Origin of the sequence: Vibrio sp. TRT 1302 (assembly GCF_050113875.1) — a bacterium.
Classification (GTDB): domain Bacteria; phylum Pseudomonadota; class Gammaproteobacteria; order Enterobacterales; family Vibrionaceae; genus Vibrio.
On the sequence record NZ_JBNJOF010000012.1, the window covers coordinates 57,160 to 111,393 of the forward strand.

The 54,234-nt window shown below is 45.4% G+C and carries 42 protein-coding genes, 4 tRNA genes and 1 pseudogene (1 of these 47 only partly in view); 31 read left to right on the top strand and 16 right to left on the bottom strand.

The annotated features are described in order from the left end of the window. From ACQEXP_RS14265 to tldD, 10 genes are all read left to right on the top strand, one after another. Nucleotides 1-181 carry the final stretch of an MSHA biogenesis protein MshP gene (locus tag ACQEXP_RS14265; RefSeq protein ID WP_426970592.1) on the top strand. It extends 239 nt beyond the left edge of the window, so the window shows 181 of its 420 coding nt (coding positions 240-420); its start codon lies off the left edge, out of view; it ends in the stop codon at nt 179-181. Beyond that, nucleotides 181-3,339 carry a DUF6701 domain-containing protein gene (locus ACQEXP_RS14270; protein ID WP_426970593.1) on the top strand — a complete coding sequence of 1,053 codons (3,159 nt, stop codon included), beginning with the start codon at nt 181-183 and terminating at the stop codon, nt 3,337-3,339. The genes ACQEXP_RS14265 and ACQEXP_RS14270 overlap by 1 nt, the downstream gene beginning before the upstream one ends. Nucleotides 3,340-3,491: 152 nt before the next feature. Further along, complete coding sequence (locus ACQEXP_RS14275) at nt 3,492-4,535, top strand: rod shape-determining protein (protein WP_004747218.1); 1,044 nt, start codon at nt 3,492-3,494, stop codon at nt 4,533-4,535. A gap of 53 nt (nt 4,536-4,588) precedes the next feature. Further along, on the top strand, nt 4,589-5,458 hold the full coding sequence (mreC, locus tag ACQEXP_RS14280) for a rod shape-determining protein MreC (protein ID WP_269377958.1): 870 nt from the start codon (nt 4,589-4,591) through the stop codon (nt 5,456-5,458). Between the two features lie 5 nt (nt 5,459-5,463). Beyond that, complete coding sequence (gene mreD, locus ACQEXP_RS14285) at nt 5,464-5,952, top strand: rod shape-determining protein MreD (protein ID WP_269377959.1); 489 nt, start codon at nt 5,464-5,466, stop codon at nt 5,950-5,952. Between the two features lie 3 nt (nt 5,953-5,955). After that, nucleotides 5,956-6,516: a Maf family protein gene (locus ACQEXP_RS14290; protein WP_426970595.1), complete on the top strand. Its 561-nt coding sequence runs from the start codon at nt 5,956-5,958 to the stop codon at nt 6,514-6,516. Between the two features lie 19 nt (nt 6,517-6,535). Then, nucleotides 6,536-8,005 (top strand): ribonuclease G, encoded by a 1,470-nt coding sequence (gene rng / locus ACQEXP_RS14295; protein ID WP_269377961.1) that lies wholly within the window; start codon nt 6,536-6,538, stop codon nt 8,003-8,005. A gap of 9 nt (nt 8,006-8,014) precedes the next feature. Then, nucleotides 8,015-11,887, top strand: a complete 3,873-nt coding sequence (locus ACQEXP_RS14300) for a YhdP family protein (RefSeq protein WP_426970596.1) — start codon at nt 8,015-8,017, stop codon at nt 11,885-11,887. A gap of 12 nt (nt 11,888-11,899) precedes the next feature. Next, nucleotides 11,900-12,718, top strand: coding sequence for a carbon-nitrogen hydrolase family protein (locus ACQEXP_RS14305; protein WP_426970597.1), 819 nt, complete (start codon nt 11,900-11,902; stop codon nt 12,716-12,718). 9 nt (nt 12,719-12,727) lie between these two features. Beyond that, on the top strand, nt 12,728-14,173 hold the full coding sequence (tldD, locus tag ACQEXP_RS14310; RefSeq protein ID WP_426970599.1) for a metalloprotease TldD: 1,446 nt from the start codon (nt 12,728-12,730) through the stop codon (nt 14,171-14,173). Between the two features lie 58 nt (nt 14,174-14,231). Here tldD and arcA read toward each other — a convergent pair whose 3' ends face one another. Next, nucleotides 14,232-15,452 (bottom strand): arginine deiminase, encoded by a 1,221-nt coding sequence (gene arcA, locus ACQEXP_RS14315; RefSeq protein ID WP_426970600.1) that lies wholly within the window; start codon nt 15,450-15,452, stop codon nt 14,232-14,234. Nucleotides 15,453-16,018: 566 nt separating this feature from the next. On the opposite strand from arcA, the gene rraB reads away from it, so the two are divergent. After that, nucleotides 16,019-16,435 carry a ribonuclease E inhibitor RraB gene (gene rraB, locus ACQEXP_RS14320; RefSeq protein WP_269377966.1) on the top strand — a complete coding sequence of 139 codons (417 nt, stop codon included), beginning with the start codon at nt 16,019-16,021 and terminating at the stop codon, nt 16,433-16,435. Nucleotides 16,436-16,569: 134 nt separating this feature from the next. After that, nucleotides 16,570-17,373 carry a glycosyl hydrolase 2 galactose-binding domain-containing protein gene (locus ACQEXP_RS14325; protein WP_426970601.1) on the top strand — a complete coding sequence of 268 codons (804 nt, stop codon included), beginning with the start codon at nt 16,570-16,572 and terminating at the stop codon, nt 17,371-17,373. Here ACQEXP_RS14325 and ACQEXP_RS14330 read toward each other — a convergent pair. The 5 genes from ACQEXP_RS14330 to argR form a co-directional block, all read right to left on the bottom strand. Next, nucleotides 17,370-17,762, bottom strand: a complete 393-nt coding sequence (locus ACQEXP_RS14330; protein WP_269377968.1) for a DUF2061 domain-containing protein — start codon at nt 17,760-17,762, stop codon at nt 17,370-17,372. The two genes, ACQEXP_RS14325 and ACQEXP_RS14330, sit on opposite strands and share 4 nt — an antisense overlap. Before the next feature lie 148 nt (nt 17,763-17,910). Beyond that, nucleotides 17,911-18,348, bottom strand: a complete 438-nt coding sequence (locus ACQEXP_RS14335; protein ID WP_269377969.1) for a universal stress protein — start codon at nt 18,346-18,348, stop codon at nt 17,911-17,913. A gap of 105 nt (nt 18,349-18,453) precedes the next feature. Then, entirely contained in the window at nt 18,454-21,033 is a 2,580-nt protein-coding gene (locus tag ACQEXP_RS14340) for a TRAP transporter permease (protein ID WP_426970603.1), read from the bottom strand. Between the two features lie 226 nt (nt 21,034-21,259). Beyond that, entirely contained in the window at nt 21,260-22,228 is a 969-nt protein-coding gene (locus ACQEXP_RS14345; RefSeq protein ID WP_269377971.1) for a TAXI family TRAP transporter solute-binding subunit, read from the bottom strand. 332 nt (nt 22,229-22,560) lie between these two features. Next, nucleotides 22,561-23,031: a transcriptional regulator ArgR gene (argR, locus tag ACQEXP_RS14350; RefSeq protein ID WP_269377972.1), complete on the bottom strand. Its 471-nt coding sequence runs from the start codon at nt 23,029-23,031 to the stop codon at nt 22,561-22,563. Between the two features lie 334 nt (nt 23,032-23,365). On the opposite strand from argR, the gene mdh reads away from it, so the two are divergent. Then, nucleotides 23,366-24,301 (top strand): malate dehydrogenase, encoded by a 936-nt coding sequence (mdh, locus tag ACQEXP_RS14355; protein ID WP_426970605.1) that lies wholly within the window; start codon nt 23,366-23,368, stop codon nt 24,299-24,301. A 96-nt stretch (nt 24,302-24,397) separates the two neighbouring features. Beyond that, on the top strand, nt 24,398-24,589 hold the full coding sequence (locus ACQEXP_RS14360; protein WP_138971929.1) for a hypothetical protein: 192 nt from the start codon (nt 24,398-24,400) through the stop codon (nt 24,587-24,589). Between the two features lie 52 nt (nt 24,590-24,641). Here ACQEXP_RS14360 and ACQEXP_RS14365 read toward each other — a convergent pair whose 3' ends face one another. The 5 genes from ACQEXP_RS14365 to ACQEXP_RS14385 form a co-directional block, all read right to left on the bottom strand. Beyond that, a complete protein-coding gene (locus ACQEXP_RS14365) occupies nt 24,642-25,031 on the bottom strand; it encodes a RidA family protein (protein WP_269377974.1) in 390 nt (129 codons plus the stop codon). A gap of 135 nt (nt 25,032-25,166) precedes the next feature. After that, on the bottom strand, nt 25,167-25,628 hold the full coding sequence (gene pyrI, locus ACQEXP_RS14370; RefSeq protein ID WP_138971931.1) for an aspartate carbamoyltransferase regulatory subunit: 462 nt from the start codon (nt 25,626-25,628) through the stop codon (nt 25,167-25,169). Nucleotides 25,629-25,644: 16 nt separating this feature from the next. After that, nucleotides 25,645-26,574: an aspartate carbamoyltransferase gene (gene pyrB, locus ACQEXP_RS14375; RefSeq protein WP_269377975.1), complete on the bottom strand. Its 930-nt coding sequence runs from the start codon at nt 26,572-26,574 to the stop codon at nt 25,645-25,647. A gap of 250 nt (nt 26,575-26,824) precedes the next feature. Next, nucleotides 26,825-27,829, bottom strand: a complete 1,005-nt coding sequence (locus ACQEXP_RS14380; RefSeq protein ID WP_269377976.1) for an ornithine carbamoyltransferase — start codon at nt 27,827-27,829, stop codon at nt 26,825-26,827. A gap of 118 nt (nt 27,830-27,947) precedes the next feature. Then, a complete protein-coding gene (locus ACQEXP_RS14385) occupies nt 27,948-29,324 on the bottom strand; it encodes a PhoH family protein (RefSeq protein ID WP_269377977.1) in 1,377 nt (458 codons plus the stop codon). A gap of 474 nt (nt 29,325-29,798) precedes the next feature. Here ACQEXP_RS14385 and rapA point away from each other — a divergent pair, with 474 nt between their 5' ends. From rapA to ACQEXP_RS14400, 3 genes are read left to right on the top strand one after another with little or no spacing between them, the layout of a single operon-like run. Further along, nucleotides 29,799-32,708 carry an RNA polymerase-associated protein RapA gene (gene rapA / locus ACQEXP_RS14390; RefSeq protein WP_269377978.1) on the top strand — a complete coding sequence of 970 codons (2,910 nt, stop codon included), beginning with the start codon at nt 29,799-29,801 and terminating at the stop codon, nt 32,706-32,708. 58 nt (nt 32,709-32,766) lie between these two features. Further along, the gene (gene rluA, locus ACQEXP_RS14395) at nt 32,767-33,504 is read left to right on the top strand and encodes a bifunctional tRNA pseudouridine(32) synthase/23S rRNA pseudouridine(746) synthase RluA (protein ID WP_426970607.1); all 738 of its coding nucleotides are present in this window, start codon (nt 32,767-32,769) and stop codon (nt 33,502-33,504) included. 30 nt (nt 33,505-33,534) lie between these two features. Beyond that, nucleotides 33,535-34,497: a D-2-hydroxyacid dehydrogenase gene (locus ACQEXP_RS14400; protein ID WP_426970608.1), complete on the top strand. Its 963-nt coding sequence runs from the start codon at nt 33,535-33,537 to the stop codon at nt 34,495-34,497. 8 nt (nt 34,498-34,505) lie between these two features. On the opposite strand, the gene ACQEXP_RS14405 is transcribed toward ACQEXP_RS14400, so the two are convergent. From ACQEXP_RS14405 to pepA, 4 genes are all read right to left on the bottom strand, one after another. Beyond that, complete coding sequence (locus ACQEXP_RS14405) at nt 34,506-35,231, bottom strand: substrate-binding periplasmic protein (protein ID WP_426970609.1); 726 nt, start codon at nt 35,229-35,231, stop codon at nt 34,506-34,508. 141 nt (nt 35,232-35,372) lie between these two features. Then, nucleotides 35,373-38,231, bottom strand: coding sequence for a valine--tRNA ligase (locus ACQEXP_RS14410; protein WP_269377982.1), 2,859 nt, complete (start codon nt 38,229-38,231; stop codon nt 35,373-35,375). Between the two features lie 218 nt (nt 38,232-38,449). Beyond that, complete coding sequence (locus ACQEXP_RS14415; protein ID WP_331427266.1) at nt 38,450-38,899, bottom strand: DNA polymerase III subunit chi; 450 nt, start codon at nt 38,897-38,899, stop codon at nt 38,450-38,452. 72 nt (nt 38,900-38,971) lie between these two features. Beyond that, nucleotides 38,972-40,480, bottom strand: coding sequence for a leucyl aminopeptidase (gene pepA / locus ACQEXP_RS14420; RefSeq protein WP_138971941.1), 1,509 nt, complete (start codon nt 40,478-40,480; stop codon nt 38,972-38,974). 191 nt (nt 40,481-40,671) lie between these two features. Here pepA and lptF point away from each other — a divergent pair, with 191 nt between their 5' ends. Together lptF and lptG are read left to right on the top strand one after the other, a co-directional pair. Further along, nucleotides 40,672-41,775: an LPS export ABC transporter permease LptF gene (lptF, locus tag ACQEXP_RS14425; protein WP_331417754.1), complete on the top strand. Its 1,104-nt coding sequence runs from the start codon at nt 40,672-40,674 to the stop codon at nt 41,773-41,775. 3 nt (nt 41,776-41,778) lie between these two features. Continuing rightward, nucleotides 41,779-42,849, top strand: a complete 1,071-nt coding sequence (gene lptG, locus ACQEXP_RS14430; RefSeq protein ID WP_138971942.1) for an LPS export ABC transporter permease LptG — start codon at nt 41,779-41,781, stop codon at nt 42,847-42,849. Between the two features lie 47 nt (nt 42,850-42,896). Here the strand turns inward: lptG and mutS are convergent, their stop codons facing one another. After that, nucleotides 42,897-45,461: a DNA mismatch repair protein MutS gene (gene mutS / locus ACQEXP_RS14435; protein ID WP_426970611.1), complete on the bottom strand. Its 2,565-nt coding sequence runs from the start codon at nt 45,459-45,461 to the stop codon at nt 42,897-42,899. An 85-nt stretch (nt 45,462-45,546) separates the two neighbouring features. On the opposite strand from mutS, the gene ACQEXP_RS14440 reads away from it, so the two are divergent. The 12 genes and pseudogenes from ACQEXP_RS14440 to ACQEXP_RS14495 all read left to right on the top strand — a co-directional run bounded on the left by ACQEXP_RS14440 (nt 45,547) and on the right by ACQEXP_RS14495 (nt 54,233). Next, nucleotides 45,547-46,041: a CinA family protein gene (locus tag ACQEXP_RS14440; RefSeq protein ID WP_269377986.1), complete on the top strand. Its 495-nt coding sequence runs from the start codon at nt 45,547-45,549 to the stop codon at nt 46,039-46,041. A 187-nt stretch (nt 46,042-46,228) separates the two neighbouring features. Next, entirely contained in the window at nt 46,229-47,278 is a 1,050-nt protein-coding gene (gene recA, locus ACQEXP_RS14445; RefSeq protein ID WP_269377987.1) for a recombinase RecA, read from the top strand. A 72-nt stretch (nt 47,279-47,350) separates the two neighbouring features. Then, complete coding sequence (gene recX, locus ACQEXP_RS14450; RefSeq protein WP_426970614.1) at nt 47,351-47,809, top strand: recombination regulator RecX; 459 nt, start codon at nt 47,351-47,353, stop codon at nt 47,807-47,809. A gap of 465 nt (nt 47,810-48,274) precedes the next feature. Continuing rightward, a complete protein-coding gene (locus ACQEXP_RS14455; RefSeq protein WP_426970616.1) occupies nt 48,275-48,787 on the top strand; it encodes a hypothetical protein in 513 nt (170 codons plus the stop codon). 225 nt (nt 48,788-49,012) lie between these two features. Continuing rightward, nucleotides 49,013-49,114 (top strand): annotated as a pseudogene (locus ACQEXP_RS14460) (recombination regulator RecX); the annotation flags it as partial. 143 nt (nt 49,115-49,257) lie between these two features. After that, complete coding sequence (gene alaS / locus ACQEXP_RS14465; RefSeq protein ID WP_269377989.1) at nt 49,258-51,840, top strand: alanine--tRNA ligase; 2,583 nt, start codon at nt 49,258-49,260, stop codon at nt 51,838-51,840. 196 nt (nt 51,841-52,036) lie between these two features. Further along, entirely contained in the window at nt 52,037-53,224 is a 1,188-nt protein-coding gene (locus tag ACQEXP_RS14470) for an aspartate kinase (protein WP_426970618.1), read from the top strand. A gap of 92 nt (nt 53,225-53,316) precedes the next feature. Further along, nucleotides 53,317-53,514: a carbon storage regulator CsrA gene (gene csrA / locus ACQEXP_RS14475; protein WP_004415691.1), complete on the top strand. Its 198-nt coding sequence runs from the start codon at nt 53,317-53,319 to the stop codon at nt 53,512-53,514. A gap of 183 nt (nt 53,515-53,697) precedes the next feature. Then, a tRNA-Ser gene (locus ACQEXP_RS14480) sits at nt 53,698-53,790 on the top strand. A 78-nt stretch (nt 53,791-53,868) separates the two neighbouring features. Continuing rightward, a tRNA-Arg gene (locus tag ACQEXP_RS14485) sits at nt 53,869-53,945 on the top strand. A 25-nt stretch (nt 53,946-53,970) separates the two neighbouring features. Then, nucleotides 53,971-54,063 (top strand) — tRNA-Ser (locus ACQEXP_RS14490). 96 nt (nt 54,064-54,159) lie between these two features. Further along, nucleotides 54,160-54,233: transfer RNA gene (locus tag ACQEXP_RS14495), tRNA-Arg, on the top strand. The last annotated feature ends 1 nt before the right edge of the window (nt 54,234 follow it).

A 54,234-nucleotide genomic window follows, 5' to 3' on the forward strand; every position in this document is an offset into this window, starting at 1 on the left:
TGGGGCAGTGATCGCGTTGTTTCAAACCACAGTGAGCTGCCAAACTGTTCAAGTGAGTTGTCAGGCAAGAGGCGGACAACTTGTTGATGGAAGCCAGATGTACGTGATTAGTTCTGTCGCGAATTGTGGAACAGGGATAAATCAAATGCAGCGTAGTCAGCAAGTATGGATTAGGGAGTGATGATGCGAATAATTAAGTCGCTGTTTATCAGCGTGACGCTATTGCTGTTTTCGGCCGTAACCTTTGCTGCATGTCAATATAAGGGCAAAGAAGACTTCACTGTTTCATTTACCGTATTGGCTTCTGATAACTATCAAAGCTTTGTTCTTAACCAAGGTGGCCATGGTTATACCTTATGGTACACAAAGGAAGAAAAAAGTTCAGGCAGCTATATCTTTAACGAACAACAGCTTGTTACCGGTAATACTTACCAAATTACGATTGTGAGTGAGTATAACAGTTCGATAAAAATGAGTGATCTTGAATACTATCGTAATGATGGCACTGGTTGGTTACTGATTGACAAGAAAACGCAAGCACTCGAGAACGGAGCTCACAGACCAGCTCCTTCTAATGGTATTAGTGATTTGAACTGTAGCAATACAGCTAATCCGCCACCGGTGTTTCCAGAACAGTGTGCAATCGCACCTTATGCCGTACAAAGTTGGCAAGGTGCTGCATCTTCAGCATTAACGTTTACTGGTGACGGAAACATATATGGCACCAAGTCTTTGCAGGGCAAAGTGGGCTTTGATCAAGTCGTAAAAGAGTGGGATGAACAAAAAGCTTGTGATGGATTAGCTTGTGAGGCTGACACGGGACTCATTGTTGCTAGCCCTGCTATTGAATCTGTATCTACTACCACACAAAGTGTGACTTTAGGTTGGAATAGCACACCAGAGTCCTTTACGGGAAATAACTATCGCAAGGTAACAGTCAGCGGCGGAGTACACATATTCCCCAACAGTGAGTATCAAATTGGTGAGTTGGTGGTACTTAACGATGCGATTGTCAGATTCCCCAATAAGACGTGGCTTAAAGTGAATAAGCTTACCATGATCGATAACGGCCAGTTCGTCACGAAGGACAACGATAGTGCCAACCTCATTATCTGGGCAGAAAATGCGTCGTCAGGTGCTTCCGCTTACATCGATATTGGTGAAGGAACGAAGCCTATTCACGCTTTTATCTTCAGTCGTCATTCCGTGCGATTAAGTGGTAGTAGCTCGATTATTGGTTCGATTACATCTAGATATATCGAAATGGATGGAAGCAGCCGAATCGATGCGAGAGGCAATGGGTGTTCGACCCCAGTAGAGATTAGTCGTATCGAAATCAAGCCCTACAACTATCATCTAACCTGTGAGATTGGTGATGACCAGATTGTCGAGGTGCATGTTTTCAATAGTGAAGGCAATTATGTGTCTGGTTATCGACCGCTACTTGGGCAGGTGAATGGGAATAACCTAACCATCAGTTTTATTTCTGAAGCAAACGGCATCGCTCAATACCGAGTAACCACCACACCAACATCCACTATTGGAGACTACGATCTGAAAGCGAGCCTCACGACAGGGGGACGGACGTTTGAAGATACGGAGCAGATCAAGTATGTGCCGTATAAATTTGAGGTCGCAGATCAGTATGTGATTGCGGGTCAGAACAATCAGGCGAGTGTCGATGTAAAAGCGTGTAGTAATAGTGGCCAGTTGATCACATTAGGTTATACGGGAAGTCCTACGGCGAGTTTTACCTATCAAAGACCCTCGTCCGCTTTGGTCGACGCGAATGATTTCATTTTCAGTGCCCAACTAACAGACTCGAATCGCAACGCTGATTTTACCTTTAAAGAGTCTGGTCATATTCGAGTGACGATGATCGATAGCAGCTTTGTCTGTGATGATGACCGTTGTCCCGTAGAAGGCGGTACATTAAAAGGTCAGTTTGATGTCTACTCGCGACCATGGAAAATCGCAATTTGTAATGTGGCTGAGGTGAGTAATAGCTCAAACCTTAACCCAGCAACTACCACCGGTACCCCGGGCTTTATGCCATCTGGTGATGATTTTACTGTTAGCTATATTCCTATCGTACATGGTGACTCAAAAGGCAGTGCGTCGGATCAATGCGACTACCCTCAGACAGGCAATTATGGCTTGGATAATGGTCCACTTAATGTGACTTATCGTGTCATTTACCCGACGCCATCGGCAGCCAGTGGTATAGTCACACCAAGTACAATTCCCGCATTCGATAGTAGTAACTTAACGAGACAACTGACTCACAATTGGAATGAGGTTGGTACTGTCCAGTTTACGACAGGGGCAACTTACCTAACGATGGATCTCGACACTGATCAGGTGGGAATCGGTCGTTTCTATCCTAAGTTCTTCAATGTAGTCAACACACCTAGTTGGGATTACCCTAGCAACCAGTCTTTCGCTTATATGAATCAGCCGTTTAACGGTGTGTCCTTTGATGTTGAAGCGTTAAACGCTAAGGAGCAGGCAGTGCAAAACTATGCTAGCTTTGATTCTGATTTAACGGCGGGTTTTGTTCTGTTCGAGCCAGATTTTACCGAGCGATTTAACTCGCCCACACCGAGCAAACAATGGGCACTCACATCACAACGTAGTATTGGTACTTTCACATTGGATGATGCTGCGCCTTCGACTGATTGCGAAAGTGAACTGTGCTGGGAAAAGGCGGCAGCGGCAGATGGCTACGAAGATGGTCCATTTAATGGTGTATCTGGCACCGCATCAAATATCTCGATAACTGACACCGGAGTAGCAAATAGAGATCCTGTCGATTATCTAACGCCAGCCGAAGGTGAAGACGATCCTCGCATGCTGACACTGCAACCGGATATTCGTTTTGGACGAATAGGGCTGGATAGTGTCGGTGGAACGGCTAACTCTGAACTGCCAATTCCGCTGCGAGTGGAGTTCTGGGATGGCAGTCGCTTTATTACCAACACCGACGATAGCTCCACACAGGTGGATGGCAGTAACGATGCAGACGATAATCGCAATATCTGGGTTGAGACTAATCAAACCGCATTTGAGGTTACCTTAGGTGATGGTGGTCCAATAGCTTCTGGCCAATCTCGAACCATAACTGCCACTCATGCCTCAGATGTTCGCCAGCAGACGCAGGTATGGTTAGAGCTGGACAATGCCAGCAATCAGCTACCTTGGCTCCGTTACCGTTGGCAAGACGCCAATAGGGCTGAGATAAATGGCGAGGAGGATCCTTCTTCGGTAGTGACATTCGGAATCTATCGAGGAAACGATCGGGTGATCTTCAGAGGTGAGCCGGGCTTAACTGGGCAGTAATTTCTGTGTTTTTTTTGCCCATCGTTAGGAATCTGTTAGAAATTGCGTGTTTCAGCCCATGTTTACACTTCAATGCCTTGCTGTAGCGGCAAGGCATTGGTACATTTAGTGCAATTTTCTATCTTATAATTCTTTCAGGACGAGCGAAGAATATGTTCAAAAAACTTCGTGGCATATTTTCAAATGACCTATCTATCGATTTAGGTACTGCCAACACTCTTATCTACGTTAAAGGACAGGGCATCGTCCTAGACGAGCCTTCTGTCGTTGCAATTCGTCAAGACCGCAACCGTGCGGGCAAAAGTGTCGCTGCTGTCGGACACGCCGCAAAGCAGATGCTAGGCCGTACTCCTGGTAACATCTCTGCAATCCGTCCAATGAAAGATGGCGTTATCGCTGATTTCTATGTGACAGAAAAAATGCTTCAGCACTTTATTAAACAAGTGCATGACAATAGCGTACTAAAACCAAGCCCACGTGTTCTTGTTTGTGTCCCTTGTGGTTCAACTCAAGTAGAGCGTCGTGCAATCCGTGAATCTGCGCTAGGTGCAGGTGCTCGAGAAGTTTATCTAATTGACGAACCTATGGCTGCAGCGATTGGTGCGGGTCTACGTGTTTCTGAGCCAACGGGTTCAATGGTGGTCGATATCGGTGGTGGTACGACGGAAGTTGCGGTTATCTCACTAAATGGCGTGGTTTACTCTTCGTCTGTACGTATTGGTGGTGACCGTTTCGATGAAGCGATCATCAACTATGTGCGTCGTAACTACGGTAGCTTGATTGGTGAAGCAACCGCAGAGAAGATCAAACATGAAATCGGTTCTGCTTATCCAGGTGATGAGGTTGAAGAGATCGAAGTTCGTGGTCGTAACCTAGCAGAGGGTGTGCCGCGTAGCTTTAGCCTAAACTCCAACGAGATTCTTGAAGCACTTCAAGAGCCACTAACCGGTATTGTTTCTGCGGTAATGGTTGCACTTGAGCAATGTCCACCAGAGCTTGCTTCTGATATCTCAGAAAACGGTATGGTACTGACGGGCGGTGGTGCGTTACTTAAAGATCTTGATCGTCTGCTGACTGAAGAGACAGGTATCCCTGTTGTTATCGCAGAAGATCCACTAACGTGTGTTGCGCGTGGTGGTGGTAAAGCTCTTGAAATGATCGATATGCACGGCGGCGATCTGTTTAGCGAAGAATAATTGATTGATCTTGGCGTTACGCCAAGATTGGCAAGATAAGGATCTCATATTCTATGAAGCCTATTTTTGGCCGGGGACCTTCACTTCAGCTACGTCTGTTTTTTGCCGTCATTCTATCAGCCAGCCTAATGCTGGCTGATAGTCGTTTAGGCGCATTTGCCCAAGTACGTTATCTGCTCAATAGTGTAGTAGCCCCAATCCAATATTTAGCGGATGTTCCTCGCGTGATGTTTGATGGCGCTTATGAGCGTTTTAACATCCGTCAAGATTATATGGAAAGCACTCGTACGCTGAAGCGCGAGGTGTTACGCCTTAAAAACGATCTACTGTTGCTTGATCAATATCGTGAAGAAAACCAGCGATTACGAAAACTACTGGGTTCATCATTTATTCGAGATGAACGCAAAGTGGTGACCGAAGTGATGGCGGTTGATACCTCGCCATATCGTCACCAAGTAGTGATAGATAAAGGTCAGATTGACGGTGTTTATGTCGGACAACCAGTCGCCAATGAAAAAGGCATCGTGGGTCAAGTGACCTTCGTGTCGGCTCACAACAGCCGAGTGTTGCTGTTGACTGATAGCCTCAGCGCAATTCCTGTGCAAGTGATTCGCAATGATATTCGAGTTATCGCTTCGGGCAATGGTAAGTCAGATCGTATCAATCTTGATCACATCCCAATCAGTTTAGATATTGAAGAGGGTGATCTATTAGTGACATCCGGTTTAGGTGGCATTTATCCAGAAGGCTTCCCTGTGGCACATGTTGCCGAGGTTGAGCGAGATACTGCTCGTGAATTTGCTGTGGTTGAAGCGGAGCCTGTGGTCGATTTTGAACGCTTACGTTACTTGCTATTGATATGGCCGAATGATTCTCGTCAGGAGAAGATCCAACAAGTACTGCCTGAGAATTTGGAGGAGTAATACCAATGGCGAATAGTGTACTAAAAGGTAAGCTTGTCATTGCTTGCTCTTTCTTAATCGCATTGACGCTCCAGACCATTCCTTGGCCTGGTATGCTTGACCTACTACGCCCATCTTGGTTGCTGTTAGTAGCTTGCTATTGGGTTTTGGCTCTGCCTCATAGAGTGAATGTCGGCAGTGCTCTGATTTTGGGTCTTCTGTGGGACTTGTTGCTCGGCTCAACGCTAGGAATTCGCGGTATGATGATGTCTATCGTGGTCTATCTGGTGGCGTTGAACTTCCTTGTGATTCGCAACATGGCTCTTTGGCAGCAAGCCATTTTAATTGGCATTATGTCGATGGTCTTGGATGTACTGATCTTCTGTGGTGAGTATTTGATTCAGGATGTCACGTTTAATCCAGTCTCTCTTTGGAGTGGTTTGATTAACTGCATACTTTGGCCATGGATGTTCCTCTTAATGCGTCGTGTTAGACGCCATTGGCATATACGATAATAAATGAATACATCACTGATTTTGGCCTCAGGTTCGCCGAGACGCAAAGAGCTCCTTTCACAGTTAGGCTACTCATTTTCTGTTGTTGTTACCGACGTAGAAGAGTGTCTCAAGACAGGAGAAAGTGCGCAGCAATACGTCGCGCGTCTGTCTAAAGATAAGGCCATGGCTGCGGTTAAGCTTGAACCAGAATCCGTGGTGATTGGCTCGGATACCATCGTTGTTTGTGACGATATGGTATTGGAAAAGCCGCATGACTTGGCGCATGCTAAACAAATGCTATTGATGCTTTCTGGACGATCGCATCAGGTGATGACAGCGGTGACTGTCGCAACACAAGAGATTCAAGAAACTGTAGTGGTCTCTACAGACGTATGGTTTAAAACCCTGTCAGAACAAGAAATAGAACAATATTGGCAAACGGGTGAACCGTGCGATAAAGCTGGTAGTTATGGTATTCAAGGAATTGGTGGGCGATTTGTAACGCGTATAGAAGGAAGTTACTACGCGGTTGTGGGCCTACCTCTTTATGAAACCGACCAGCTCTTGCAAAAATTTTTATAATTTATTTTGAGGTGCGCTCATGAGTGCAGAGTTGCTTATCAACGTGACCCCGAGTGAAACTCGAGTGGCCATGATTGAAGGGGGAACCCTACAAGAAATCCATGTTGAACGTGAAGCAAAACGCGGAATTGTCGGAAACATCTATAAAGGCAAAGTGAGCCGAGTCCTACCGGGTATGCAGGCTGCATTTGTTGATATCGGCTTAGAGAAGGCGGCCTTTCTTCACGCGTCGGATATCGTTCCACATACTGAGTGCGTTGCTGAAAATGAGAAGCAGCAGTTTCAGGTTCGTGACATTTCTGAATTGGTACGCCAAGGTCAGGACATTGTGGTTCAAGTGGTAAAAGATCCTCTCGGAACAAAAGGAGCACGCCTAACGACAGATATTACGCTGCCGTCGCGTTACCTAGTCTTTATGCCTGGGGCAAGCCATGTTGGAGTGTCGCAGCGAATTGAGAGTGAAGAAGAACGCAATCGACTGAAAAAAGTGGTCGGTCACTACTGTGATGAAAACGGCGGTTTTATCATCCGTACGGCGGCTGAAGGTGCGGATGAAAAAGAGCTTTCCCAAGATGCCGCTTTCCTGAAGCGTCTATGGTCAAAAGTCATTGAACGTCGCAGTAAGTACAAAACACGTTCGACGCTATATGGCGAACTTGGTCTTTCTCAACGTATCTTACGTGATTTTGTCGGCACGGAACTTAACAAAATCTTGGTCGACTCTCGTACAGAATTCGAGAATCTCAAAGAGTTCACTTCGGAATATGTCCCTGAATTAACCGAAAAGCTAGAGCTGTACGAAGGCGACAAACCAATCTTTGATATGTATGACACCGAGAATGAAATTCAACGCTCTCTTGAGCGTAAAGTGGATTTGAAATCAGGTGGTTATCTGATCATTGATCAAACTGAAGCAATGACAACGGTGGATATCAACACGGGTGCGTTCGTTGGGCGACGTAATCTCGAAGAGACGATTTTCAACACCAATATCGAAGCGACTCAGGCGATTGCGCGTCAACTAAGATTACGTAATCTTGGCGGGATTATTATTATCGATTTCATCGATATGGCATCAGATGAGCATCGCAACCGTGTTCTTACATCGTTGGAAGCCGCGCTAAACAAAGATCGTGTCAAAACCAATATCAATGGTTTTACTCAGCTTGGATTGGTTGAAATGACCCGTAAGCGTACCCGCGAGAGCATTGAGCACATCTTGTGTTCTTCGTGCCCTACGTGTGAAGGTCGTGGCAGCGTTAAAACTGTTGAGTCTGTGTGTTATGAGATCCTACGCGAAATTACTCGCGTCAATCGTGCTTACGATGCGGATAAGTTTGTTGTCTACGCATCCCCAGCCGTTGCAGATACCTTACATGGTGATGAATCTCATGCATTGGCAGAGCTTGAAGTCTTTATTGGTAAAGAAGTAAAAATTCAGGCAGAACCTTTGTACATTCAAGAACAATTCGATGTTGTAATGATGTAAAGGTTGTTTGTGAGCTCAACTACCACTCGCCTGCTTAGAATATTTCTTTGGTTCACTGTAACGGTATTAGTGTTTTTAGCGATTACCGTTACAGTGCTGCGTATAACCTTACCTCAACTCAACCATTTCCAACCGCAAATTCAGGCTTGGATCAATCAGGGCTCAGGACTTGATTTCGAAGTGTCTGATTTACATGGTTTTTGGCGAAATTCGCACCCTTCGATATCCCTAAAAGGGGTCAAGGCCAATACGCCTGAGAGCAGTGGTATTCATTTTTCTGCAGATACCGTTGAAGTAGAACTTGATCTATTCCAGTCATTGATTCAGAGAGAGCCAGTCGTTGCTGAGCTCAAAATCTATCAACTCAATCTTGATATCACATCGGTTGAGTGGGCGAATACTGAGGAATCGCCGGAATTGAAGCCTCAAGGCGAGCAGAAAGGGGTATTGGAGCAGCTAGACAAACTCCTTCTACGCCAGCTCGACAGTTTCTCTCTAACTCAGTCGAAAATTGATTTTCTCGGTATCGATGGAACGCCTCGCACGCTAGCGATCGCTAAACTTAAATGGCAAAACAATGGTCGTCAGCACTTAGCGGATGGCGAAATCAGTTTGGCCAATAGTGAACTCAATTCGGCGCAAGTTAGAGCCGATTTTGTTGATTTTGGCTCGCTCATTGATGTGAGTGGTGAGTTCTATGTATCCGCTCAAAACGTCTTAGTGACTCCTTGGCTAACAAAGTATCTTAAGACTGAAACTGGTATTGAAAAAGGCCAACTGAGTTTTAGCAGTTGGTTAACGTTGGAACGAAGCCAGCCAGTCAGTGCCTATGTTGAACTTGAATCTTCTGAATTGAGTTGGAAGGAAGGACAACGGCACGAACTGTGGATTGAATCTGGAGTTCTTGAGTTAGAACCTAAGTCAGATGGTTGGCAAGTTAATGCTCACTCACTCAATCTGAGTACGGACGACAAGCAGTGGCCTGTGCTTGACGCAGCCTTTGACTGGCAACCTGATCAGTGGCGATTGAACGTATCTCAACTGGATATTTCGGCTATTACCCCGTTAGTTAAACTAGCACCTGATTCTAAAACCACCACAGAGCTACTTCAGAAGTTATCTTTGGGTGGTTTAATTGAAGATGTGCGAGTGTCTATGGGGGAATCAATAGATTCGCTGAAGTATTCGGCACAGCTATCTCAAGGCACCATGTCACAATGGGAGTTGCTGCCGGGTATTCACCATCTATCGGCATCGATTTCTGGTACCCCAACTCAAGCTAAGGCGAGCGTTAACTTAATCGACGATGTTTTACCTTATGGTGAAGTGTTTCAAGCCCCGTTAAATATCAAGCAAGGGCAGGTTGATATTGTATGGCAAAAAAACGATGCGGGTTGGAGTCTATGGGCAGATAAAGTCACTGCGGCGACGCCTGATTTACAAGTGCTTGGCGCGTTTCGTCTTGATTTTCCAGATAACAAAAGCCCGTTTCTTTCCTTCTATGCTGAGGCCAATCTTTTCAATGCTGGTGAAACTTGGCGTTATTTGCCCACATTAGCATTGGGATATGAACTTACAGACTATCTCAGCACTGCCATCCAAGGTGGTAAAGTCAATGCGGCGAAGTTGCTATGGTATGGGGAGCTCGCTGACTTTCCGTATAAAAATAATGACGGTATGTTTCAGGCTTGGGTTGGACTCAAACAAGCAAAATTCAGTTTTGATACGGCGTGGCCACCAATTACCGATCTGCAGCTTGATCTGTTGTTTCAAAACGACGCAATGTACCTAGATTCGCGCAGTGCGACCCTGATGGATGTGACAGCCAAGCGCATTACTGGTCGTATTCCAGAATTGGCCGAAGGTGGGCATATAGAGATCGAAGCGCAGGCTATCGCACAAGGGAATGCGGTCAGAGATTATATGACTGCCTCTCCGCTAGTGGATTCAGTTGGCGCAGCGCTAACGGCGATTCAGGTAGATGGCACCGTTGAATCCAGTTTCCAGCTTAATATCCCGTTTAGTGCCGATAAGGAAGCAAGAGCTTGGGGATACGCCGATCTTGCCGAAAATCACGTCACCATTGAATCACCACCGATGACCTTAGAAGCGGTGTCGGGAAGGGTAGAATTTGATAACGATGTTGTCAGTGCTGCTGGTTTATCCGCCGATCTACTCACTCAGCCCGTTTCGATTGATTTTCGTGGGGAGAACATTGCTCAAGGGTATGGTGTAGCGATTAATGTGGTGGGTGATTGGGATGTAGAACCTCTAACTCCTTATCTGGGCAACCGCTGGCTTGATCCTCTGGAAGGTCATGCGCCTTGGCAGATGGATATCGACATTCAGCTTAATGACATTGGTTTCACTTATCAGATAGATACTGAAGCCGATCTAAAATCGATTACCAGCCATTTTCCAGCGCCTTTAGCGAAAGCAAGCGGAATGGCAGGCAAAGGACGACTGCAAGCGTCAGGTAACCAAGAAAGCATTACGGCTCGCGTACAATTGCCTAACTTTAAATATCAAGCCGAAATTGATATTCGACCAGACACGCCAGTGTTGACCGATACGAATCTTGTTTTAGGCAAAGGTAGCTTCAAAATTAGTCCGGTTGCTGGGCATCAGGCTCAGATCAGGCTTAACAAGCTAGATCTCGACCAATGGATTGATCTACTGGCGAGTGAGCAAGGGCCTTCAGAAGCCGTGTTGGCCCAGATGAATACGCCAGAGATTCCCCTACCAGCTAGAATTGATATTGATGCCAAGGAGCTGACTTTAGCGGGTATTGAGTGGAACGATGTCGATTTCTCGGCTAAGAGAAAAGGGCTTGGTTGGTACATGAGTTTAGATAGTCAGGAGGCAAAAGGTGAAGCATCTTACCTTGAGCCGTATGACTTATCGGTTTCACTCCAGCGTCTGCATGTTTACGTTCCTAAATTGGATTCGGCCGAGTACAAAGATAAAACCATGTTTGACAGTGACGCTCAGCAAGCGCCGTTGATCAGCCATTTTGATCGAACCTTCCATCAGCAAGTACCGAATATCACTCTCGCCATCGATGATTTTTGGTTCCAAGGGTATAAAGTCGGTAAGACTCACCTCGATTTGCAGCGACAGGGCGAGAAGTTGGAGTGGAAGAAGCTGACTTTTGAAAGCGGCAGCAACAAGGTCGATATGAAAGGATGGTGGCAGTTGAACGACACCCTAAGCCATACTCGTTTCGATGTGTCGATGTCTGGCGAAAACAACAGTGATGTTATGGAGCGATTTGGTATCTCTTCAGGTATCCAAAAGGCACCATTTGAGCTCAATGCTAAGGTCGAGTGGGATGGTTCTCCTTGGTCAGGTAAAATTGATACCCTCAAAGGTGAAGTTAACACCAAACTGGGTAAAGGAACGATTTCCGATGTCAGTGGTGCCGCGCGTTTATTGGGCTTGTTCAGCCTTGATTCGATCATTCGTAAAATGCAGCTCGACTTTAGTGATGTTTTTGACAAAGGTATGGCATTTAACTCCATCACGGGCAGTGGTTCTATCCGTAACGGTGTGTTCTTAACTAATGATATCAAGATGGATGCGGTAGCGGGTGAGATGACAATTAAAGGCCTCGCTAACCTAAATACGAGAACCGTCGATGCTGAGGTGAATTTCACTCCTGACATTACCTCCGGTATTCCGGTGTTAACTGCATTCGCGGTCACACCGCAAACAGCGCTTTATGTCTTGGCGATTACGACAGTTATCTCTCCTGTGGTCGAAGTCTTTACTCAGGTTAACTATGAGGTGAAAGGCCCGTTAGATGCCCCTATAGTGAAAGAATTGTCACGTAGTAAAGGGGAATTTAAACTCCCTGAAACGCTAAGAGAAGCGATCAAGTAAGGATTTTTGCTCATGGAACGAGTCGGACTAATTCAAATGACATCAGGGCCTAACCCACAGCAGAATATGGCCTATATTCAACAACAGGTGGGTGAGTTGGCGCGTGCAGGGGCTAAATTGATAGTCACTCCGGAAAACGCTCTGGTGTTTGGTAGCCGTAGTGACTACCACCAACATGCGGAGCCATTAGGGGAAGGAACTATCCAGCACTTCCTTGCACAGTTAGCGCGTGACAATAACGTTTGGCTGCTGATTGGAAGCATGCCAATCAAGCGTGATGTGGGGGTTACAACAACCTCATTACTGTTTGACCCAAACGGAATACGAGTGGCTGATTATGACAAACTACACATGTTTGATGTAGATGTCGCCGATGGACACAAGCGTTACCGCGAGTCAGAAACCTTCACGCCGGGAGAACGAATTGTCTCCTATCAAGCACCGTTTGCCCACCTAGGGTTGACTATCTGCTATGATGTTCGTTTTCCAACGTTATACAGCGAACTGGCTAGATCTGGAGCCAACCTTATTTTTGTTCCTGCGGCGTTTACTGCAGTAACAGGGAAAGCACACTGGGAAGTCTTGCTACGAGCACGTGCTATTGAAACCCAATCTTGGCTAGTCGCAGTAAATCAAGTCGGAACACACCCGTGTGGACGTGAAACTTGGGGCCACTCGATGGTTATTTCACCTTGGGGAGAGGTTATGAGTAGCCTTTCTGATCAAGCCGATAATTTATTGGTCGATATCGACCTAACTCAAGTAGAAGAATTAAGAGCAGCGATGCCAGTAGCTCAGCATGCTCGATTCAGCAATCAGTTACAACATTAAGAGCAAAGTATGACCATAAATCACGTAGAAGACGCGTTGTTAAAGACCGCCGGGCTCAGCGAACAAGATATTGCTGATACATTGTCGAGCATAGCGACTCGCCAAATTGATTATGCCGATATCTATTTTCAATCGAGTTGGCATGAATCGCTTGTTCTTGAAGATAGCATTATTAAAGACGGTTCGTTCAATATTGACCGTGGTGTCGGCGTTCGTGCAGTAACTGGAGAAAAGACAGGTTTTGCGTACTCTGACCAAATTCACTTGGAAGGTCTTAAGCAGAGTGCAATCGCTGCTCGTGGAATAGCTCAGCAAGGACAGAACGGCCGTGTACAAGCATTTACGCGCAGTGACAATCAAGATTATTATGCGGCTGTAAACCCGCTGGAAAGTTGGAAAAAAGAGCAAAAAACGCAGCTGTTGAAAGAGCTGGATGCTTATATTCGAACTAAGGAACCGTTAATTAAAGAGGTTTCTGTAAGCCTTAGCGGCGTTCATGAGCAGATGCTGGTGGCGGCAACCGATGGCACTTATGCTGGGGACATTCGTCCGCTTGTACGTTTATCTATTAGCGTTCTGGCCCAAAAAGGTGACCGTCGAGAGCGTGGCAGCTCTGGTGGTGGTGGTCGTTTTGGCTACGACTTCTTCCTCACTGAAACTGAAGGTGCAAAAGTTGCTTATCAGTATGCTGATGAAGCGATTCGCATGGCACTTGTTAATCTAGAAGCCGATGCTGCTCCAGCAGGAACAATGCCAGTTGTACTCGGCTCTGGTTGGCCGGGAGTGTTACTTCATGAAGCAGTAGGACATGGTTTAGAAGGTGACTTCAACCGTAAAGAATCTTCGGTCTTTAGTGGCAAGATTGGTGAAAAGGTGACATCAAATCTTTGTACGATCGTTGATGATGGCACATTAAAAGACCTACGTGGCTCTTTGAATGTTGATGATGAAGGCGTGAACGGTCAATACAACACACTGATTGATAATGGCGTACTAAAAGGCTACATGCAGGACAAGCTCAATGCTCGTTTAATGGGGGTTAACCCGACAGGTAATGGTCGTCGTGAATCCTATGCACATTTGCCTATGCCACGTATGACTAACACCTACATGTTGCCTGGTCAGCATACACCTGAAGAGATCATTTCAACGGTGAAGAAGGGCCTTTATGCTCCTAACTTCGGCGGTGGTCAGGTTGACATTACATCTGGTAAGTTTGTTTTCTCTGCATCTGAGGCGTATTTGATTGAGGACGGCAAGATTACTCGTCCTGTTAAAGGCGCAACCCTCATCGGCTCGGGAATAGAAGCCATGCAGCAGGTCTCTATGGTGGGTAATGACCTAAGCATTGACCGCGGTGTTGGTATATGTGGCAAAGCAGGCCAGAGCGTACCTGTAGGTGTTGGGCAACCAACATTGAAATTGGATTCAATTACAGTGGGTGGCACCGAGTAGCGAACGCTGCCAAACAAAAAGGGTTGACACTTTGTGCCAACCCTTAAAAATTTCTCGCTTAAATATCATCCCTTTCGATAGGGCAACTCATACAACGCGCACCACCACGTCCACGACCCAGTTCATTGCCCGGAATCGTGAGTACTTCAATTCCCGCTTTGTCGTATTTCTCGTTGGTGTATACATTGCGTTCGTAGCCGATCACAACCCCTGGTTTTACCGTCAGTACGTTGTTGGCATCATTCCACTGCTCACGTTCCGCTTCGTAACTATCACCACCAGTAGTAATGATCTTCAGGTAATCGAGACCAAGAGCTTGTTCAATAGCATGGATAAAGCTTGGCACTTGTTCGACTTTCATATCACCGTGATCTTTTGGTGTTAGACGCCAAGTATTGAGATCTTTACGCATGATCTCTGGATAGACAGAGAAAGTATCGATGTCCATATGCGTCATTACGGTATCAAGGTGCATACATGAACGGTGTTTTGGTAGCTCAATCGCAATGACCTCTTTAGCTTGACCATGTTTGAACAGACTCGCCGCAAGATTTTCAACACCTTGCGCGGTCGTGCGTTCAGACATGCCGATAAGCACCGCCCCTTTACCGATAACCAGTACATCACCACCTTCAATGTTAGCGTTGTCGTAGTGAAGATCTTCATCGCCAAAATACTTGATGAAATCTTGTCCTGCGAAGACGGGATGCCAACGATAAATTGCTCGTAAATGATTGGTTTCACGTTGACGTGCAGGCTTCATCATAGGGTTGAGCGACACACCACCGTAAACCCAGCAAGAGGTATCACGAGTAAACAAGTGGTTAGGAAGCGGCTCGATAACAAAGTCGAGAGGACGGTGCATGCTCGGCAACATAGAGGCTGACTGAATTGGCAACTCGGAATACGCCAATCCACCTAGCAAAACAGTCGCTAAGTGTTCATTGTCCATCTCTGCGAGATAGTGGCGCAAATCTTTCGCAAATGTCGGCCCATAGCGAAGGTCGGATATCTGGGTATTGAGCAGCCAAGTCTTAGCGTCCTCGACCGCTAAGGTTTCAACAAGTAAGTCGTGTAGTAGTAGAACTTCAACCCCCTGAGAGGTGAGGGTTTGGGCAAACTTATCATGCTCTTCCCCTGCCGCTTCAACCGCGAGAACATCATCAAAAAGCAGTTCATGACAGTTTGAAGGGGTGAGGTGGGTGAGTGCTCGCTCTGGACGGTTTAATAGAACACGTCTTAATTGACCAACTTCTGAGCCTACGTACAACTTACTCATTTTGTATCCTTACATTAAGTTTCAGAGCGTATTTATGGCAAGATTGTTATAAAGATGCAAGCGCACTTGTTGGAGGTAATAACTGGTAAATTTACTGGTTTTGGATTTTAACTCTAAAAATTAATAATTAAATAGAGTTAAATTTCATTTTATATTTAAGGGGACGAGTGTCTAAGTGTGCGTCGCTATGCGTTCTTAGATAATGGGTAGAGTGAGGATAATTTGACCCAACGAGCATAGCTATGCAGATTTTAATCAGTCAGATTTGTATTGGTATGTTTTTATGCATATTGAATGAAGAGCAGGATATGCAAAGGGCATTAATAAAAACGCATAAAGGATACGTTGCTAATAGCGGTAGAGGATTGATAGATAATTCTGAATCGAGCAAATGATAAAAAATTGTTAATTTGCGATCTTGTGAGGTCGATCTTACTTGAACTTGGGGTTGTAACAGCAGAAAGATCTGGATCCTGTCATATTCCGGGTAGTAATTTTTCTGGATCCATGCGATATTTCGTCGCTGTTAACTAAGATCAACTATGTCACTATCTGGAGCACTAAATATGTCTCACGAAGATGAATATCTATCTGTCGAAGAATTAATTGAGATTCAAAAGGAAGAGACTCGCGAAATCATTCAAGCCCTGCTAGAAGATGGCAGTGATCCAGATGCTCTGTATGAAATCGAGCACCACCTATTTGCTGAAGACTTCAACACCCTAGAAAAAGCTGTTGTTGAAGCGTTCAAGATGGGTTTTGAAGTGCTTGAAGCAGAAGAGACAGAAGACGAAGATGGCAACAAGCTACTATGCTGTGATGCGACAATGGAATCTGCATTGAACGCTGAAGCTATCGACGCGCAAGTTGAAAAACTGGTTCATCTCGCTGAGAAGTACGACATCATCTACGATGGTTGGGGTACTTACTACGAAGGTGAAGACGCACTTTACCCTGATGAAGATGACGACGACGAAGAGTAATCTCTGACATCGCACCGAATTTAAATACCAGCCACTAGGCTGGTATTTTTGTTTTGTCTCAAAGGCTGAGTATCTTTTGCCTGTTGATTGGCATTATAATCAGGCAACTTTGACCTAGGACAATATTTGCACCGATGAAACTCTCCCTTGCAGGCCTTTGGCAAGTTTCCCCACTGACTGATTTATCTATTCCACAAGATGACATCACGTTTCCAGCCCCTTTAAGTCAGGTTTTACCTAACACCTTATCGGAAGAAGAGATTGCGGAGCAGGAATGGCACTTGATGCACGATATTGAAGTCGATGAAACAATGCTGAACTTCCCATCGGTAGACTTGATCATTGCAGGTGTTGATTATCACGCTGAAGTGCGCCTCAATGGTGTTGCAGTCTTCGACTGTGATAAATCTCAGCCAGTCTACAAAAAAGATATTCGTCCTTATCTGCAAATGGGCCGTAACCGATTTGAAATTCTGTTTCTTCAAGACGAAGAGGATTGGTTGCTCGATGAAGAAGGCAGCAATGATCTTTGCCATTTAGGAGCCATTGACACACACAAACTTGATGAACGCATTGGCATCTGGAAGGAACCGTATTTGCAGTTCATTCGCAATGTCCGTTTGGAGCATGTGACCACTGAACAGATTTGGCATCATGGCGGAGGTTGTGAGTTTTTGGTTGATCTGCACTATAGAACCTATTCGCCCGGCTTAGTATCCGCATCGGTGAAGTTTAACGGCATGACGTATAACCTGCCCATTGACGTGCGTGACAACCATGCGAGCGCACTGTTTCAAATTGAAGCCCCTATTTATGCCGATAGCGTTGCTCCAAAACTTGAAGATCTTTATTTGCTCGAGGTAACGCTAGACGGCCAAACCCAACGCTTTCACGTTGGGCTGAGTAAAGAGATGTGTGTATCCCACTATCCGCTTTAGGCGTGAGTGCAATGCCAGTTAAGGGTAGCGTCCTGTTTGCGCTGCCACACCTTCTCATGGAAGTAGTAAGCGAAAGTATTAATGGTTGGCTCTATTGAGGCCATGATACCTCCAACAAATGCATCCCCAGTCATTACATACACCACACCAAATGCCACACTAAAATGCACAACTGCAAAACTGGTTGTCTTGATTTTTGCTGAGCGCGCAAAAGATTTCAGTAACTGGCTTTTTTGCCAGATCCGCTCGTGAAAATAGAAAGCGACAGTGTTTACTGAAGGTTCGATCATCGCGATCAGGCTACCGATGATCAGATCACCTGTCAGCAGGTATGCCACTGTAAATGCAATCGTAAAGTGAAGAGATGCGAATGTTAGTGTCTTTTTCATCTTGATAGCTCGGCGTTGTTGTCTATGGAGCTATTATTGATAACTATTCGCATTAATTAAATTGGCTTGTTTCGATATATTTAATAGGAAAAACCTATTAAAAAAGGGTGCCAACTCGGCACCCTTCTGAAACGCATAGCGAAGATTGTTAGCCTTGTGGCTTTACCACCAAGACATTGATCGGGGAGTTTTGAACTACTTTACTTGCAACAGAGCCAAGTACGACTTTGTCGATCTTCGAGCGTTTGTGGCTTGGCATCACGATAAGATCAGCACCAAGTTTCTCTGCGAAATCAAGAATGGTTGAGTAAGGTTTACCTTCCGCAACATGGACTTTGTAGACGATATCTTCAGAGATGTGCTCTACCGCGAACTCTTTAAGCTGATTTTCAACATCGGCTTTCATCTTCATGGCTGCATCTTTAGGGAAGTAGCTAGCCACCATTGACATGTGAATACCAGGCAATACATTCAATAGGTGCACCACAGCATTTGAGTGTTTTGCGTGCCAAATAGCAAGCTCGACAGCTTTATCGGAAAAGCCTTTGTCGTTCAGATCGACAGGAACAAGAATTTGCTTATACATTATTGATTCTCTTCATTTTCACCTACTGAGGGAAACCCAATATGGTGGTGATGTTGCATCCTTAGTGTAAGTGTAGCCCCACAACCTAAGGTGGGGCTGACTAAGTTACGCGCTCAGCTGTTCCTTTCGAGCTCGTCGTTTTTGGTTTAACGCAAGACCAATCAAGATGATCAGTGCAGGTACGAACACCCACTCTTTCATTGGTCGATCTGCGGCCACAACAACCGAAGTTATCTCCCAGTCGAAATCGATCCCAGCAGCTTCTGCAGGGCTACCAAACTCAACCATATCAACAACCATGCGGCTATCGGTGTTGTTGAGCATTAAGCCCATCGAACTGATTCTCTCATCGGCAGTGGTGGCATCATCTTCAAATGGAAGACGTACCGTTTTCGAAATGAAATCACCTTCAAGGTTTTCACCCGATACGATCAGTTCAATACTTTCGCCAACATTCAACTGCTCGGCAATTTGAGAAATTTCAGTGCCTGGGTAAAGTTCTTTAGCTGGGTAAATTTGATCCCACCAATAACCCGGACGGAAGAAAGTAAAGGTTAGGAAAAGCAGCAGCGCAGTCTCCCACCATTTGTTCTTGGTAAACCACCAGCCTTGTGTTGCCGCTGAGAATATCAGCATTGCTATCACAGACGATATGATCGTAAGCAATAAATGCCACCAACTATCAATTCCCATCAATAATAGCTGGGTATTGAAGATGAACATAAATGGCAAGATGGCGGTACGAATATCGTAGGTGAAACCTTGGATACCGGTTCGAATCGGGTCTGACTTTGCTATTGCAGCCGCAGCGAAAGCCGCTAAGCCCACAGGTGGAGTATCATCTGCCAGAATACCGAAGTAGAACACAAATAGATGGACAGCAATCAGTGGAATGATGAAGCCACTTTGAGCGCCTAACGTCACGATCACGGGAGCCATCAGAGTAGAAACCACAATGTAGTTTGCTGTTGTTGGTAGACCCATACCTAAGATCAAGCTGATTACCGCGGTGAATACCAACATCATGATGATATTTCCGCCAGAGATAAACTCGACAAAGTCAGTCATTACCAGACCGATACCAGTCAGTGTTACGACACCAACCACGGTACCCGCAGCCGCTGTTGCGACACCGATACCGATCATGTTACGTGCACCTGAGACCAAGCTTTCGGCAAGATCAACAAAACCGACTTTAGTCTGCTCAGCAACATCGCCTTCTTTCGATAATACGGCGATTAGCGGGCGTTGAGTGATCAAGATAAAGATCATAAATACCGTCGCCCAGAACGCCGATAGACCTGGAGAGAAACGTTCAACGGTTAAACACCAAACTAATACGACGATAGGAAGTAGGTAGTGCAAACCCGATTTGATGGTCGGCCCTGGATCTGGCACTTCCGTTAGCTCAGCATCAATCTCGATCGACCCTTCTTTCGCATAGCTTGCAGATATCTTCACCAAAGCCACATAAGCAAGCAGAAGTGCAACAGTGACAATTGGTGTTGCGGCATCACCAAATACATCTTTAGTCCAGCCAACACCGTAATAGACAGCCCCACTGATCACGCAAAGACCTAAGATGGTGCCAGTAAAAGAAAGAAGGCTATTAATAAATTTAGGCGTATGGCGACGAGGCAGACCAGTCATGCCCGCTTTACAAGCTTCAAGGTGAACAATGTAAATCAGAGCAATGTATGAGATCAGAGCAGGCAGAATTGCGGCCTTGATGACTTCAACATAGGAAATACCCACATACTCCACCATAAGGAAGGCTGCTGCCCCCATAATCGGCGGTGTTAGCTGGCCATTCGTTGAAGCGGCAACTTCAACCGCACCCGCTTTAGTCCCCGGGAAACCAACACGCTTCATCAAAGGAATGGTGAATGTACCGGTTGTTACTACGTTAGCAATCGACGAGCCTGAAACAAGTCCAGAGAGACCTGATGCAACGACGGCTGCTTTCGCTGGACCACCTCTCATGTGACCAAGCAGGGAGAAAGCGACTTTGATGAAGTAAGCACCCGCACCCGCTCGCTCGAGCATTGCTCCAAAGAGTACGAACAGGAAGACGAAGGAAGTTGAAACACCCAGTGCCACACCAAATACCCCTTCGGTAGTCAGCCACAAGTGAGACATTGCTTTGCCAAGGCTCGCACCTTTGTGAGCGATAACGTCAGGCATGTAAGGGCCGCCAAAGGTGTACAATAAAAACACAGCAGCGACGACCATCAATGGGGGACCGAGTGCACGACGAGTCGCTTCTAGAAGTAGCAGCATACCTGCCACAGCGATAGCGATGTCAAACTCCGTTGGTGCACCAGAACGGCCCGCGAGTTCGGTATAGAAAATATAGATATAGGCAGCGGAAAAACTACCCGCTAGCGCAAGCAGCCAGTCAACAACTGGAATGCGATCACGTGGTGAATTCTTCATTGCTGGGTAAGCTGTAAACGCGAGAAATACAGCGAACATTAAATGAATAGAACGTGCTTCGGTATCGTTGAGTACGCCAAAGTTAAAAATGAACGGCAGAGGGGATGCGTACCAAAGTTGGAACAGTGACCAACATAGCGGCACAAACCATAGGATGCGACCTGACAGTCCAGAAGGAGCACGCGCACCAGTATCGGATTGAGCTACCATTTCTTGCACATCTTGAGACGGAGTTGTTGTCTTCGACATGTACTTAATCCTTATTATAAATGGTCCGTATATTTATGATTATGAGAACCTTTATTTCGCATCTTTCATTGTAGTGAAAAGATGAAATATTGCTCAGTTGTATGGTTTCTTGGGTATATAACGAGGTAGAGCTTCTAGATAATGAAACTCAAAATAGAGTCTAGTGTTTTTATGAGTACGAGTTTTAACCAAGGAGGCGAATGCCTCCTTGATTTTCAAAGAGAGCTTACTTAAGTAGGCCGATCTCTTTGTAGTACTTCTCTGCACCTGGGTGTAGAGGGATAGAAAGACCTGATTTAACCATGTCTTCTTTCTTCAAGTTTGCAAACGCAGGGTGTAGGCGCTTGAATGTATCGAAGTTCTCGAATACAGATTTAGCAACGTTGTAAGCAACTTCGTCAGAAACTTTTGTCGAAGTTACCATTGTTGCCGCAACACCAAAGCTGTTTACGTCTTTGTCTGTACCACGGTACATGCCAGCTGGAACTGTGCTGTATGCGTAGTAAGGATTGTTTGCAACGATTTCATCGATCTTCGCACCAGTTGCTGAAACGAGTTTCGCATCACATGAAGTAGTTGCTTCTTTGATAGATCCATTTGGGTGACCAACTACGTAAACGAACGCGTCGATCTTGTTGTCACAAAGAGCTTGAGAACGCTCAGAACCTTTAAGTTCAGAAGCCAGTTTGAAGTCTTCGTTAGTCCAACCCATTGCTTCCATAACCACGCCCATAGTTGCGCGGTCACCAGAGCCTGGGTTACCAATGTTTACACGCTTACCTTTAAGGTCAGTAACATTTTCGATACCAGCATCGCTACGAGCGATGATGTTGAATGGTTCTGTGTGTAGAGAGAATACTGCACGTAGCTCTTTGTACGGGCCTTGCTCAGCAAACTTACTTGTACCGTTGTAGCCATGGTACTGCCAGTCAGACTGAACGATACCGAAGTCTAGTTCACCAGCACGCATAGTGTTTACGTTGTAAATAGAACCACCAGTTGATTCTACAGAACAACGGATGTTGTGTTCTTTACGGCCTTTGTTGACTAGCTTACAGATAGCACCACCAGTTGGGTAGTAAACACCCGTTACAGAGCCAGTACCAATAGTGATGAACTCTTGAGCGTTAACTGCGCCAGCGCCCATAACAGCAGCTGCAATCGCACCAACTTTAATAAGTTTGTTCAATGCCATGAATTTCCCTTCCTTTATTCATTATTAACCCTAAGCAATTGTAGTTGCTGTGGGAGTTTCCTATAAACGGAAACGGCATCTTTTCCAATCCGTATGTTGAAAAAGCGGCTGAATAATATCAAAAAATTGGCACATAATTACACGATTGTTAAAGAATATAGACAATATGCCTAGTTGTTCTAACAATGTTTAGTGAATATTTCGAGATTAAAATCTTTTAAAATCATCGAGTTATACTCCGGCATAAACCAAAGTATGATTTATTTAAGATGTGATCTAAATCACGCCGCTAAATTGGCGGCGCGATTTATATTTTGCTGATTTATATGAAACTAGCCTGTGTATTCAAACAGATCGCACACAGAGGCAAAGAGTTGCTCTGTAGTAATTGATAACGTTGGCGTAATGAAGATGGTATCGTCGCCAGCGACAACACCTAGAATGCCTTCTGATTTGCCCAGTGAATCGAGTAAGCGAGCAATTAACTGAGCGGCCCCCGGGCCAGTGTGAATAACAACGAGTGCATTGTTGTGGTCGATATCTAAAACCAGCTCACGCAAAGAGCTTGAAACTGTAGGTACCCCAAGCTCTGCTGGAAGGCAGTAAACCATTTCCATTTTTGCATTGCGAGTACGTACAGCACCGAACTTAGTCAGCATGCGTGATACTTTTGACTGGTTGATATTCTCAAACCCTTCGTTTTTAAGAGCTTCCACAATGTCGCCTTGGGAGCCAAAACGTTCTTCTTTTAGCAGGGCTTTGAAAGCGCGAACGAGGTTATCTTGTTTTTCTGAATGGCGCATGGTTCTCTTTCTATGTTGGTGAATATAAAAAGCAAGTGAATATTCTCGCATAGCTATGCACATAGTGCCAACTTCAAGCCCAATTTCTGTCTAGCATATCACTGTAAACTTCAAGGTTATTTTCCGTAGAAAAGCCTCTTAAATCTTTGTCATCAAAGGTAAAGCAGATCATAATAGCCGCAATGTGTGTAGCACGCTTTAGTCGCATTGCGCAAGGTCGCAAAGCTGACGTTAATTGATTGTAATCAGGTTGTGATTGGTTTAGCTTGAACGCAGCTGATTTTAAATCGCCCTACAAAACATATATAAGAGAATCTTCTCAAGGAGAACTACGATGAAAGTAGCTGTTATTGGTGCCGCTGGTGGCATCGGTCAAGCCCTAGCCCTTCTACTTAAAAACCGCCTTCCTGCTGGTACAGATCTCGCTCTGTATGACATTGCGCCTGTAACTCCGGGTGTTGCAGCAGATCTAAGCCACATCCCAACACCAGTATCAATCAAAGGTTATGCTGGTGAAGATCCAACGCCTGCACTTGAAGGTGCCGATGTTGTACTGATCTCTGCGGGTGTTGCACGTAAGCCTGGTATGGACCGTGCGGATCTATTTAACGTAAACGCGGGCATCGTGAAGTCTCTTGCTCAACGCATCGCAGATGTATGTCCAAAAGCAATGGTTGGTATCATCACTAACCCTGTAAACACAACTGTGCCAATTGCAGCTGAAGTTCTTAAGCAAGCGGGTGTTTACGACAAGCGTCGTCTTTTCGGTGTAACTACGCTTGACGTAATTCGTTCAGAAACGTTTGTTGCTGAGCTGAAAGACAAAGATCCAGGCCAAGTACGTGTACCGGTTATCGGTGGTCACTCAGGTGTTACGATTCTTCCTCTACTGTCTCAAGTTGAGGGTGTTGAGTTTACGGCTGAAGAAGTAGAAGCACTGACTAAACGTATTCAAAACGCAGGTACTGAAGTTGTTGAAGCTAAAGCGGGTGGCGGTAGTGCGACTCTATCTATGGGTCAAGCGGCATGTCGTTTTGGTCTAGCTCTAGTTAAAGCACTTCAAGGTGAAGAAGTGATTGAATACGCATACGTTGAAGGTGAAGGTGAGCACGCACCATTCTTCGCTCAGCCAGTGAAACTAGGCAAAGACGGTGTAGAAGAAGTACTAAGCTACGGTGAGTTGAGTGACTTCGAGAAATCTGCACTAGATGGCATGCTTGAGACACTTAACGGCGACATCCAAACGGGCGTTGACTTTGTAAACAAGTAATCCAATTTGAATAATGATAAAGCCGACTTTCGAGTCGGCTTTTTTGATCCTTTCGGTTTTCCTGCTGTACTTACTGAGTAGCAGAGGAGAAAAAAGATGGATATTAGGGAGCTAGAAAAGGGCATGCTAGTGGAATGCCGTCAGGGAGTTGGAGTCGTGGTCGAGACGGATGAAAGTACGCATGCGGTCGTGATCGAAGATCGAAGCTCACATCAAAAGTTTGAAGTTGATGTTGAGGATCTGATTGATGAACCTCAGCTTCATCATGGATGTGAACGTTACTATTAGCGAAAACAAAAAAAGCGAGCATTAGAGCTCGCTTTTTAGGGAATGGCTTCGATTACTTACGTACAGCGATGGCTTCGATTTCGATGCCAACATCTTTTGGTAGACGAGCAACTTCTACGCAAGAACGTGCTGGGTAGTGAGCAACATTGTGCTCATCAAAGAACTTACCGTACACTTCGTTTACTGTGCCGAAGTCATTTAGATCTTTTACAAACACCGTTAGTTTTACGATGTCTGATACAGATAGGCCAGAGGCTTCAACTACTGCTTTTACGTTTTCTAGAGACTGACGAGCTTGTTCTGCGATGTCAGATGATACTTCACCCGTAGCTGGGTTTACTGGGATTTGGCCTGAAGTCAGTACCATGTTACCAAGGTCAACACCTTGCACATATGGGCCGATAGCTGCAGGAGCTGATTCAGTGTGAAGTACTTTAGTCATTGTTATATTCCATCTGTTTAGGGTTACTGGAAGAAAACTCAGTTTGCCGCGAATCTCGTGCTTCGTAAAGGTAAAAATCCCTGCTTGAGTTAAGCAGGGACAAATTCTTACCTTAAGTTAACTCTCAGATATTCATTAGCGTTCAGTAACGATTTCGCGAGAGAAAACTTTCTCACAGTATTTGCACTTCAATCGGATATCGTTGTTTTTCTCAAATACTTTGAAGCTACTTTCTACAGGCTCACCGTGTGTGATGCAGTTGGTGTTCGGACATTCAAATACATTATTCACTTGTTCTGGTAACTCAAGAGCAAGCTTCTTAACAACCTGATAGTCTTCAATTTGGTTGACTGTGGCATGCGGCGCATAAAGCGCTAATTTGCTTGCCTGCTCTTCGGTGATAAACACATTTTCGATCTTGAGTAGGTCTTTATGACCTAGGGCAGATGAAGGCAGATTTAAGCCCACGGTTACGCGCTGTTGTGATTTATGCATTGAGAACAGCTTGAGCACCTTAATGCCAATTTGTGCTGGAATGTGGTCGATTACGGTGCCATTTTTAATCGCTTCAACCTGCAATTGAGTTTCTTTGTTCATGGTTTTTTCTCCTCGATTACAGTGTTTCATTTAGTACAAGTGCAAGTAGAGCCTGACGTGCATATACACCATTTTCTGCTTGTTCGAAGTAATAAGCGTGTGGGGTTTTATCAACGTCCACTGTGATTTCATCGACACGTGGAAGTGGATGAAGCACTTTAAGATTTTCACGTGCACCTTCTAGCATGGCTGCCGTCAGAATGTATGCGGATTTAATATGTGCGTATTCAGATTCGTCGAAACGCTCTTTTTGAACACGAGTCATGTAAAGAACGTCTAGGTCTGGAATGACACTTTCCATATCGGTGTGCAAACTGTATTGGATGCCAGCTTCGTCGAGTTCTTCGCAAATGTAATCTGGCATTGCAAGCGCTTCTGGAGCGATAAAGAAGAAGCGGATGTTGTTAAATTTTGCCAACGCTTGGGTAAGCGAGTGGACAGTACGACCATATTTTAGATCGCCAACGAAAGCGACGTTCAGCTCATCCAGTCGACCTTGCGTTTCTGCAATAGAGAAGAGGTCCAGTACGGTTTGAGTCGGATGTTGATTTGCTCCGTCGCCACCGTTAATAACTGGTACACCATTAGAAAATTCAGACGCTAGGCGCGCAGCACCTTCTTGAGGGTGGCGCATAACAAAGGCATCAACATACGAAGAGATAACCTGAACGGAATCCGCCAATGTTTCACCTTTCTTCGCCAGTGAAGTATTACCGCCATTATCGAAACCAATGACATCACCACCAATGCGTTGGATAGCGGTTTCGAAAGAGAGACGTGTACGGGTTGATGGTTCGAAGAAGCAGCTTGCAACCACTTTGTTTTTAATTAACTCAGGTTGCGGCTTAGCCTTCAGCTCTCCAGCCGTTTTGACAATCAATTCCAGCTCTTCACGTGAAAGCTCAGGAATCGAGATAATATGCTTGTTATAAAGCGTGTTTGTCATAATCATCTTCCCAGTCATGAATTTTAGGCACAAAAAAGCCCCCCATTAAGGGAGGCTTTAGAAATCGGTGAAAATAGAAAAAACAAGTCCCAGTAAGCGTGTTGGCTTACTCAGTGTAATACGCTTTGTAGAGCACGAATTACGTGGCATTGTTTTACTATCTCCAGACAAATTGCCGAGCATTATACGCTGAAGAATGGTGAACGCAAGCGATTACATCGACGGTTTTAGTATCGAATCTCACCTAAGATTAACTACCGAGTGTGGCAACCATCACAGCTTTAATTGTGTGCATTCGGTTTTCCGCTTCATCGAAAACGATAGAGTGTTCGGACTCAAACACGTCTTCCGTCACTTCCAGTCCTTTCATACCGTATTTCTCAGCGACTTGTTTCCCTACAGTGGTTTCATCATTATGGAATGCGGGTAGACAGTGCATAAACTTCACTTGTGCATTGCCGGTTTTAGCAATCACATCCATGTTGACTTGATAGGGGGTCATCATTGCGACACGTTCATCCCAAGCTTCTGGTGCTTCACCCATGGATACCCACACGTCTGTGTACAGGTAGTCACAACCTTTTACGCCTTCTTCAACGTTTTCGGTTAAGGTGATTTTTGCGCCCGTCTGATCTGCGATCTGCTGGCAAGTGGTGACCAATTCTTCTTCTGGCCAGAACGCTTTTGGTGCGACCAGGCGGATATCCATCCCCATTTTAGCCGCGCCTACCAGTAGGGAGTTGCCCATGTTGTTGCGGGCGTCACCAAGGTAAGCGAACTTAATCTCATGCAGTTGTTTTCCACGCCCATGCTCAAGCATAGTCAAAAAGTCTGCCAGAATTTGTGTCGGGTGAAACTCATCCGTCAGGCCATTCCAAACGGGCACACCTGCGTACTGACCGAGTTCTTCAACAATGGATTGACCAAAACCACGGTATTCAATGCCATCGTACATTCGACCAAGGACTCGTGCGGTGTCTTTCATCGATTCCTTGTGTCCGATTTGAGACCCAGATGGACCGATATAAGAAACCTGTGCTCCTTGATCAAAAGCGGCAACTTCAAAAGCACAACGTGTGCGAGTCGAGGCCTTTTCGAAGATTAGCGCAATGTTCTTACCGACCAGTTTCTTCTGTTCGGTGCCAGCATATTTGGCTTTCTTTAGATCCGCAGAGAGATCAAGCAGAAACTGAATCTCTTTCGGGGTGAAATCGAGTAGCTTTAGGAAATTTCGGTTACGTAGATTGAAGGCCATACACCAGTCCTGAATGTTGATTCGGTTTAATGGCTTTAGTTAAACATATTTAACTGCTGTTTGTGAATAATTATTTTAAATAAATGCCGAGATATGAATTATATCTCGGCAAAAATGATTATAAATTCTCTTCGGCGTATTCAGCTAGTCGGCTGCGAACCACGCCATTGAGGTGAATGTTGGCACTTCCTTCAAAGTTTTTAAATCGCTCGACCATATAGGTTAAGCCAGAAGTGACGGGGGTTAGATAGTGAGAATCGATTTGTGCTAGGTTACCTGAGCAGACGATCTTAGTCCCTTCACCACAACGGGTTATGATGGTTTTGATCTGAGAAGCGGTCAGGTTCTGACACTCATCGAGCAAGACGAAGGCATTTTGGATCGAACGTCCGCGCATAAAATTGATCGATTTGAACTGAATATTGGCTTTGTCGCAGATGTATTTCAATGAGCCTTCAGTGCAGTGATCGTTTTTATGCAATGCTTCTAATGTATCGGTGACTGCCGCAAGCCATGGCATCATTTTCTCTTCTTCACTACCCGGTAAAAAGCCGATGGCTTCACCTATGTCTGGGGTGTTTCGAGTGACGATGATTTTGTCAAAGATGCCTTTTTCTATGGTTTGCTCTAGTGCAGAGGCGAGAGCGAGTAGGGTTTTACCACTACCGGCAGCCCCAGTTAGGATCACCAGATCAATGTCTGGATCGAGTAGGGCATCTAGCGCCATGCCTTGATAGATGTTTTTTGGGGTGATATCCCAAGCGCGTCGATGCATCATTCTTTCACGGCTGAGATCTTTAATGGTGATCGTATCTTGGTCAATCTCCTCTACGCGCCCTGCGAAGTCGCTGTCCTCATCGATCATGTACTGATTGATATAAGTAGGCTCAAAGGGTTCGCGTGCGATGGTGTGATAGGTTCTGCCAGCAAGGGTTTTACTTTCGACATTTTGGACATTGCTCCAGAACTCTCCTTCGATTTGCTGGAATCCTTTTGTCAGGTATTGAACGTCATCAATGAGCTGATCTGTGCGGTAGTCTTCAACAAACCTAACCCCGGCCCCTTTTGCCCGTAAGCGCATGTTGATGTCTTTGGTGACTAAGATGACTTCGCGCGGTGCACGTTTGTTTTGCAAATAGAGCACACCATTTAAGATGCGGTTGTCACCGGCTTTATCGGCAAAAGCTTTGACGGTCTCTTGCAACTCAAAGTCAGCCAGAATGGCAATGTGTCCGGTATTCTCTTTCTCTTTGTTGGTGGGGATGCCTTCGGATATCTCATCTGGAGTGGCATCTTTAAACATCGCTTCTAGTGCACGTATTGCGACACGCGCATCGCGAGCAACATCGCGTTTACTGTCCTTAATTCGGTCAAGCTCTTCAAGCACAGTCATTGGGATAACGACATCGTGTTCCTTAAATGAGTAGATGGCGAGTGGTTCATGAAGAAGAATGTTGGTGTCTAGGACAAAAATTTTCCGGTCTGTATCACCCATAAGCGTCTCCTTGCCAGTTGGCGGCCTGCTTACTCTTCAAGCTTTGCTATGAAGAGGATCTCTGCGGTTGGTTGCAGCGATGTAGCCAGGTAATCAGAGTTCGCTGATGGTTTGACTACAAAAACTGCAAACCCGTGTTGAACGTCATCCTATTTGAATGCATCAGTTGTGCCAGTCAGAAACTTGACGTGAAATGATGCTGCTCATAGATAAGTATAAACAGCTTTTTCAACACGCTCTTTTAGAAGTGCCACTGATTTCTTACACTTTGATGTCACACTCAGCTTGAGCAAAAAATTGTTGGTTTTTGAGGCCTTTGTACGTGACCAATGTCACAGCTTCAAGTAAGATTAGCGACCTTTTTCTGCGTAACGACTGACCTATTTTTCCTCGTCAGTTTCCTTTCAAGTTGCGCAAGAGTTACTAAAATAAATAGACCCATTTTCGAACAAATTTAGATGAGGTAGTCGATTCATGACATTTGCTTTGGGCCAGCGCTGGATCAGCGATACGGAGAGCGATTTAGGTTTAGGAACCGTTGTAGCATTGGATGCTCGTACTGTGACATTAATGTTTGCAGCTTCTGAAGAAAACCGCGTTTACGCTCGAAACGATGCGCCTGTAACCCGAGTGACCTTTAACGCTGGCGATGTGGTTGAAAGTCAGGAAGGGTGGTCTCTTAAAGTTGAGCAAGTTGTCGAAGACCAAGGACTACTAAGCTACATAGGTTCACGTGAAGACAGCGGTGAAGACGGTATTGTTCTGCGTGAAATTATGTTGAGCAACCAGATTCGTTTTAACAAGCCACAAGATAAGCTGTACGCGGGTCAAATCGATCGTATGGATAATTTTGTGCTCCGTTATCGTGCATTGGTGAACCAATACGAACAGCACAAGAGCCCAATGCGTGGTCTGTGTGGTATGCGTGCAGGCCTTATCCCTCATCAGTTATACATTGCACACGAAGTGGGTCGTCGTCATGCGCCACGTGTACTTTTGGCCGATGAAGTCGGTCTGGGTAAAACCATTGAAGCTGGTATGATCATTCACCAGCAAGTACTGGCTGGCCGCGCTGAGCGTATTTTGATTGTTGTACCAGAAACGCTGCAACATCAGTGGTTGGTCGAGATGATGCGTCGATTTAACCTGCACTTCTCCATCTTTGATGAAGAGCGCTGCATTGAAGCATTTGCCGACTCAGAAAACCCATTTGATACTCAGCAATATGTCCTCTGTTCGCTCGACTTCTTGCGCAAGAGTCGTAAACGTTTTGAGCAAGCACTGGAAGGTGAGTGGGATCTACTGGTTGTCGATGAGGCGCATCACCTAGAGTGGAGCCCAGAGAAGCCAAGTCGCGAATACCAAGTGGTTGAAGGTTTAGCCGAGCGTACGCCAGGTGTTCTATTGTTGACGGCGACACCTGAGCAGCTAGGTCGTGAGAGCCACTTTGCTCGTCTCCGCTTACTGGATTCTGATCGTTTCTTTGACTACCAAGAGTTCATCAAAGAAGAAGAGCAATATGCGCCGGTTGCTGATTCTGTTAGTGCGCTATTCTCTGGTCAAAAGCTGGCGGACGAAGCGAAAAACCAAATTACTGAACTGCTTTCTGAGCAGGATGTAGAGCCACTTTTCCGTATTATCGAAAGTGATAGCGACGAAGAAGCCAAAGCCGCTGCACGCCAAGAACTGATTGATAACCTAATGGATCGTCACGGTACTGGTCGCGTACTTTTCCGTAATACACGTGCTGCAATCAAAGGGTTTCCAACACGTAACGTTCACCTTCTGCCGATGCTGATCCCACAGCAGTACACGACCTCTATGCGTGTGTCGGGCATGATCGGTGGCAAGATGAGCTCGGAAGCACGTGCGTTAAAGAACCTATACCCAGAAGAGATCTTCCAAGAGTTTGAAGGGGATGATTCAAGCTGGTGGCAATTTGATAGTCGTGTTAACTGGTTACTTGAAAAAATTACCGAAAAGCGCAGTGAGAAAATTTTAGTTATTGCTTCTCGTGCGAGCACGGCTCTTCAGTTAGAACAAGCCCTGCGTGAGCGCGAAGGCATTCGAGCTACGGTTTTCCATGAAGGCATGTCGATTCTAGAGCGCGATAAAGCGGCGGCTTATTTTGCCCAGGAAGAGGGCGGTGCTCAGGTACTGATTTGTAGCGAAATTGGCTCTGAAGGTCGTAACTTCCAGTTTGCTAACCAACTGGTGATGTTTGACTTGCCGTTTAATCCGGATTTGCTTGAGCAACGTATTGGCCGTCTTGACCGTATTGGTCAGAACCGCGATATCGATATTCATGTTCCATACCTACAGGGTACTTCACAAGCCATTTTGGCGCGTTGGTTTGATGAAGGCCTTAACGCTTTTGCAGAAACCTGTCCGACAGGTCGCACGGTTTACGACAAATTCGCAGATCGCCTAATTGAAATGCTCGCGTCAGGCGACACGAGTGATTTAGATGATGTGATTGCTGAATCAGCGGTAATGAACAAAGAGTTAAAAGCTCAGTTAGAACAAGGACGTGACCGTCTATTAGAAATGCACTCTAATGGTGGTGAAAAGGCGCAAGCAATCGTCGATAAGATTGCAGCAACCGACGGCGATACTAACTTAGTGACTTTCGCTTTGAGCCTGTTTGATACCATTGGTCTGGATCAGGACGACAAAGGTGAAAATGCCTTAGTCGTGACGCCATCAGAGCATATGTTGGTTCCGAGTTATCCAGGTCTGCCTTATGAAGGTGCGACCATCACTTTTGACCGTGAAACTGCACTGTCTCGTGAAGATATGAACTTTATCAGTTGGGAACACCCAATGATTCAGGGGGGCATTGACTTACTGATGAGTGAAGGCGTAGGTACGACGGCGGTTTCACTACTGAAAAATAAAGCATTGCCAGTTGGTACAATGCTACTAGAACTGGTTTATAAGGTAGATGCTCAAGCACCTAAGCGCAGCGGAATCAGTCGTTTTCTGCCAACCACTCCAATTCGCTTAATGCTGGACGGAAAAGGTAATGACCTGTCTTCACAAGTCGAGTTTGAAAGTTTTAACCGTCAACTAAGCCCTGTGGGTCGTCATATCGCAACTAAGCTGGTTTCATCGGTACAGGCACAAGTACATCAGATGATTGAAGCCGGCGATAAGCTAGTGGTAGAAAAAGTCGACGCCATTCGCAGCCAAGCTCAACAAGAGATGCAAGCAAGCCTCAATGCAGAATTAGAGCGCTTACAAGCATTGAAAGCGGTGAACCCAAATATTCGTGATGAAGAACTTGAAGCGATTGAAGAGCAGATTAAGTTACTCACTGGCTATATTGGCCAAGCTCAGTACCAGCTAGACTCATTACGCATGATTGTGGTCTCTCACAACTAATTGGCGTCCTTTAATTGATAAACCCAGCTCTGAGCTGGGTTTTTGTCGGGTATCATTTATGGCAATGACAGAATACAACCCACCACGCGAACCGTGGGTTGAAATCGTGTTTGAAGACGAGCACATCTTAGCGGTGAATAAGCCGTCTGGTTTGCTTTCTGTTCCGGGGCGAGCAGCAGAACATTATGACAGTATGTGGTCTCGCTTGATGGAAAATTACCCTGATGTTCAGGTGGTTCATCGCTTGGATATGGATACATCCGGTCTGATGGTTTTCGCAAAGCATAAACATGCTGAAAGGGCGTTAAAGAAGCAGTTTCAATATCGACTGACGCACAAAGTCTATTATGCGCGGGTCTGGGGGTATGTCGAGCAACAAGAAGGAGAGCTCGATTTTCCATTGATTTGTGACTGGCCGAATAGACCGCGACAGAAGGTTTGCTATCAAGATGGTAAACCATCGAAAACCATTTTCCAGGTAGTGAAACGAGAAGAGAAAACCACCATCGTTAGATTGCTACCTGTTACAGGCCGCTCTCATCAACTGCGCGTTCACATGCAAGCGTTAGGACATCCTATTGTCGGAGATGAGTTTTATGCGGAGCAAGAAGCGTATGAATACTCAAATCGCCTAGAATTGCATGCGGCAGAGCTCAGTTTTTATCATCCGCGCAGTGAATGGCTGCGTAGTATTTTTGTACCGTGTGACTTCTATCCTGAAGCAGAAGAGATGATCTTTGATTATTTTGAACCTGTGCGAAAATTACCAGACTACAAAACGCTGCCACACCAATAACTGTTTATAAGGCAGCAACAAGGAGGTTATATGTCGCTGCCAACTGTTGTTTTTCTTGATCGAGCAACTATCCCTACGCAAATTGAATTGCCATCTCTTCCATTTCCGCATCATTGGATCGAGTACGATTTCACTACGCCAGAGTTGGTGGTTGAACGTGCTCACCAAGCAGAAGTGATCATTACTAACAAAGTGGTGCTAGATAGCAATATCTTGAGTCAACTAACCAACCTTAAATTGGTCGCTATCTCGGCTACTGGATTTAACAATGTTGATATCGACTATTGTCAGCAACATGGTATCGCTGTGACCAATGTGCAGGGCTATGCCACTCAGTCTGTACCAGAGCATGTGATTGCGATGATGTTTGCACTCAAACGCAATTTGAAAGGGTATCACAACGATATTGCGGCGGGAGAGTGGCAACGTAATAAACAGTTCTGTTTCTTTACTCATCCCATTAGCGATACTGCTGGCTCAACGATGGGGGTGATTGGCAGTGGAGCGTTAGGGCAAGCGACAGCAGCTGTGGCTAAAGCGTTGGGGATGCATGTTGTCTTTGCTGAGCGCAAAGGGGTTTCTCCGTGTCGAGAAGGTTATCTGCCGTTCGAACAAGTACTTGCACAAGCCGATGTGTTAACCCTACATTGCCCGTTAAGCGAAGAGACACGTCATCTTATCGGTCGCAATGAACTGGCTGCGATGAAGTCATCCAGTATCGTAATCAACACGGGTCGAGGTGGTTTGGTCGATGAGGAGGCGCTGGTGGACGCCCTAAAACAAGGTGTCATTCGCGGTGCTGGCGTCGATGTTTTTACCGATGAGCCAGCGGATGAGTCCAACTCACTCATTGCAAATATGCACTTACCAAACTTATTACTCACGCCACATGTTGCTTGGGGTAGTGATTCATCAATCCAAAATCTTGCCAATATTCTTATTGATAACATCAGTGCATTTATGGATGGGCGTGAGCAAAATCGAGTTGTATAGCGCCCAATTCACTGCTCGGCTGGCACCATTTGTTTCAGTCCTTGGTTGAAGAGTTTCATCAGCTCTTCGGCCTCTGGATGTGCTTTGGAAAACATTAAGTAACTGTCATTAGTGAGAAACGGTTTGGGGTTGTACGTGATCAACTCTTGAGTCTCAATTGGCATTTTCCCTAATGTGAACATACCGATATTTTTCTCTTCAGGAACGAGTTCAACCCTTCGATATTTGAGTAACTGGAAGGCCTTATTCGGGTTTTCAACTCGGTTTATTGTAATCTCTTCATCGGCTAACATTTTGTCGATATTGGCACCGTAGCTATAACCGAGTCCCCCTCCTAAATGTTTACCTTTGATATCCGCTAAGCTCTGCCATTGGAATGGATAGTCTTTACGATGGAAGAAGACAAACTGCTCTTGAGCAACGGGATCACTAAACAGAAAATGCTCGGTACGTTCTTGAGCAAACATCCACACAGCCGTAGCAACAAATTCGCCATCGCTGGCCTGTTTGTATGCGCGTTTCCAAGGGAAAAAGTGAAATTCGACCAGATAACCTTGTTTGGCAAATACGTCAGTAATTGTTTTCCCAACATACCCAAAATCTTCAAGCTGTTCTCCGATAAAAGGTGGCCAATTTCCGGCTGCAATTTTGATGACTTTTGGCTCATCAGGCGTCGAGGCTTGAGATGAGAAACAGGCCAAAAGTGCACCAACGAAAGCTAAGTAGTGTTTCATGTTCTGGTCTATTCGAGTTGTTCTTCTCTTAAAATTAGAATAATAATCGAAACAAACCAAGCCCATTCAATGATATAGATGTAAATAAAAAGGCTGGTCGTTAAGACCAGCCTTGATGTTATTTAATCTAAGAGAACAAACTTATAGCGCTGCAATTGTTGCTTTTTGCTCTTCTAGCTTAGTTAATGTCTCTTTGTAGCCTTCTAGCTTCTCACGCTCTTTTGCAACAACAGCTTCTGGTGCTTTAGCAACGAAGCCTTCGTTACCTAGCTTACCGTCAAGACGTTTGATTTCGCCTTGAGTCTTCTTGATTTCACCATCTAGACGAGCAAGTTCCGCATCTTTGTCGATAAGACCTGCCATCGGGATCATCAGTTCAGACTTAGCAACGAGTGCTGTTGCACACGCTGGCGTTTCTTCACCTGACTCAAGAACACGCACTGATTCAAGCTTCGCAAGAGACACAAGCACTTGTTTGTTTGCTTCTAGACGAGCAGCATCTTTTTCGTTTGCCGCTTTTAGCATAACTTCAAGCGGTTTACCTGGATTGATGTCGTACTCAGCACGTAGGTTACGAATGCTGGTGATGAATGACTTAACCCACTCGATGTCATCAAGAGCTTCTTGGTTGAAGTTCGCTTCGTCGTATTGAGGAAGCGCTTGAAGCATAATGGTGTCACCTTCAACGCCGTCAACAAGAGGCTTGATGCTCTGCCAAATAGTTTCGGTGATGTAAGGAATCACTGGGTGTGCTAGGCGAAGCGTCTTCTCTAGAACTGTGATTAGCGTGCGACGTGTACCACGTTGCTGAGCTTCATTTCCTTTCCATAGAACAGGTTTGGTTAGCTCTAGGTACCAGTCACAGAATTGGTTCCAGATGAACTCATAAATTGTGTTCGCTGCCATATCTAGACGGTAGTTATCTAGGTGGGCGTTGAACTCTTGCGCTGCAAGCTCAAACTGAGATTCGATCCACTTGTCTGCAAGAGAGTATTCAACTTCACCAGCACCAAAGCCACAATCTTGCTCTTCTGTGTTCATAAGTACGTAACGGCTCGCGTTCCATAGCTTGTTACAGAAGTTGCGGTAACCTTCTAGACGTTTCATATCCCAGTTGATGTCACGACCAGTAGAAGCCATCGCCGCGAGAGTGAAACGCAGTGCGTCAGTACCGTATGGTTCGATACCGTTTTCAAACGTCTTACGTGTGTTCTTCTCGATCTTCGCGGCAAGTTGAGGCTGCATCATGTTGCCAGTGCGTTTCTCAACAAGAGACTCTAGGTCGATGCCGTCGATCATATCGATAGGGTCAAGAACGTTACCTTTAGACTTAGACATCTTGTCGCCGTTTTCGTCACGGATTAGACCAGTAACGTAAACCGTTTTGAATGGTACTTGTGGTTTGCCATTCTCATCTTTACAGAAGTGCATCGTCATCATGATCATACGAGCAACCCAGAAGAAGATGATGTCAAAACCCGTAACCAATACATCTGAAGGGTGGAATGTCTTCAGGTCGTCAGTGTTTTCTGGCCAACCTTGAGTACCAAACGTCCATAGTGCAGAAGAGAACCAAGTATCCAGTACGTCGTCGTCTTGGCGTAGAACCACGACTGGCGCTAGGTTGTTGTTAGCACGAACTTCTTCTTCAGAGCGACCTACGTATACATTACCGTCATTGTCGTACCATGCTGGAATGCGGTGACCCCACCATAGCTGACGTGAGATACACCAGTCTTGAATGTCACGCATCCAAGAGAAGTACATGTTTTCGTATTGCTTAGGAACGAATTGGATTTCGCCATCTTCAACCGCTTTTGTTGCCGTTTCAGCTAGAGGCGCTGTGCGAACGTACCATTGATCTGTCAGCATTGGTTCGATAACCACACCACCACGGTCACCGTAAGGAACCGTTAGGTCGTGATCTTTCACTTCTTCAAGCAGACCCAGTTCGTCGAACTCAGCAACGATAGCCTTACGCGCAGCGAAACGCTCCATGCCACGGTATTTTGCTGGGATTTCTGTAGAGTAAGCATCGCTTGCTTCACCGTTTGTCGTGAAGACTTCAGCCGCATCACGGATATCAGCGTTGAAAGTTAGGATGTTGATCATTGGTAGCTGATGACGCTTACCTACTTCATAGTCGTTGAAGTCGTGCGCAGGTGTGATCTTCACACAGCCAGTACCTTTTTCCATATCCGCATGCTCATCGCCTACGATAGGGATGCGACGATCAACTATTGGAAGGATGATCTCTTTACCGATGAGATCTTTGTAACGAGGATCTTCTGGGTTAACAGCAACACCAGTATCACCAAGCATTGTTTCAGGACGAGTCGTCGCAACAACAATGTAGTCTTTGCCTTCGGCAGTTTTGACGCCGTCCGCTAGTGGGTAGCGGAAGTGCCACATATGGCCTTTTTTGTCTTTGTTTTCTACTTCTAGATCAGAGATCGCAGTGTGTAGCTTTGGATCCCAGTTCACTAGACGCTTACCGCGGTAGATAAGATCTTCTTCGTATAAACGAACGAAAACTTCTTGAACGGCATTTGATAGACCGTCATCCATAGTGAAACGTTCACGATCCCAGTCTACAGATGCACCAAGGCGGCGAAGCTGTTTAGTGATCGTACCGCCAGATTCACCTTTCCATTCCCAGATTTTGTCGATGAAAGCATCACGGCCATAGTCGTGTTTTGTTTTGCCTTCTTCAGCAGCAATCTTACGCTCCACAACCATTTGAGTCGCGATACCAGCATGGTCAGTACCTACCTGCCAAAGGGTGTTTTTACCCTTCATACGTTCAGCACGGATAAGTGTATCCATGATAGTGTCTTGGAACGCGTGGCCCATATGTAGGCTACCAGTGACGTTCGGTGGCGGGATCATGATGCTGTAAGCTTCTTTCGTCGTGTCACCGTGTGGCTTGAAGTAGCCTTTCTCTTCCCAAGCTTGATATAAAGCCTGTTCAATTGAAGTTGGGTTGTATGTCTTTTCCATAATCGCCTTTTTTCTCGTCGTATTTGGGCTGAACGCTGCGTTAACTGCACTCGCAAACCCTAATCAAATACTTAATGTATATTCATAGGGACTTACTCGTTGTTGCCTTGCTTTTAGCCCAACTATTTAGAGAAAATCTTATCTGGTTGATGGTAAATCTTAGTCAATCATTATAAGTGAACTCTCTAGATGGAGAGCTTAACTATAAGGATTGACCGTTAGTTGTGTTTGATTTCGATCGTTTGTAGCTGATAACCAGCTTGGCGGTAGATTTTATATCTTTCTCGCGCCAGTTGCTTGGCTTTTTCCTCGCAAGGGACGAAGTCTACCACCTCAGCAAACTTGTTCGCAAAGGTTGTCTCATTTTCAGCCAAATTTATTACTAATTGTCTGTTCCAAGAAGGCTTGACCCCCTGATAGCCAATCTCGATATTGGTTGCATATCTCGGGCCTTCACCGACTAGATTATGAGCCATAAACTCGCTGCTATCGACTTGCCAAAATCGTTCTGCTAACTGTTCTGCATGTGATTTATTATTGCAGTTAAGGTAGACCTTTGCTCCTTGCTTAGCAAAGTGACGAGTAAGAAACAGAATATACTCTTCGAATCCATCGGGGGTAGCCTGATGAGATTGTTCAGCAATGAGATAAAATGTAGCGTTCGCCATGCTCTGATCCTTTTTGCACACAAAGGCAGAAAATAAAAAAGGGCCTGTCGGCCCTTTTAAAGATGTTGAGGTTTATTCCTCTGTCTCTTGGCCACTGCGGTTAAGCAGGAATTGGACAAGCATCGAGACTGGACGGCCCGTTGAGCCTTTTGCTGCACCTGACTTCCACGCAGTACCTGCGATATCAATGTGCGCCCAGTGGTATTTCTTCGCGAATTTAGATAGGAAACAACCCGCAGTAATTGTGCCACCAGGGCGACCACCGATGTTTGCCATATCCGCAAATGGGCTCTTCAATTGCTCATGGTACTCATCAGCCATTGGTAGACGCCATGCACGGTCACTTGCTTGCTCAGAAGCGTTGACTAGCTCGTGAGAAAGAGGGTTATGGTTTGAGATAACACCGCTGATATGGTGACCTAACGCAATCACACAAGCACCCGTTAGAGTTGCAACGTCAACAACACAATCTGGCTCAAAACGTTCAACGTAAGTCAGCGCATCACAAAGAACGAGTCGACCTTCCGCATCGGTGTTCAGCACTTCAACAGTTTGACCAGACATCGTAGTTAGGATGTCACCAGGACGGTATGCATTGCTGCCTGGCATGTTTTCACAACCAGCTAAAACGCCGATAACGTTGATTGGCAGATTCAGTTTCGCCAATGCCTTCATGGTACCGAATACTGAAGCCGCACCACACATGTCGTACTTCATTTCGTCCATGCCTTCGCCAGGCTTAAGTGAGATGCCGCCTGAATCGAAAGTTAGACCTTTACCGACAAGAACGATTGGTTTTGCTTCTGGATCTGGGTTGCCCTTGTATTCCATGATAGACATCATAGATTCATTTTTAGAGCCACGGCCTACTGCTAGGTATGAAGTCATACCCAGTTTTTCCATCTCTTGTTCGCCAATGATTTTAGTCGTAACGCTTTCGTAATCGTCTGCTAGGCGACGTGCTTGCGAAGCTAGGTATGCAGGGTTAGCGATATTTGGTGGCATGTTGCCAAGATCTTTCGACGCTTTAACACCAGATGCAATGGCTAGACCATGTGCGATCGCTTTTTCACCTAGGTTTAGTTCGCGGCGTGTAGGTACGTTGAATACCAGTTTACGCAGAGGGCGACGTGTTTCTGGTTTAACACTCTTGAATTGATCGAAGGTGTAAAGACCATCTTTCGTTGCTTCTACCGCTTGACGTACTTTCCAGTATGTATCGCGGCCTTTAACGTGCAGTTCAGTCAGGAAGCAGACGGCTTCCATCGAACCAGTCTCGTTAAGTGTGTTGATGGTTTTTTGAATGATCTCTTTGTACTGACGTTCGCCAAGCTCACGTTCTTTACCACAACCAACGAGTAGTACGCGCTCTGATAGCACGCCTGGTACTTGATGAAGTAGGAGCATTTGCCCCGGTTTTCCTTCCAGATCACCACGGCGAAGTAGTGAACTGATATAGCCATCGCTGATTTTATCTAGCTGCTCAGCAACTGGAGAAAGGCGACGTGGCTCGAACACGCCCACAACGATACACGCGCTGCGCTGCTTCTCTGGACTGCCACTTTTTACACTGAACTCCATGCGTACTCCTACATCCTGAAGACAAATAGAACTAAATGTTAGATAATGCCGTCTTACTTGTTGATTCCTTACTCGGAACTATCCTTAAATAAGCGCATTAACAGTTAGCCAAAAAATTTAAAAATAAAAGGTTCAACGGGAAATTATAGTGATTCAATTAAAAAAACAAGTTTTGTATAGGTAATTTCAGCGTGATTATTGTTAGATATTTGATCCGCGAGACACTCAAAAGCCAATTAGCGATATTTTTCATCCTGTTTTTAGTGTTCCTCAGCCAAAAACTGATTAAGGTTTTGGCTGATGCTTCGGATGGGGATATCCCCGCGAGTTTGGTCATGCATTATGTTGCCTTGAGCATGCCGTCGATGGGCCTACTGATGTTACCTCTGAGCCTGTTCTTAGGTATTTTGCTGACTTTTGGTCGCTTATATGCGGAAAGTGAAATTACGGTTATGAATGCCACTGGCATTGGTAACAAGTTCTTGATCCGTGCAGCTCTGTACCTTGCTGTCATTACCGGAGTTATTGCTGGTTTTAACTCATTTGTCTTTTCACCCTACAGCCAAGACAAATTGGTTCAGCTTCAAGAAGAAGTTGAAGCGGAAAACAGCGTCGATCTGCTTAAAAAAGGTCACTTCCAAGGCACGCCTGACGGTTCATCGGTGGTTTTCATCGATGATATTGATGGCAAACAACTTAAGCATGTTTTTGTCGCGCAGATGAGACCGCGTGACTCTATATTGCCGAGTGTTTCATTCTCGCAATCAGGTGAAGTGAAAGAGCTAAGCGATGGGCGTCAGGTTATTCGCATGTATGATGGTACTCGCTACGAAGGCGTGCCAACGCGAGTGGATTACATGGTGACGAAATTTGATCAATACGAAGGTCTGATTGGTCAGCGAGACGTCAAACGTAAAGGGCGTGATTGGGAAGCAATCCCAACGCTAGAATTGATTCAAAATCCAGATCCGAGAGCGCAAGCAGAATTACAGTGGCGTATTTCTCTCGTGGTGTGTATCCCATTACTGACCATGTTGGTCGTACCTCTATCGGCGGTTAACCCTCGTCAGGGTCGTTTTGCCAAAATGGGGCCGGCAATATTAATTTACTTAGCGTACTTCCTTTCGATTAGTGCAACCAAATCTGCGCTTGAAGATGGCTCTATTCCAGCATTTATTGGTATGTGGCCAATCAATGCTGCATTACTGTTAACTGCAATCGGCATCAACTCGATGGACAGCATACCTGTTCGCCGCTTTAAAGATAAATTAAGACAAAGAAAGAAGGCAGCGTAAGTCGTGTTTAAAATTCTCGATCTCTATATCGGCAAAACCATCATTGCCACGACCTCTCTAGTGCTGGCTACGTTTGTTGGTCTGTCTGCCATCATCAAATACGTTGAACAGCTGCGTAAAGTCGGCGAAGGTTCTTACGATCTTATTCAAGCACTGTTTTTTGTGCTGTTAAGTATTCCTCGTGATATTGAAATGTTCTTCCCAATGGCGGCACTGTTAGGGGCTCTGATTGGATTAGGGATGTTGGCTTCAAGCTCAGAACTTGTGGTAATGCAGGCGGCGGGATTTTCTAAACTAAATATCGGTATGTCTGTGCTTAAAACGGCAGTGCCTCTGATGGTATTGGTGACACTACTCGGTCAGTGGGGCGCCCCTCAGGCTCAAAAAATGGCACGTGATTTACGAGCTTTTTCTACATCTGGTGGTGCGATCTTATCGGTGCGAACGGGTGTGTGGGCGCGTGATGCCAACGATTTTATCTTTATTGGTAAAGTCGAAGACGACAAAATCTATGGCATGAACATGTGGCGTTTTGATGCGAACAAGCGCCTCGAAAGTGTCGTCCATGCTGCGACGGTAGAGTATGTTTCTGATAACACTTGGACCATGAAGGATGTTGAGCTCACTGAGATGGTGGATGAAGTCGAAATTTCGAAGCAAAGCCTACCAGAGTACAGTTGGACGACCTCTCTAGCCCCAGATAAGTTAGCGGTTGTAACGGTAAAACCAGAAGAGCTTTCTTTGGGCGGACTTTATGATTATGTCAGTTATCTCAAGGCATCGGAGCAAGACCCTTCACGCTACGAGCTAGCGTTTTGGCGCAAAGTCACTCAGCCGTTTTCTATTGCGGTGATGATGCTGATGGCGCTCTCTTTTATCTTTGGTCCTTTGCGTAGCGTGACCATGGGTGCTCGTATTCTTTCGGGCGTTATTGCCGGATTCACCTTCTATATTTCGAGTGAGTTCTTTGGTCCTCTTAGCTTGGTTTACAACATTCCCCCAGTATTTGGTGCGGTCATGCCAAGCGTGGTATTCCTGACCATCGCATTGATGTTATTGCGTCGAAAACTGTAGCGCGAAACATATGAAAAAAGGCAGCCAACTGGCTGCCTTTTTAATATCTAAAGAAGTTTCTTTAATCGATACAGCTCTTCAAGAGCTTGTCTTGGAGTGAGATCGTCTGGGTCGATATTCGCAAGCGCTTGTTCAACTTCGCTTGGCTCTGGAATCAAGCTCAGTTGATTGGCGATGTCGACGGCAGGTGATTGGCTTGGTCTTTCACCGTTGAGACTGAGTTGTTCGAGCTGAGTGAGTTTCGCGCGAGCATTTTTAATAACGCTCTTCGGTACGCCAGCAAGTCCAGCAACGGCAAGACCATATGACTTACTTGCTGCCCCTTCTTGTACGGCATGCATAAATGCAATGCTGTCACCGTGTTCTACGGCGTCAAGATGGACGTTCGCCAGATGTGGAATTTGATTCGGCAACTCGGTCAGTTCAAAGTAGTGAGTGGCAAACAAGGTCATTGAACCTAGCTGTTTTGCCAGCCATTCTGCACTGGCCCAAGCCAGAGATAGACCATCGTAAGTACTGGTGCCTCGACCAATTTCATCCATCAACACTAGGCTATTTGCGGTTGCATTATGAAGAATATTGGCGGTTTCTGTCATTTCAACCATAAAAGTCGATCGTCCTGAAGCCAAATCATCAGATGCACCAATGCGGGTGAAGATACGGTCGATTGAGCCAATTTGTGCAGACTCAGCTGGTACGTAAGAGCCGATGTGAGCCAGTAACGCAATCAAAGCGGTTTGGCGCATATACGTGGATTTACCACCCATGTTAGGGCCAGTAATAATCAGCATCTTGCGCTTTGAGTTGAGCTCAATTGGGTTGGCGATGAAAGGTTCATCCATCACTTGTTCAACGACAGGGTGACGACCATTCTTAATCTGAATACCCGCTTCTTTCGTTAAGTTAGGACGGCAGTAATCTAAGCTGTCGGCTCGTTCGGCAAGGTTTTGAAGAACGTCAATTTGCGATACGGCTGAGGCGAGATTCTGCATCTGTTCTAGATGAGGTAACAATAGGTCAAATAACTCTTCCCAAAGCTGTTTCTCGACCGCGAGCGCTTTTGATTTCGAGTTTAAAACCTTATCTTCATGCTCTTTAAGTTCAGGGATGATGTAGCGCTCGGCGTTCTTTAACGTTTGGCGGCGCACATAATGGGGTGGCACAAGGTGACTTTGCCCGCGGCTGACTTGGATGAAGAAACCATGAACGTTGTTGTAACCCACCTTTAGGCTGTCAATGCCGTGGCGTTCGCGTTCCTCTTGTTCGAGTTGATCAAGAAATTCGGTTGCACCATCTGCGAGTTTTCGCCATTCGTCGAGTTCTTCGTTGTAGCCAGTCGCAATAACACCACCATCACGAATAACAACGGGTGGATTCTCTTTAATTGCGCGTTCGAGCAAATCACAAACATCGTCCATTGGTGCGGCAAATTGTGCCAGCTTAACCAAATAAGGGTTGGCTAAGCTGCCCATGCTTTCTGCTAACTCTGGTAACTGCTGCATGGCGAATCGAAGACGAGCCATGTCACGAGGTCGAGCACTGCGTAACGCAAGTCGTCCTAAGATGCGCTCAATATCCCCGATTTGTTTGAGAACAGGATGGAGTTCAGAATAGACCGCCTGCTCTTTGAGCTCAGTGATGGCGTTGAGACGTTGGTTGAGTGTATCGATGTCACGCATTGGCTGATGTAACCAGCGCTTGAGCATGCGACTGCCCATAGCTGTCGCGGTGTGATCGAGCACTCCCGCCAATGTATTGTCTGTACCACCGGCAAGGTTATGAGTGATCTCTAGATTGCGGCGCGTCGCTGCATCGAGGATGACTGAGTGATCTTGACGGTCAAACGTTAAAGAGCGGATATGTGGCAAAGCGGTACGTTGAGTATCTTTGACGTACTGGATAAGACAGCCCGCAGCACACAAGCCGAGCTTGGCATGTTCAACACCAAAGCCAACCAGATCTTTGGTACCAAACTGTTGGTTGAGCTGTTGTTTTGCGGTGTCGAGTTCAAACTCCCACACAGGACGACGGCGGTTACCATTACGGCCGTTCATCAACTGAACAGGTTCAAAGTCCTCGGGAAACAGTAGCTCACGGGGGGCGGTACGTTGCAGCTCTGCAGCCATGGCTTCATCGGTTTCTGGCTCCATTAACTGGAAGCGTCCGGAGGTAACGTCAAGTGTTGCGTAACCGAATTTGCCGTTGTGATGGTAGATGGCAGCGATTAGATTATCTAAACGCTCAGAAAGCAGAGCCTCGTCCGTCACTGTACCCGGAGTGACAATACGCACCACGGCGCGTTCGACGGGACCTTTACTTGTTGCGGGATCGCCAATCTGTTCACAAATAGCGACGGATTCACCAAGCTGAACGAGTTTTGCTAAGTACCCTTCGACAGCATGAAAGGGCACACCAGCCATAGGAATAGGCTCACCAGCGGACGCCCCACGTTTAGTCAGCGAGATGTCTAATAGCTGAGATGCGCGCTTGGCATCATCGTAGAAGAGTTCATAGAAGTCTCCCATTCGATAAAACAGCAGAATATCTGGGTTCTCAGCTTTTAGCTTGAGATATTGCTGCATCATAGGAGTGTGTTTTTGTTCAGCTTTCACGGGCAACGTCTTTCGTTTATTTCTATTGCGGCTTAGGATACGTGAATAGCCATTCTGCGAAAAGATGCAATAGGGGGATTTAGACATGGAATCACAGCAAATTCTGTCACTAAAGTTGGGCGAGCAACTTAGCCAACGTGGTTTTGTTCTCACGACAGCAGAATCTTGTACTGGTGGAGGTGTCTCCGCGGCGATTACCGACATAGCCGGAAGTTCAGGTTGGTTTGACCGTGCTTTTATCACCTATAGCAACGAAGCCAAAATGGAGATGCTTGGGGTAAAGGAACTAACGCTTGAATCCTATGGCGCTGTCAGTGAACAAACGGTTGAAGAAATGGTAAAAGGTGCGCTGGCAAATTCGAATGCCAACATTGGCGTATCGATCAGTGGTATTGCTGGGCCAGGAGGGGCGACTGAAGGTAAGCCTGTCGGTACAGTCTGTTTTGGCTGGGCAGACAAAAGTGGGTGGTTGAAAGTGGCGACCTATTACTTTGCTGGCAATCGCTCTCAAGTGCGTCAACAGGCTGTCGAAGTGGCTTTGAAAGTACTGTATGAACAGTTGAAAAGTGACAGTCAATGATTACTGTAATAATTTAAAGTAATTAAAAATCAGATGGATATCATCAAATTTCAAAAAAAATCCCTACAGCTATGGACACTGTATGAATCAACAGTATAATGACTTTCATTGATTGCTTAGCGAAAAAGCTGAGCGGAAGAATTTGATTGATATTCATCAGCATTAGATGAGTCATTTGGAGAAAGTGATGGACGAGAACAAACAGAAGGCGCTCGCCGCTGCGCTAGGTCAAATCGAAAAGCAATTCGGTAAAGGTTCGATTATGCGCCTTGGTGACAACCGTGCAATGGACGTAGAAACAATTTCTACAGGCTCACTTTCTTTAGATATCGCTCTTGGTGCTGGTGGTCTGCCAATGGGTCGTATCGTAGAAATCTACGGTCCTGAATCTTCTGGTAAAACAACACTAACTCTTGAGCTAATCGCTGCTGCACAGCGTGAAGGTAAAACTTGTGCGTTTATTGATGCGGAGCATGCGTTAGATCCTGTATACGCGAAAAAACTCGGCGTAGATATCGATGCTCTACTTGTTTCTCAGCCTGATACTGGCGAACAAGCACTAGAAATTTGTGATGCGCTAGCGCGTTCAGGTGCTATCGACGTAATGGTAGTGGACTCGGTTGCAGCACTAACACCTAAAGCTGAAATTGAAGGCGAAATGGGTGACAGCCACATGGGTCTACAAGCACGTATGCTTTCTCAAGCAATGCGTAAGCTAACAGGTAACCTAAAGCAGTCTAACTGTATGTGTGTTTTCATCAACCAAATCCGTATGAAGATTGGTGTGATGTTTGGTAACCCTGAGACGACCACTGGTGGTAACGCCCTTAAGTTCTACGCTTCTGTACGTCTTGATATTCGCCGTACTGGTTCTATCAAAGAAGGTGACGAAGTTGTCGGTAACGAAACTCGCATCAAAGTGGTTAAGAACAAGATTGCTGCACCATTTAAACAAGCTGAGACGCAAATTCTATACGGTCAAGGCTTCAACCGTGAAGGTGAGCTAATTGATCTAGGTGTGAAGCATAAGCTGATTGAAAAAGCGGGTGCTTGGTACAGCTACAATGGCGACAAGATTGGCCAAGGTAAGGCAAACGCAGGTAAGTTCCTACGTGAAAACCCTGAAGCCGCGAAAGAAATTGATACTAAGCTACGTGAAATGCTGCTTTCACCAGCGGAAGAGCAGCCTGCTGCTGAAGTTGAATTAGGTCAGATGCCAGAGCAAGAAGAATTTTAATTCTGTTTAGTGAAATCAAAGCCCTGCGAATGCGGGGCTTTGTTCTATCTAGAATTTGAAAACAAGTAAGTTATGTTTCAAAGAAAACCACCCACATTATCGAGTAAAGAAGCGGCTATGCAGCTGCTAAGCCGCCGTGATCATGGTGAGTATGAGCTTTATCAAAAATTGAGCTTAAAAGGCTATGAAGATGAAGCGATTCAAGAGGCGATCAACTTTTGCCTTGATCACAATTATCTTGATGATCTGCGTTATGCAAAAAGTCAGATACGCCAGCATGTTTACAAAGGACATGGCGAGAGAAGGATTCGCCAAGAATTAAATCAAAAGCGTGTCGCTGAGGCCACGATAGAAAAAGCGATGGAGCAAGAGCCTCAAGATTGGTTTGAATTGGCAAAAAGTGTAGCAGAGAAGAAATTTAAAGGGATTAAAGCCAAAGACGCAAAAGAGTACGCCAAACAAGTCCGATTCCTGCAATATCGTGGCTATAGTTTTGAACAAATTAGCTATGCTCTAAATCATGAGGCATAAGTAATTTTTTCTAATTCGAGTTCCGGTAATAATGCCTACCCATGATGTCGCTACTATTGTTCCAGACATACTGAGTTGCTTTTTCACGCAGCACATCACGGCTCTGAGAATGAACGTTTAAGGCAACCGAACTTCTTTTTTTACTGCTTATTAAAACCCGATAACTTCTGATAACCGACTGTCAGATTGTGAGAGTGCCATTACTCTCGAGGGCAGTCCCCTCCTACAGAATAAAGAGCAAAATAGTCTGCTTAATGTAGGAATGCTCCTGAATGCACTGTATAGAATTGACAACATCGTAGCCTACATCTAACCATACGCTTTAAAGGGGTATTAGCCATGTTTAGCAAAGGAGTGATGTATGCCGCAACCATGCTATTTAAAGATTATTGGCAAGAACCAAGGTTTTATTACACATAGAAAATTTAGTGTTTGACCAAGCTTTAGAAAGCACAGGAAAAGAACATGAATTTTGGAAGTGCGTTTACAACGCTATGTAGTCTAACGTCTATTTTAATTTGTCCACTAGTTAATGCGACAGTGGAGGTTGAACAGCAAATAATTTCAAGTGAATCTAAAAATGCCTACAAGAATTTTTTGCAAAAAGTGGATGAATGTTCAGATAAAAAAACTCGAAATATCAACCCATACCCAATTAGTTCTTGGCTAATATCACTACCAAGAAAAAAACAGATATCTACGCTTTCATATCTACATCACTTGGCACAATATAACTGTTCAGCAAAAGAGCAAGTTATCTTAGTTGATTCATTGCAAAGAAATAATGAAAAGAAAGTGATTGCAATAATGGCAGAAAAAGGTTGGTTAGACGCTCCAGTTTTGAAACATAAAACTGAATTCACAGAAGAAGATAAAAGGTCACTGCAAATATTAATCGATAAAAACTACCTCCCATTTAACGGGGTTGAGCTTGATTCAATAATTAGAAAGCTAAGACCTGAAATTGATGAAAAATGAAATGTACTAACTAGCCCAGATTAAATCTGAAACCTCATCGATAGGCTTATGTAGCACTACTCATTGAAAGCGAGGTGTATCTGTAGTTCGTTTCTAATATGTGTTTAGTTCTTCAGGTGTGTTTTATGTATTCACTTCACAATCAACCGCTGGTTTCATCAAAGCAAAGCACATGCGTTAGTACTATAGATGTGTTAGCTATGTTATCGAGCTAAAGAAACGGTTAAAGACACAAAAGAGTACGCTAAGTAAGTCCGACACCTGCAATATCGTGGCTATAGTTTTGAACAAATTGGCTATGCACTCAATTCGGATTGCGAGGATTAACCGAGAATAAGCAGCTTGATCTGGAGATTTGTCGTGAATTGCAGGATCAACTGGCTCTTTTCTGCGAGAAAACTAGTCGTAGCGTGAACCATGATCTACAATAGCGCAAAAATTTCACTCGACTATTTTTCAGGAAGAGCTGCATGTACATGAGCACTGATGAGGTTCGTAACGCGTTCCTTAAGTTCTTTGAAAGCAAAGGACACCAAATCGTAGACAGTTCATCGTTGGTTCCACATAACGATCCAACCCTGCTATTCACAAACGCAGGTATGAACCAATTCAAAGATTGCTTCTTAGGCGCAGAAAAGCGTGCCTACACTCGAGCAACTACGGCTCAGCGTTGTGTACGTGCGGGTGGTAAACACAACGACCTTGAAAATGTGGGTTTTACAGCTCGTCACCATACTTTCTTTGAAATGCTAGGTAACTTCAGTTTTGGTGATTACTTCAAAGAAGATGCGATTGCGTTTGCATGGGAATTCCTCACTGAGACATTAAAACTGCCTACTGATCGTCTACTGGTAACGGTTTACGAGACAGATGATGAAGCATTCGAAATTTGGAACAAGAAAGTAGGTGTTCCCGCTGATCGTATTATCCGTATCGGCGATAAAGAAGGCGGTAAGCAGTACGAGTCTGATAACTTCTGGACTATGGGTGACACTGGTCCTTGTGGTCCATGTACTGAAATTTTCTACGATCATGGTGAGCACATCTGGGGTGGCCGTCCAGGTACTCCTGAAGAAGATGGTGACCGTTTCATCGAGATCTGGAACAACGTCTTTATGCAGTTCAACCGTCATGCTGATGGCACGATGGAGCCGCTACCAAAACCTTCGGTAGACACGGGCATGGGTATCGAGCGTATCTCTGCAATCATGCAAGGCGTACACTCAAACTACGAAATCGACGTATTCCAAAAACTAATCAAAGCAGCGGCTGAAACCATTGGTTATGAAGATTTATCTAACCAGTCTCTACGCGTGATTGCTGACCATATCCGTTCTTGTTCATTCTTGATCGTTGATGGTGTCATGCCTTCAAATGAAGGCCGTGGCTATGTTTTGCGTCGAATCATCCGTCGTGCAGTTCGTCACGGTAACAAACTTGGTGCGAAAGGCGTATTCTTCCACAAACTGGTAGGTGTTCTTGCTGAAGTCATGGGCAGTGCTGGTGAAGAGTTGAAGAAACAACAAGCGGTTGTAGAAAAAGTTCTACGTATCGAAGAAGAGAACTTCGGTCGCACGCTAGAGCGTGGTATGGCGATTCTGAATGAAGCGTTAGATAACCTAGAAGGTAAAGTGCTAGACGGTGAAACCGTATTCAAACTTTACGATACTTATGGTTTCCCTGCTGACCTGACAAACGACGTTGCGCGTGAGCGTGATTTCGCTATCGATGAAGAAGGCTTCGAGAAAGCGATGGAAGAGCAGCGTCAGCGTGCTCGTGAAGCAGGTCAGTTCGGTACAGACTACAACGCAACCATCAAAACGGAAGCAGAAACAGAGTTCTGTGGCTACGCTGGTACTCAAGGTGACAGCACAGTAGTAGAGATTTTTGTTGAAGGCGAAGCGGCTGATACTTTGTCTGCGGGTGACAAAGCCATCATCGTTCTTGGCGAGACTCCGTTCTATGCTGAGTCAGGTGGTCAATGTGGTGATGCTGGTCTTCTGAAGACGGAATCGGGTCTATTCAAAGTTGAAGACACCCAAAAACTCGGTAATGCGATTGCTCATCATGGCGTAATGGCTGAAGGCGTTCTAGCTAAGGGTGACCAAGTTGAAGCGGTTGTCGATGCAGAGCGTCGTGCAGCGATCTCACTAAACCACTCTGCAACGCACTTACTGCATGCAGCATTAAGACAAGTTCTTGGCGAACACGTAACGCAGAAAGGTTCTCTCGTTAAGCCTGAAAACCTACGTTTCGACTTCTCTCATCTTGAAGGGGTAACGGCGGCTGAACTTAAAGAAGTTGAGCGTCTTGTCAATGCGCAAGTTCGTCGTAACCACGTTATCGAAACTAATGTCATGGACATCGAATCTGCGAAGCAGAAAGGTGCGATGGCACTCTTCGGCGAGAAGTACGATGACGAAGTTCGCGTGCTATCGATGGGCGAATTCTCTACTGAGCTTTGTGGTGGTATCCACGCATCAAACACCGGTGATATCGGTCTATTCAAGATCATTTCAGAAGGTGGTATCGCAGCAGGTATTCGTCGTATTGAAGCGGTAACCGGTGAAGCAGCACTTGACGCAATTGAAGCTCAACAAGCTAAGTATGAAGAGAAACTGGCTGAATCTGCTTCTAAAGCGAAAACGCTAGAGAAGGAAATCCAGAAGCTGAAAGACAAGATGGCTGCAGCAGAAAGTGCAAACATCATGGGTAAAGCTCAGGAAATTAATGGCGTTAAAGTACTTATCGCTGCAATGGAAGGTGCTGATAGCAAGAACCTACGTACTATGGTTGATGACATCAAGAACCAAATGGGTAGTGGTGTTGTAATGCTTGCAAACATCAGTGATGGCAAGGTTGGTCTAATTGCGGGCGTAACTAAAGATCTGATCGGCAAAGTGAAAGCCGGAGATCTTGTTAAGATGGTTGCAGAGCAAGTTGGTGGTAAAGGCGGTGGTCGTCCAGATATGGCTCAAGCGGGCGGTACTGACGTGTCTGCGTTACCAAAAGCGATCGAAAGTGTTCAGCCTTGGCTAGAAGAACGCCTATAGACATCGAATATTAAATGATAACGCTCAATCAGTTCTTTGATTGAGCGTATTTTTTTTGAGCTAACCAAGTGGTTTAATTAGTTGTCCAAAAGACGGCTAAATAGGCCGCTTGGTTTTTGTTATAACTACTGCAAACAATATTCAACATATTGAATGTGGTCCGAATGAGACTTTGGTCTTGGGAAGGTGAAGACTGGTGAAAAAGCCCCTTATCGTGCAAAAGTTTGGTGGAACATCTGTAGGTTCCGTAGAAAGAATTCATACAGTAGCCAAACACATCATTAAGGCGAAAAATGATGGTAATCAAGTTGTCGTAGTTGTCTCTGCGATGTCTGGTGAAACAAACAGACTAATGGATTTGGCTAAACAAGTAGACAGTGTACCTACTGCTCGAGAACTTGATGTTTTGCTCTCTGCTGGTGAACAAGTGTCCATGGCACTGCTGGCAATGACTTTAAATAAATTAGGTCATTCCGCTCGTTCACTTACCGGAGCACAAGCGAACATTGTGACGGATAATCAACACAATGACGCGACGATTAAACATATTGACACTAGCGCGATAGATGAACTGTTAGCGCAAGACCAAATTGTCATAGTGGCAGGTTTTCAAGGTATCAATGAGAATGGGGATATCACCACCCTGGGAAGGGGCGGTTCTGATACCAGTGCTGTTACTCTCGCTGGTGCGTTGAGTGCAGATGAGTGCCAGATATTTACCGACGTTGATGGTATTTACACTTGCGATCCTAGAGTGGTTTCTTCAGCGAAGAAACTGGATGTCATTGATTTTCCTTCGATGGAAGAGATGGCTCGTAAAGGCGCAAAAGTGCTTCATTTACCGTCGGTTCAGTACGCTTGGCGTAACAATGTACCATTGCGAGTGCTGTCGACGTTTGACACTAACAGCGGCAGCTTAGTCAAAGGGGAGCAGTGTTTGGCCTCGGTATGTGGCGTCGCTATTCAACGTGATATGTGTCTGATCAAGATTGAGAAAGATGCGCTTTGTGGTTTAAAAACACAGTGCCAGATGATAGGTGTGACGATTTGGAATGTGATCGAGCATGCAGAATGGGTAGGTGTAGTGATAAAACACGATGCTTATGCAAAACTGGAACTGGTTTTCAACGATAAAATCCGTAATAGTGAATCGGTAAGCTTATTGACCGCAGTAGGCCTTCATGTCGAAGGACTGGTTGAAAGGTCATACGCTTTGCTCTCAGAGCAGGGGATCGATATTGAGCATTATGCGGTAAACCCACAATCGCTGATGCTAGTGTTGCAACCCGAATGTGTCGACAAAGCGGCGAACATACTGCATGATGCTTACATTACGTCTTCGCAGGCACTCGATTGCCAACAAAAACATGCCTTTTTAGGCTAGATTCGAACCACAATAGAGTTTACGAAAATATCACTTTTGTTGGATAATAGCTTTGTAGCAAGATAAATCAGAGATTACTCAAGGAGCACAGAATGCTAATTTTAACTCGCCGCGTTGGCGAAACTCTAATGATCGGTGATGAAGTCACAGTAACTGTACTGGGTGTTAAAGGTAACCAAGTACGTATCGGCGTAAATGCACCGAAAGAAGTGTCTGTTCACCGTGAAGAAATCTACATGCGCATTCAGGCAGAAAAAGGTAATGGTAACGTTGCATCTGGCAACTACTAATTACACAAATAGGCTGACGATTTGTCAGCCTTTTTTGTAATGTGAAGGCACCTATTTACAGTAAAAAGAGCGAATTAGCACCGCTTTGATTAAATAGCCAACGGTTGGATGTTTTTTTACTAATTTTGCCAAGAAAGTGTTTGACATATTTTTGGTAAATCGTAATATGTGCCTCCGCAAGACGGTGAGGTGGCCGAGAGGCTGAAGGCGCTCCCCTGCTAAGGGAGTATACGGTTTGTAGCCGTATCGAGGGTTCGAATCCCTCCTTCACCGCCATTCTTGCTTCTTCTTTCTAAGAAGAATTGTTCTTCGGAACAGCTTTAAAACAAACTTTCTTTAGCAAGAAAGCATAGCGCGTCCTTAGCTCAGCTGGATAGAGTACCTGGCTACGAACCAGGCGGTCGGAGGTTCGAATCCTCCAGGACGCGCCATAATTTCCTTACCAGGGAATAAAACGGTGAGGTGGCCGAGAGGCTGAAGGCGCTCCCCTGCTAAGGGAGTATACGGTTTGTAGCCGTATCGAGGGTTCGAATCCCTCCCTCACCGCCATTAATTGGCTTATGGCCAATTTTTTTGTTTTAAAGCCCTGTTGTTTCAAAGAACTAGTGTGATATACTTCACAACTCTCGTTTTCGAGATCATTGCGCGTCCTTAGCTCAGCTGGATAGAGTACCTGGCTACGAACCAGGCGGTCGGAGGTTCGAATCCTCCAGGACGCGC

Bases quoted from the DNA above. Each gene is read 5' to 3' on its own strand.
- ACQEXP_RS14405 (WP_426970609.1), bottom strand. From the start codon at position 35,231: ATGAAACACTACTTAGCTTTCGTTGGTGCACTTTTGGCCTGTTTCTCA.
- ACQEXP_RS14340 (WP_426970603.1), bottom strand. From the start codon at position 21,033: ATGTCGAAGACAACAACTCCGTCTCAAGATGTGCAAGAAATGGTAGCT.
- argR (WP_269377972.1), bottom strand. From the start codon at position 23,031: ATGCGCCATTCAGAAAAACAAGATAACCTCGTTCGCGCTTTCAAAGCC.
- pyrB (WP_269377975.1), bottom strand. From the start codon at position 26,574: ATGACAAACACGCTTTATAACAAGCATATTATCTCGATTCCTGAGCTT.
- rluA (WP_426970607.1), top strand. From the start codon at position 32,767: ATGGCAATGACAGAATACAACCCACCACGCGAACCGTGGGTTGAAATC.
- arcA (WP_426970600.1), bottom strand. From the start codon at position 15,452: ATGAGTAAGTTGTACGTAGGCTCAGAAGTTGGTCAATTAAGACGTGTT.
- mdh (WP_426970605.1), top strand. From the start codon at position 23,366: ATGAAAGTAGCTGTTATTGGTGCCGCTGGTGGCATCGGTCAAGCCCTA.
- rraB (WP_269377966.1), top strand. From the start codon at position 16,019: ATGTCTCACGAAGATGAATATCTATCTGTCGAAGAATTAATTGAGATT.
- ACQEXP_RS14440 (WP_269377986.1), top strand. From the start codon at position 45,547: ATGGAATCACAGCAAATTCTGTCACTAAAGTTGGGCGAGCAACTTAGC.
- ACQEXP_RS14325 (WP_426970601.1), top strand. From the start codon at position 16,570: ATGAAACTCTCCCTTGCAGGCCTTTGGCAAGTTTCCCCACTGACTGAT.
- rapA (WP_269377978.1), top strand. From the start codon at position 29,799: ATGACATTTGCTTTGGGCCAGCGCTGGATCAGCGATACGGAGAGCGAT.
- ACQEXP_RS14270 (WP_426970593.1), top strand. From the start codon at position 181: ATGATGCGAATAATTAAGTCGCTGTTTATCAGCGTGACGCTATTGCTG.
- alaS (WP_269377989.1), top strand. From the start codon at position 49,258: ATGTACATGAGCACTGATGAGGTTCGTAACGCGTTCCTTAAGTTCTTT.
- rng (WP_269377961.1), top strand. From the start codon at position 6,536: ATGAGTGCAGAGTTGCTTATCAACGTGACCCCGAGTGAAACTCGAGTG.
- csrA (WP_004415691.1), top strand. From the start codon at position 53,317: ATGCTAATTTTAACTCGCCGCGTTGGCGAAACTCTAATGATCGGTGAT.
- ACQEXP_RS14365 (WP_269377974.1), bottom strand. From the start codon at position 25,031: ATGACTAAAGTACTTCACACTGAATCAGCTCCTGCAGCTATCGGCCCA.
- ACQEXP_RS14290 (WP_426970595.1), top strand. From the start codon at position 5,956: ATGAATACATCACTGATTTTGGCCTCAGGTTCGCCGAGACGCAAAGAG.
- ACQEXP_RS14330 (WP_269377968.1), bottom strand. From the start codon at position 17,762: ATGAAAAAGACACTAACATTCGCATCTCTTCACTTTACGATTGCATTT.
- recX (WP_426970614.1), top strand. From the start codon at position 47,351: ATGTTTCAAAGAAAACCACCCACATTATCGAGTAAAGAAGCGGCTATG.
- ACQEXP_RS14410 (WP_269377982.1), bottom strand. From the start codon at position 38,231: ATGGAAAAGACATACAACCCAACTTCAATTGAACAGGCTTTATATCAA.
- ACQEXP_RS14380 (WP_269377976.1), bottom strand. From the start codon at position 27,829: ATGGCCTTCAATCTACGTAACCGAAATTTCCTAAAGCTACTCGATTTC.
- mreC (WP_269377958.1), top strand. From the start codon at position 4,589: ATGAAGCCTATTTTTGGCCGGGGACCTTCACTTCAGCTACGTCTGTTT.
- ACQEXP_RS14385 (WP_269377977.1), bottom strand. From the start codon at position 29,324: ATGGGTGATACAGACCGGAAAATTTTTGTCCTAGACACCAACATTCTT.
- ACQEXP_RS14415 (WP_331427266.1), bottom strand. From the start codon at position 38,899: ATGGCGAACGCTACATTTTATCTCATTGCTGAACAATCTCATCAGGCT.
- pyrI (WP_138971931.1), bottom strand. From the start codon at position 25,628: ATGAACAAAGAAACTCAATTGCAGGTTGAAGCGATTAAAAATGGCACC.
- ACQEXP_RS14455 (WP_426970616.1), top strand. From the start codon at position 48,275: ATGAATTTTGGAAGTGCGTTTACAACGCTATGTAGTCTAACGTCTATT.
- mreD (WP_269377959.1), top strand. From the start codon at position 5,464: ATGGCGAATAGTGTACTAAAAGGTAAGCTTGTCATTGCTTGCTCTTTC.
- ACQEXP_RS14345 (WP_269377971.1), bottom strand. From the start codon at position 22,228: ATGGCATTGAACAAACTTATTAAAGTTGGTGCGATTGCAGCTGCTGTT.
- ACQEXP_RS14400 (WP_426970608.1), top strand. From the start codon at position 33,535: ATGTCGCTGCCAACTGTTGTTTTTCTTGATCGAGCAACTATCCCTACG.
- ACQEXP_RS14335 (WP_269377969.1), bottom strand. From the start codon at position 18,348: ATGTATAAGCAAATTCTTGTTCCTGTCGATCTGAACGACAAAGGCTTT.
- recA (WP_269377987.1), top strand. From the start codon at position 46,229: ATGGACGAGAACAAACAGAAGGCGCTCGCCGCTGCGCTAGGTCAAATC.
- pepA (WP_138971941.1), bottom strand. From the start codon at position 40,480: ATGGAGTTCAGTGTAAAAAGTGGCAGTCCAGAGAAGCAGCGCAGCGCG.
- tldD (WP_426970599.1), top strand. From the start codon at position 12,728: ATGACCATAAATCACGTAGAAGACGCGTTGTTAAAGACCGCCGGGCTC.
- ACQEXP_RS14305 (WP_426970597.1), top strand. From the start codon at position 11,900: ATGGAACGAGTCGGACTAATTCAAATGACATCAGGGCCTAACCCACAG.
- ACQEXP_RS14360 (WP_138971929.1), top strand. From the start codon at position 24,398: ATGGATATTAGGGAGCTAGAAAAGGGCATGCTAGTGGAATGCCGTCAG.
- ACQEXP_RS14275 (WP_004747218.1), top strand. From the start codon at position 3,492: ATGTTCAAAAAACTTCGTGGCATATTTTCAAATGACCTATCTATCGAT.